The 56,555-nt window shown below is 74.9% G+C and carries 50 protein-coding genes and 1 pseudogene (2 of these 51 running past the window's edge); 29 read left to right on the top strand and 22 right to left on the bottom strand.

The window, feature by feature from the left end; all coding sequences use genetic code 11:
• Together ACFVVL_RS06505 and ACFVVL_RS06500 are read right to left on the bottom strand one after the other, a co-directional pair.
• Positions 1-928: the 5' portion of an ATP-binding protein gene (locus ACFVVL_RS06505; protein ID WP_380290648.1), read on the bottom strand. The gene continues 320 nt to the left of window position 1, outside the view; 928 of the gene's 1,248 nt are visible here — the first part of the coding sequence; it begins with the start codon at positions 926-928; its stop codon lies off the left edge, out of view.
• Between the two features lie 39 nt (positions 929-967).
• Positions 968-1,642 carry a response regulator transcription factor gene (locus tag ACFVVL_RS06500; RefSeq protein ID WP_030300686.1) on the bottom strand — a complete coding sequence of 225 codons (675 nt, stop codon included), beginning with the start codon at positions 1,640-1,642 and terminating at the stop codon, positions 968-970.
• 329 nt (positions 1,643-1,971) lie between these two features.
• On the opposite strand from ACFVVL_RS06500, the gene ACFVVL_RS06495 reads away from it, so the two are divergent.
• Both ACFVVL_RS06495 and ACFVVL_RS06490 read left to right on the top strand, forming a co-directional pair.
• Positions 1,972-3,480 carry a peptide MFS transporter gene (locus ACFVVL_RS06495; RefSeq protein WP_380290650.1) on the top strand — a complete coding sequence of 503 codons (1,509 nt, stop codon included), beginning with the start codon at positions 1,972-1,974 and terminating at the stop codon, positions 3,478-3,480.
• 111 nt (positions 3,481-3,591) lie between these two features.
• Positions 3,592-5,685: a prolyl oligopeptidase family serine peptidase gene (locus ACFVVL_RS06490; protein ID WP_380290652.1), complete on the top strand. Its 2,094-nt coding sequence runs from the start codon at positions 3,592-3,594 to the stop codon at positions 5,683-5,685.
• Between the two features lie 52 nt (positions 5,686-5,737).
• Here the strand turns inward: ACFVVL_RS06490 and hutI are convergent, their stop codons facing one another.
• From hutI to hutU, 4 genes are read right to left on the bottom strand one after another with little or no spacing between them, the layout of a single operon-like run.
• Positions 5,738-6,907: an imidazolonepropionase gene (hutI, locus tag ACFVVL_RS06485; protein ID WP_380290703.1), complete on the bottom strand. Its 1,170-nt coding sequence runs from the start codon at positions 6,905-6,907 to the stop codon at positions 5,738-5,740.
• Positions 6,908-6,948: 41 nt separating this feature from the next.
• On the bottom strand, positions 6,949-8,325 hold the full coding sequence (locus tag ACFVVL_RS06480; protein ID WP_380290653.1) for a formimidoylglutamate deiminase: 1,377 nt from the start codon (positions 8,323-8,325) through the stop codon (positions 6,949-6,951).
• On the bottom strand, positions 8,316-9,500 hold the full coding sequence (locus ACFVVL_RS06475; RefSeq protein WP_387671733.1) for an allantoate amidohydrolase: 1,185 nt from the start codon (positions 9,498-9,500) through the stop codon (positions 8,316-8,318). The genes ACFVVL_RS06480 and ACFVVL_RS06475 overlap by 10 nt, the downstream gene beginning before the upstream one ends.
• Before the next feature lie 17 nt (positions 9,501-9,517).
• A complete protein-coding gene (gene hutU / locus ACFVVL_RS06470) occupies positions 9,518-11,191 on the bottom strand; it encodes a urocanate hydratase (protein ID WP_380290707.1) in 1,674 nt (557 codons plus the stop codon).
• Positions 11,192-11,388: 197 nt separating this feature from the next.
• Between hutU and ACFVVL_RS06465 the strand changes: the two genes are divergently transcribed.
• On the top strand, positions 11,389-13,296 hold the full coding sequence (locus tag ACFVVL_RS06465; RefSeq protein WP_387671710.1) for a ricin-type beta-trefoil lectin domain protein: 1,908 nt from the start codon (positions 11,389-11,391) through the stop codon (positions 13,294-13,296).
• A 70-nt stretch (positions 13,297-13,366) separates the two neighbouring features.
• On the opposite strand, the gene ACFVVL_RS06460 is transcribed toward ACFVVL_RS06465, so the two are convergent.
• A complete protein-coding gene (locus ACFVVL_RS06460; RefSeq protein ID WP_387671708.1) occupies positions 13,367-13,723 on the bottom strand; it encodes a hypothetical protein in 357 nt (118 codons plus the stop codon).
• A 105-nt stretch (positions 13,724-13,828) separates the two neighbouring features.
• Here ACFVVL_RS06460 and ACFVVL_RS06455 point away from each other — a divergent pair, with 105 nt between their 5' ends.
• Complete coding sequence (locus tag ACFVVL_RS06455) at positions 13,829-14,308, top strand: SRPBCC family protein (protein WP_380290659.1); 480 nt, start codon at positions 13,829-13,831, stop codon at positions 14,306-14,308.
• 20 nt (positions 14,309-14,328) lie between these two features.
• On the opposite strand, the gene ACFVVL_RS06450 is transcribed toward ACFVVL_RS06455, so the two are convergent.
• Positions 14,329-15,198: a MurR/RpiR family transcriptional regulator gene (locus ACFVVL_RS06450; RefSeq protein WP_380290661.1), complete on the bottom strand. Its 870-nt coding sequence runs from the start codon at positions 15,196-15,198 to the stop codon at positions 14,329-14,331.
• A 219-nt stretch (positions 15,199-15,417) separates the two neighbouring features.
• Between ACFVVL_RS06450 and ACFVVL_RS06445 the strand changes: the two genes are divergently transcribed.
• Positions 15,418-15,861 (top strand): hypothetical protein, encoded by a 444-nt coding sequence (locus ACFVVL_RS06445; RefSeq protein WP_380290663.1) that lies wholly within the window; start codon positions 15,418-15,420, stop codon positions 15,859-15,861.
• A gap of 107 nt (positions 15,862-15,968) precedes the next feature.
• Here ACFVVL_RS06445 and hutH read toward each other — a convergent pair whose 3' ends face one another.
• Positions 15,969-17,546, bottom strand: coding sequence for a histidine ammonia-lyase (gene hutH / locus ACFVVL_RS06440; protein WP_380290709.1), 1,578 nt, complete (start codon positions 17,544-17,546; stop codon positions 15,969-15,971).
• 181 nt (positions 17,547-17,727) lie between these two features.
• Here hutH and fdhD point away from each other — a divergent pair, with 181 nt between their 5' ends.
• Entirely contained in the window at positions 17,728-18,549 is an 822-nt protein-coding gene (gene fdhD, locus ACFVVL_RS06435) for a formate dehydrogenase accessory sulfurtransferase FdhD (protein WP_387671705.1), read from the top strand.
• Positions 18,550-18,568: 19 nt separating this feature from the next.
• Here fdhD and ACFVVL_RS06430 read toward each other — a convergent pair whose 3' ends face one another.
• On the bottom strand, positions 18,569-19,759 hold the full coding sequence (locus ACFVVL_RS06430; protein WP_387671703.1) for a macrolide family glycosyltransferase: 1,191 nt from the start codon (positions 19,757-19,759) through the stop codon (positions 18,569-18,571).
• A gap of 127 nt (positions 19,760-19,886) precedes the next feature.
• On the opposite strand from ACFVVL_RS06430, the gene ACFVVL_RS06425 reads away from it, so the two are divergent.
• Positions 19,887-20,495, top strand: a complete 609-nt coding sequence (locus ACFVVL_RS06425) for a TetR/AcrR family transcriptional regulator (protein ID WP_387671701.1) — start codon at positions 19,887-19,889, stop codon at positions 20,493-20,495.
• Between the two features lie 13 nt (positions 20,496-20,508).
• Here the strand turns inward: ACFVVL_RS06425 and ACFVVL_RS06420 are convergent, their stop codons facing one another.
• The 4 genes and pseudogenes from ACFVVL_RS06420 to ACFVVL_RS06405 all read right to left on the bottom strand — a co-directional run bounded on the left by ACFVVL_RS06420 (position 20,509) and on the right by ACFVVL_RS06405 (position 25,484).
• Complete coding sequence (locus ACFVVL_RS06420) at positions 20,509-20,922, bottom strand: hypothetical protein (RefSeq protein WP_387671699.1); 414 nt, start codon at positions 20,920-20,922, stop codon at positions 20,509-20,511.
• 764 nt (positions 20,923-21,686) lie between these two features.
• A pseudogene (locus tag ACFVVL_RS06415) lies at positions 21,687-22,829 on the bottom strand (diguanylate cyclase domain-containing protein); the annotation flags it as partial.
• Positions 22,830-23,218: 389 nt separating this feature from the next.
• Complete coding sequence (locus tag ACFVVL_RS06410) at positions 23,219-24,499, bottom strand: adenylate/guanylate cyclase domain-containing protein (protein WP_380290673.1); 1,281 nt, start codon at positions 24,497-24,499, stop codon at positions 23,219-23,221.
• Positions 24,500-24,584: 85 nt separating this feature from the next.
• Positions 24,585-25,484: a biotin--[acetyl-CoA-carboxylase] ligase gene (locus ACFVVL_RS06405; RefSeq protein ID WP_387671697.1), complete on the bottom strand. Its 900-nt coding sequence runs from the start codon at positions 25,482-25,484 to the stop codon at positions 24,585-24,587.
• Between the two features lie 247 nt (positions 25,485-25,731).
• Between ACFVVL_RS06405 and ACFVVL_RS06400 the strand changes: the two genes are divergently transcribed.
• The 6 genes from ACFVVL_RS06400 (at position 25,732) to ACFVVL_RS06375 (ending at position 31,564) form a co-directional block, all read left to right on the top strand.
• Positions 25,732-27,321 carry an acyl-CoA carboxylase subunit beta gene (locus ACFVVL_RS06400; protein ID WP_387671695.1) on the top strand — a complete coding sequence of 530 codons (1,590 nt, stop codon included), beginning with the start codon at positions 25,732-25,734 and terminating at the stop codon, positions 27,319-27,321.
• Positions 27,322-27,355: 34 nt separating this feature from the next.
• Positions 27,356-27,577: an acyl-CoA carboxylase epsilon subunit gene (locus ACFVVL_RS06395; RefSeq protein ID WP_380290679.1), complete on the top strand. Its 222-nt coding sequence runs from the start codon at positions 27,356-27,358 to the stop codon at positions 27,575-27,577.
• Positions 27,578-27,832: 255 nt separating this feature from the next.
• The gene (gene mmpB, locus ACFVVL_RS06390) at positions 27,833-27,958 is read left to right on the top strand and encodes a morphogenic membrane protein MmpB (protein ID WP_380290681.1); all 126 of its coding nucleotides are present in this window, start codon (positions 27,833-27,835) and stop codon (positions 27,956-27,958) included.
• Between the two features lie 46 nt (positions 27,959-28,004).
• Positions 28,005-28,604, top strand: a complete 600-nt coding sequence (locus ACFVVL_RS06385) for a nucleoside triphosphate pyrophosphatase (protein WP_380290683.1) — start codon at positions 28,005-28,007, stop codon at positions 28,602-28,604.
• 162 nt (positions 28,605-28,766) lie between these two features.
• On the top strand, positions 28,767-29,543 hold the full coding sequence (locus ACFVVL_RS06380) for a hypothetical protein (protein WP_387671692.1): 777 nt from the start codon (positions 28,767-28,769) through the stop codon (positions 29,541-29,543).
• 248 nt (positions 29,544-29,791) lie between these two features.
• Complete coding sequence (locus tag ACFVVL_RS06375) at positions 29,792-31,564, top strand: acetyl/propionyl/methylcrotonyl-CoA carboxylase subunit alpha (protein ID WP_380290687.1); 1,773 nt, start codon at positions 29,792-29,794, stop codon at positions 31,562-31,564.
• 150 nt (positions 31,565-31,714) lie between these two features.
• Here ACFVVL_RS06375 and ACFVVL_RS06370 read toward each other — a convergent pair whose 3' ends face one another.
• Together ACFVVL_RS06370 and ACFVVL_RS06365 are read right to left on the bottom strand one after the other, a co-directional pair.
• Positions 31,715-32,695: a DeoR/GlpR family DNA-binding transcription regulator gene (locus tag ACFVVL_RS06370; protein WP_387671731.1), complete on the bottom strand. Its 981-nt coding sequence runs from the start codon at positions 32,693-32,695 to the stop codon at positions 31,715-31,717.
• Between the two features lie 236 nt (positions 32,696-32,931).
• Complete coding sequence (locus ACFVVL_RS06365) at positions 32,932-34,386, bottom strand: NAD(P)H-quinone dehydrogenase (RefSeq protein WP_380290689.1); 1,455 nt, start codon at positions 34,384-34,386, stop codon at positions 32,932-32,934.
• 77 nt (positions 34,387-34,463) lie between these two features.
• Between ACFVVL_RS06365 and ACFVVL_RS06360 the strand changes: the two genes are divergently transcribed.
• Positions 34,464-34,901, top strand: coding sequence for a gamma-glutamylcyclotransferase (locus ACFVVL_RS06360; protein WP_344331090.1), 438 nt, complete (start codon positions 34,464-34,466; stop codon positions 34,899-34,901).
• Positions 34,902-34,919: 18 nt separating this feature from the next.
• On the opposite strand, the gene ACFVVL_RS06355 is transcribed toward ACFVVL_RS06360, so the two are convergent.
• Entirely contained in the window at positions 34,920-35,870 is a 951-nt protein-coding gene (locus ACFVVL_RS06355) for a hypothetical protein (protein ID WP_387671690.1), read from the bottom strand.
• A gap of 223 nt (positions 35,871-36,093) precedes the next feature.
• Between ACFVVL_RS06355 and ACFVVL_RS06350 the strand changes: the two genes are divergently transcribed.
• The 6 genes from ACFVVL_RS06350 (at position 36,094) to ACFVVL_RS06325 (ending at position 44,419) form a co-directional block, all read left to right on the top strand.
• The gene (locus ACFVVL_RS06350; RefSeq protein WP_387671688.1) at positions 36,094-38,391 is read left to right on the top strand and encodes a HAMP domain-containing protein; all 2,298 of its coding nucleotides are present in this window, start codon (positions 36,094-36,096) and stop codon (positions 38,389-38,391) included.
• Positions 38,392-38,400: 9 nt separating this feature from the next.
• Entirely contained in the window at positions 38,401-39,807 is a 1,407-nt protein-coding gene (gene pgsB / locus ACFVVL_RS06345; RefSeq protein ID WP_387671686.1) for a poly-gamma-glutamate synthase PgsB, read from the top strand.
• Positions 39,804-40,286, top strand: a complete 483-nt coding sequence (locus ACFVVL_RS06340) for a poly-gamma-glutamate biosynthesis protein PgsC/CapC (protein ID WP_387671684.1) — start codon at positions 39,804-39,806, stop codon at positions 40,284-40,286. The genes pgsB and ACFVVL_RS06340 overlap by 4 nt, the downstream gene beginning before the upstream one ends.
• A gap of 48 nt (positions 40,287-40,334) precedes the next feature.
• Positions 40,335-41,423, top strand: a complete 1,089-nt coding sequence (locus ACFVVL_RS06335; RefSeq protein ID WP_387671682.1) for an NlpC/P60 family protein — start codon at positions 40,335-40,337, stop codon at positions 41,421-41,423.
• A 134-nt stretch (positions 41,424-41,557) separates the two neighbouring features.
• The gene (locus tag ACFVVL_RS06330; RefSeq protein ID WP_380290701.1) at positions 41,558-42,379 is read left to right on the top strand and encodes a purine-nucleoside phosphorylase; all 822 of its coding nucleotides are present in this window, start codon (positions 41,558-41,560) and stop codon (positions 42,377-42,379) included.
• A gap of 315 nt (positions 42,380-42,694) precedes the next feature.
• Positions 42,695-44,419 carry a phospho-sugar mutase gene (locus tag ACFVVL_RS06325; protein WP_387671680.1) on the top strand — a complete coding sequence of 575 codons (1,725 nt, stop codon included), beginning with the start codon at positions 42,695-42,697 and terminating at the stop codon, positions 44,417-44,419.
• Positions 44,420-44,488: 69 nt separating this feature from the next.
• Here the strand turns inward: ACFVVL_RS06325 and ACFVVL_RS06320 are convergent, their stop codons facing one another.
• Positions 44,489-45,178 (bottom strand): PH domain-containing protein, encoded by a 690-nt coding sequence (locus ACFVVL_RS06320; protein ID WP_387671678.1) that lies wholly within the window; start codon positions 45,176-45,178, stop codon positions 44,489-44,491.
• A 130-nt stretch (positions 45,179-45,308) separates the two neighbouring features.
• On the opposite strand from ACFVVL_RS06320, the gene deoC reads away from it, so the two are divergent.
• The 5 genes from deoC (at position 45,309) to ACFVVL_RS06295 (ending at position 50,024) form a co-directional block, all read left to right on the top strand.
• Positions 45,309-46,295, top strand: coding sequence for a deoxyribose-phosphate aldolase (gene deoC, locus ACFVVL_RS06315; protein WP_387671676.1), 987 nt, complete (start codon positions 45,309-45,311; stop codon positions 46,293-46,295).
• A 5-nt stretch (positions 46,296-46,300) separates the two neighbouring features.
• On the top strand, positions 46,301-47,785 hold the full coding sequence (locus ACFVVL_RS06310) for an aldehyde dehydrogenase family protein (protein WP_380296756.1): 1,485 nt from the start codon (positions 46,301-46,303) through the stop codon (positions 47,783-47,785).
• Positions 47,778-48,680, top strand: coding sequence for an aldehyde dehydrogenase family protein (locus ACFVVL_RS06305; RefSeq protein WP_387671674.1), 903 nt, complete (start codon positions 47,778-47,780; stop codon positions 48,678-48,680). The genes ACFVVL_RS06310 and ACFVVL_RS06305 overlap by 8 nt, the downstream gene beginning before the upstream one ends.
• A 247-nt stretch (positions 48,681-48,927) precedes the next feature.
• Complete coding sequence (locus ACFVVL_RS06300) at positions 48,928-49,338, top strand: hypothetical protein (protein ID WP_380422746.1); 411 nt, start codon at positions 48,928-48,930, stop codon at positions 49,336-49,338.
• Positions 49,339-49,385: 47 nt separating this feature from the next.
• Entirely contained in the window at positions 49,386-50,024 is a 639-nt protein-coding gene (locus ACFVVL_RS06295) for a uridine kinase (protein WP_380296752.1), read from the top strand.
• 207 nt (positions 50,025-50,231) lie between these two features.
• On the opposite strand, the gene ACFVVL_RS06290 is transcribed toward ACFVVL_RS06295, so the two are convergent.
• Complete coding sequence (locus ACFVVL_RS06290) at positions 50,232-51,194, bottom strand: SigE family RNA polymerase sigma factor (protein ID WP_387671671.1); 963 nt, start codon at positions 51,192-51,194, stop codon at positions 50,232-50,234.
• A gap of 272 nt (positions 51,195-51,466) precedes the next feature.
• Between ACFVVL_RS06290 and ACFVVL_RS06285 the strand changes: the two genes are divergently transcribed.
• The 4 genes from ACFVVL_RS06285 to ACFVVL_RS06270 all read left to right on the top strand — a co-directional run bounded on the left by ACFVVL_RS06285 (position 51,467) and on the right by ACFVVL_RS06270 (position 54,890).
• A complete protein-coding gene (locus ACFVVL_RS06285; RefSeq protein ID WP_030300621.1) occupies positions 51,467-52,144 on the top strand; it encodes a response regulator transcription factor in 678 nt (225 codons plus the stop codon).
• Between the two features lie 69 nt (positions 52,145-52,213).
• On the top strand, positions 52,214-53,728 hold the full coding sequence (locus ACFVVL_RS06280) for an ATP-binding protein (protein WP_380296750.1): 1,515 nt from the start codon (positions 52,214-52,216) through the stop codon (positions 53,726-53,728).
• A complete protein-coding gene (locus ACFVVL_RS06275; protein WP_380296749.1) occupies positions 53,725-54,135 on the top strand; it encodes a hypothetical protein in 411 nt (136 codons plus the stop codon). The genes ACFVVL_RS06280 and ACFVVL_RS06275 overlap by 4 nt, the downstream gene beginning before the upstream one ends.
• 188 nt (positions 54,136-54,323) lie before the next feature.
• Positions 54,324-54,890 carry a VanZ family protein gene (locus ACFVVL_RS06270; protein WP_387671668.1) on the top strand — a complete coding sequence of 189 codons (567 nt, stop codon included), beginning with the start codon at positions 54,324-54,326 and terminating at the stop codon, positions 54,888-54,890.
• On the opposite strand, the gene ACFVVL_RS06265 is transcribed toward ACFVVL_RS06270, so the two are convergent.
• The 3 genes in view from ACFVVL_RS06265 to ACFVVL_RS06255 are tightly spaced (at most 5 nt apart) and all read right to left on the bottom strand, a layout consistent with a single transcriptional unit that may run on beyond the window.
• A complete protein-coding gene (locus ACFVVL_RS06265) occupies positions 54,857-55,207 on the bottom strand; it encodes a ribosomal protein L7/L12 (RefSeq protein WP_387671666.1) in 351 nt (116 codons plus the stop codon). The genes ACFVVL_RS06270 and ACFVVL_RS06265 overlap by 34 nt on opposite strands.
• Positions 55,208-55,212: 5 nt before the next feature.
• Positions 55,213-55,857, bottom strand: coding sequence for a PhzF family phenazine biosynthesis protein (locus ACFVVL_RS06260; protein WP_387671664.1), 645 nt, complete (start codon positions 55,855-55,857; stop codon positions 55,213-55,215).
• A protein-coding gene (locus ACFVVL_RS06255; protein WP_387671662.1) for a hypothetical protein crosses the window boundary here: on the bottom strand, positions 55,854-56,555 show its 3' portion. Its footprint extends 984 nt past the window's final position; the window shows 702 of its 1,686 coding nt (coding positions 985-1,686); its start codon lies off the right edge, out of view; its stop codon occupies positions 55,854-55,856. Before ACFVVL_RS06255 ends, ACFVVL_RS06260 begins: the two co-directional genes overlap by 4 nt.

Raw genomic sequence — 56,555 nt, 5'->3', positions numbered from 1 at the left:
CGGCGGTGACCCCCCGCAGGCCCTCGACCTGGAGCACCCGGCCGGTGCCGCGCAGCGACGGCCCCCACTCCTCGACCTGCTGCTTCACCACGTCGTCGAGGTCGAAGGCGACGGCGGTGGGGCTGCGCGGGTCGCGCTGGGTGGTGAGCAGCCGCTGGACGACGTCGGTGAGCCGCTCGACCTGCTGGAGGGCGATGGTCGCCTCCTCCTTGACGGTCTCCGGATCCTCGGCGAGCGCGGTGATCTCCTCCAGCCGCATGGAGAGCGCGGTGAGCGGGGTGCGCAGCTGGTGCGAGGCGTCGGCGGCGAGCCGGCGTTCGGCGGTGAGCATCCGGGCGATCCGCTCGGCGCTGGTGTCGAGCACCTCGGCGACCCGGTCGAGCTCGGGCACGCCGTAGCGGCGGTCGCGCGGGCGCGGGTCGCCGGAGCCGAGCCGCTCGGCGGTCTCGGCGAGGTCGGTGAGCGGGCGGGCGAGCCGTTTGGCCTGCCAGACGGCGAGGGCGACGGCGGCCTGCACGGCGAGCAGCGCGACGACGCCGAGCAGCAGGAGCATGTTGGCGATCTCGTGGTCGACCGCCTCGCGGGACTGCTCGACGGTGACCGTCTCACCGCTGGCGCCGCGCTCGACGGCCCTGAGCAGGTGGTTGCTGTCGGGCCGGTGACCGCTGGAGACGATGCCCTGGCCGGGGATGTCGACCTCGACGTACTGGCCCTCGGAGACCTGGTTGACGAACTTGTCGCCGGTGACCGGCTCCTTGGCGGCGAGCCGGTTCTCGACCAGGGCGAGCACCCGGACGGCGGCGGCGTCCACCCGGTCCTGGGCGCTGTTGACGATGGTGCGCTTCTCGACCAGCGCGAGCGGGACGCAGAACACCACGACCACCACGAGGACGACGCACAGCAGCGAGTTGATCATCCGGCGTTTCACGCTGCCGCTCCCCGTGGTGGTACCTGCCCCCGGAGGGGCCTAATTCTTCTCGAACCGGAAGCCGACCCCGCGGACGGTGGCGATGTAGCGGGGGTTGGCGGCGTCGTCGCCGAGCTTCTTGCGCAGCCAGGAGATGTGCATGTCCAGGGTCTTGGTGGAGGTCCACCAGGTGGTGTCCCAGACCTGCCGCATGATCTCCTCGCGGGTGACCACCCGGCCGGCGTCGCGGACCAGCACCCGCAGCAGCTCGAACTCCTTGGCGGAGAGGGTGAGCTCCTCCTCGCCGAGCCAGGCGCGGTGCGACTCGATGTCGATCTTGACGCCGTGCGCGCCGGTGGTGAGCTGGTCGACGTTGCCGCGCCGCAGCAGGGCCCGGACCCGGGCGAGCAGTTCGGCGAGGCGGAAGGGCTTGGTGACGTAGTCGTCGGCGCCGGCGTCCAGGCCGACGACCGTGTCGACCTCGTCGGCGCGGGCGGTGAGGACCAGGACGGGGCAGCTGCGGCCGTCCGCGCGCAGCCGGCGGCAGACCTCCAGCCCGTCCATCTCGGGCAGGCCCAGGTCGAGGACGACGAGGTCGACCTCCTCGCCGAGCCCGGCGGCCAGTGCGGACGGCCCGTCCTCGCGGACGAGCACCTCGTATCCCTCGCGGCGCAGTGCCCGGGCGAGCGGTTCGGAGATCGCCGGGTCGTCCTCGGCGAGCAGCACACAGGTCATGTGGTGATGGTAGTCGGCCCGGGTATGCCCATTGGTGCCGTGAGGTAGTTCACACTGCGTGATCGTTATACGGAGTGCAATCGCGCCCCAACCGACACGCCCGGGTCGCCCGTTCGGTGAAGATCCTTCGTTTTGATCTTGCATCTGAAGGAATTTGGCCTGCCCTACCATGGATCAACGAACTGAATCTGTGGCTGTCTTTACCATCGCCATACCTAATTGGCCTCTTTTGTCAGCCGATACCGCCAAATGTCGCCACGTAGAGTGGTTCTGTCCACGTCCGTCGCCACCCCCTTTGACGGACGCTGTCAGGCAAGGAACCACTACTCATGGCGTCTACGACCATGGAGGCCGACGTACAGTCGGCCTCTCCCGGCGGCAAGACCTTCCTCGGGCACCCCCGGGGACTCGCCACGCTCTTCATGAGCGAGATGTGGGAGCGCTTCAGCTACTACGGCATGCGTGCCCTGCTGGTGCTCTACATGACCGCCTCCGTCACCGACGGCGGCCTCGGCATGAAGCTCGCCACCGCCTCCGCGGTGTACAGCGTGTACACCGCGATGGTCTACCTGCTGGCACTCCCGGGCGGCTGGATCGCCGACCGCTTCCTCGGCGCCCGGAAGACCGTCGCCCTCGGCGGCTCGATCATCATGATCGGCCACTTCCTGCTGGCCCTGCCGGTCGGCGTGTCGTTCTTCGGCGGCCTCGCGTTCATCGCGATCGGCTCCGGCCTGCTCAAGGCGAACATCTCCACGATGGTCGGCCACCTCTACGACGGGCCCAACGACCCGCGCCGGGACGGCGGCTTCACGATCTTCTACATGGGCATCAACCTCGGTGCCTTCGCCGCCCCACTGGTCATCGGCACCATCGGCCAGAACGTCGACTGGCACCTGGGCTTCGCCCTCGCCGGCGTCGGCATGGCCCTGGGCCTCACCCAGTTCCTGCTCGGCAGCCGCCACCTGAGCGCCAAGAGCGACGTGGTCACCTCGCCGATCCCGGCCGCCGAGAAGAGCGCCATCCTCAAGAAGGCCGGCCTCTGGCTCGCCGCCGCCGTGGTCTTCTACGCGATCGTCGCGCTGACCGGCCACTTCACCATCAACTGGGCGATCTGGCCGCTGTCCATCGCCGGTCTGGCCATCCCGGTCTTCGTCTTCACCAAGGTGAAGCGCGACAAGGAGCTCGACGAGACCGAGCAGTCCCGGATGAGCGGCTACATCTGGTTCTTCGTCGCCGCCGCCGTGTTCTGGATGATCTACGACCAGTCCGGCTCGACGCTGAACATCTTCGCCCAGGACAACACCGCGTCCACGCTGTTCGGCATCGACTTCCCGTCCAGCTGGTTCCAGTCGCTCAACCCGCTGTACATCATGGCCCTGGCCCCGGTCTTCGCCTGGATCTGGGTGGCGCTCTCCCGCCGCTCCAAGAACCCCAGCACCACGGCGAAGTTCTCCTTCGGCCTGCTGATGATCGGCGCCTCGTTCATGGTCATGATGCTGGCCATGGCCGCCGCCTCCGGCGGCACCAAGGTCACGCCGCTCTGGCTGGCCATGGTCTACCTGATCCAGACCGTCGGCGAGCTGACCCTCTCCCCCGTCGGCCTGTCCGTCACCACCAAGCTGGCCCCGACCAAGTACGCCAGCCAGATGATGGGCGTCTGGTTCCTCGCCGTCACCGCGGGCGACTGCGTCGCGGCCATCTTCCAGCTGGTCCTCGGCGACGACGTGGTCGGCTCCACCTGGTACTTCGCGGTCCAGGGCAGCATGGCAATCATCGCCGGCGTGGCCCTCTACCTGTACCGCCGCAAGGTCGTGCGGCTGATGGGCGACGTGCACTGACACCCGCCCGGACCGGCCCCGGGGCCGTCGCGGATTCCTGAGATCCGCGGCGGCCCCGGTCGCGTTCCGCCCCCCTCGACCCGGGGCCGTGGGCCGTGCCTATGGTGCCCCATGCCGACCGACTCGCTCCCCCGTCAGCTCGCCCGCACCCGGCGCCTCACCCTCGGCGCCCCCGCCCTGCCCACCGTCGGCGCCGACGGGCGCACCGTGCTCTTCCTGCGCAGCCGGGCGGGCGACGACCCCGTCACCTGCCTCTGGGTCCTCGACACCGGCAGCGGCGAGGAGCGGCTGCTCGCCGACCCGGCCGCCCTCGGCGCGGACGTCCCCGACACGGACCTGCCCGAGGCCGAACGGATCCGCCGCGAACGCGCCCGCGTCCACGCCCGGGGCATCACCGCGTACGCCACCGACGCCGCCGGCCGGCTCGCCGCCTTCGCCCTCGGCGGGGACCTCTGGCTCGCCGGCACCGCCACCGGCGAGGTCCGCCGCGTCCCCACCGCCACCGAGGTCCACGACCCGCGCCCCGACCCCGCCGGCCGGTGGATCGCCTACGTCGGCGGCGGCGCCCTGCGCGTCGTCGGCGCCGACGGCGGCGGGGACCGCGCGCTCGCCGAACCCGAGGCCGAGGACGTCGGCTACGGCGTCGCCGAGCACGTCGCCGCCGAGGAGATGGGCCGCACCCGCGCCCACTGGTGGTCCCCCGACGGCGCCGCCCTGCTCGTCGCCCGCGTCGACGAGCGCCCGGTCGCCCGCCTCCGGCTGGCCGATCCGGCCGACCCCGCCCGGCCGCCCCGCGTCGTCCGCTACCCCCTGGCGGGCACCGCCAACGCCGAGGTCACCCTCTGGCTGCTCGGCCTCGACGGCCGGCGCACCGAGGTCCGCTGGGACCGGGCCGGGTACGAGTACCTCACCGCCGCCGGCTGGGACGCACACGGCCCGTACGCCGCCGTCCAGAGCCGCGACCAGCGCACCCTGCTCACCCTCGCCGTGGACCCCGCCGACGGCGCCACCCGCGTCCTCGCCGAGCGCCGCGACGAGCACTGGGTCGAACTGGTCCCCGGCCTGCCCGCCCGCACCGCCGCCGGCGCCCTCGTCGACACCGCCGACGAGGGCGACACCCGCCACCTCACCGTCGACGGCAGGCCCGTCACCCCGGCCGGCCTCCAGGTGCGCTCCGTGCTCGGGACCGACGGCGAACGGGTGCTCTTCACCGCCTCCGACGAGCCGACCGAGACCCATCTGTGGTCGTGGGACCAGGCCACGGGCGCCGTGCGGCTGAGCGAGGAGCCCGGCGTGCACACCGGCGTGCGGCGCGGCGGCACGCTCGTCCACACCGCACGCACGCCCGGCGCGCCCACCGGCCGCACCACCGTGCACCGCGACGGCCTGCCCGCCGCCCGCACCCTGGTCTCCCACGCCGAGACGCCCGTCCTCGCCGCCCGCCCCGAACTGCTCCGGCTCGGGCCCCGCGACCTGCGCGCCACGCTCTTCCTGCCCACCGCCCGCCGCGAGGGGGACGGCCCGCTGCCCGTCCTGCTCGACCCCTACGGCGGGCCCGCCCTGCAGAAGGTCACCGCCGCCCCGCACTGGTGGGACCTCACCTCCCGGTGGTTCGCCGAGCAGGGCTTCGCCGTGCTCGCCGTCGACGGCCGCGGCACCCCCGGCCGCGGCCCGCGCTGGGACAAGAGCGTCCACGCGGATGTCGCCGGCCCCGCCCTGGAGGACCAGATCGAGGCGCTGCACACGACCGCCGCGCTGCGCCCCGGGCTGCTCGACCTCGACAGGGTCGCCATCCGCGGCTGGTCCTACGGCGGCTTCCTCGCCGCCCTCGCCGTGCTGCGCCGCCCCGACGTCTTCCACGCCGCCGTCGCCGGGGCCGCCCCGACCGACCACCGGCTCTACGACACCCACTGGAAGGAGCGGTTCCTCGGCCACCCGGACGAGCACCCCGAGCGCTACGACGCCGCCTCGCTGCTGCCCGACGCCCCCGGCCTGCGGCGGCCGCTGCTGCTGATCCAGGGCCTCGCCGACGACAACGTGCTGCCCGCCCACAGCCTGCGGCTGTCCGCCGCGCTGCTCGCCGCCGGGCGCCCGCACGAGTTCCTGCCGCTCGCCGCCGGCCACTCGCCGAGCGACGAGGCGGTGGCCGAGCACCTGCTCCACCACCAGCTCGACTTCCTGCGGCGCTCGCTGGACCTCGGCTGAGCACGGCGGCGGGGCCGGGGAGCAGCCGCCCCGGCCCCGCCGCCGCACCCGCTCAGACCTCGCGCACGCCCGCCCGCCAGACCGCCGCCGTCAGCGGCACGCCCGGCCGGTACGCCAGGTGCACGTGCGAGGGCGCGTCCAGCAGGTGCAGGTCCGCCCGGGCGCCCGCCGTCACGGTGCCGACGTCCGTGCGCCGAAGGGCCCGCGCGCCGCCCGCCGTCGCCGCCCAGAGCGCCTCGTCGGGCGTCATGCCCATCTCGCGCACCGCCACCGCGATGCAGAATGCCATCGAACTCGTGAAGCTGGAGCCCGGGTTGCAGTCGGTGGACAGCGCCACCACCGCCCCCGCGTCCAGCAGCCGGCGGGCGTCCGGGTAGACCGCCCGGGTGGAGAACTCGGCGCCCGGCAGCAGCGTCGCCACCGTCGAGGAGCCGGCCAGCGCGGCCACGTCCTCGTCGGTCAGATGGGTGCAGTGGTCGGCCGAGGCCGCTCCCAGCTCGACGGCCAGTTGCACGCCCGGGCCGTGGGTCAGCTGGTTGGCGTGCACCCGGGGCGTCAGCCCGCGCTCGATCCCGGCGGTGAGGATCGCCCGCGCCTGGTCACCGTCGAAGGCGCCCTTCTCGCAGAACACGTCCACCCAGCGGGCGTACGGCGCGCAGGCGTCCAGCATCGGGCCGGTGACCAGCCCGACGTAGCCGGCCGGGTCGTCCGCGAACTCGGGGGCCACCACGTGCGCGCCCAGGTAGGTGGTCTCCGGCGTGTACGAGGAGGCGATCCGCAGTGCCCGGGCCTCGTCCTCGACGGTGAGCCCGTAGCCGGACTTGCACTCGACCAGGGTGGTGCCCTGGCGCAGCGCCTCGCGCACCAGCCGGGCCAGGTTGGCGTCCAGCTCGGCGTCGGCGGCGGCCCGGGTGGCGGCCACGGTGGTACGGATGCCGCCCGCCGAGTAGGACTGCCCGGACATCCGGGCGTTGAACTCGGCGGTGCGGTCGCCCGCGAACACCAGGTGGGCGTGCGAGTCGACGAAGCCGGGCAGCAGGGCGCGGCCCGCCGCGTCGAAGCGCTCGTCGGCGGCCGGCGCCCCGGCGGCCGGGCCGACCCAGGCGACGGTGTCGCCGTCGATCACCACCGCCGCGTCGGTGAGCAGGCCGAGCGGCCCGGTCCCGTGCGAGGGGTCGTTGGTGACCAGCGTGCCGATGCCGGTGATCAGTGTGCTCGGAATGCTCGGGGAGGTCACGTCATGCCTTTCGGGAGTACGACGGCTCAGCAGCTCAGGGCGTCGATCGAGGACTGCAGCGCACCCGGGACGTCCGGCAGCAGCTGGTGCACGCCGTCGCGCACGACCTGCCGCCCGCCGACCACCACGTGCCGCACGTCCGCCGCCGAGGCCGCGAACACCGCGGTCTCCGCGCCGAGCCGCGGCGGCGGGCCGGCGGTGCGCACCGAGTCCAGCGCGATCACGGTGAAGTCGGCCAGCGCGCCGGCCTCGATCCGCCCGGCCTCGGGCCAGCCGAGCGAGGCGTGCCCGTCCTCGGTGCCGGCCCGCAGCAGCGCGTTCGCCGTCCAGTGGCCGCGGGTGCGGGTGCGCAGCCGCTCGTCCAGCTCCAGCGCCCGGGCCTCCTCGAACGGGTCGATGACGGCGTGGCTGTCACTGCCGAGGGTGACCGGGCAGCCGCCGGAGGCCAGCTGCCGGGCCGGGCCGATGCCGTCGGCGAGGTCCCGCTCGGTGGTGGGGCACATGCAGACGGTGGTGGAGGAGTCGGTGAGCAGCTTGACGTCCTCCTCGGTGAGGTGGGTGGCGTGCACGGCCGAGGTGCGCGGGCCGAGCACGCCGCGGTCGGCGAGCAGCCGGGTCGGGGTGACGCCGTGCGCGGCGAGGCAGGCGTCGTTCTCGGCGGTCTGCTCGGACAGGTGGACGTGCAGCGGCGCCCGGCGCACCGCCGCCCAGTGGGCGACGGTGCCCAGCTGCTCGGCGGGCACGGCGCGCACCGAGTGGACGGCCGCGCCGATCCGGGCGTGTTCGCGTGCGCGCAGCGCCCCGGCCCGCTCGGCCCAGGCGTCGGCGTCGCCGTCACCGAACCGGAGCTGCGGCCTGGTCGGCTCGGCGCCGAAGCCGGAGGACAGGTAGCAGGTGTCGAGCAGGGTGATCCGGATGCCGGCCCGGGCGGCGGCCTCGATCAGCGCCTCGCCCATCGCGTTGGGGTCGTCGTAGCGGACGCCGCCGGGCGCGTGGTGCAGGTAGTGGAACTCGCCGACGGCGGTGATCCCGGCGAGCGCCATCTCCGCGTAGACGGCGGTGGCGAGCGCCAGGTAGCGGTCCGGGTCGAGCGCGCCGGCGAACCGGTACATGGTGTCGCGCCAGGTCCAGAAGGTGCCGGAGCCGACCTGGACGTGACCGCGCAGCGCCCGGTGGAAGGCGTGCGAATGCGCGTTGGCCTGGCCCGGCAGCAGCAGGCCCTCCAGCCGGACGGCGCCGGGCGGGCAGGGCCCGCTGTCCGGCTGCACCCTGGCGATCTTGCCGCCGGGGCCGGTGCTGATCAGGACGTCCTGCTCGACCACCGGCCCGTTGACGTGCGGCAGCCAGGCGTACTGCGCCCAGAAGGTGGTCGTGTGCGCGCCTCCGGCACGGCCTACTGACACGCCAGGTCCTCCAGAACGTCGGCGAGGGCGGTGACGCCGGCCAGGCAGTCGGCCGTCTCGGCGTGTTCCGCCGGGGAGTGCGAGACACCGCTCGGGTTCCGTACGAACAGCATGGCGGTCGGCACGGCGGATGCCAGGATCCCGGCGTCGTGTCCCGCGCCGGTGGGCAGCACGGGGGCGCCGCCCAGCACGGCGGCCAGCCGGTCGCGCAGCGGGCCGTCGAAGTCCACCACCGGGGTGTACGACTCGCGGGTCAGCGCGACCCGCACGCCGTCGCGCTCGCCGCGCTCGGCCGCGGCCCGTTCGATCTCCCCGACCAGCGCGGCGAGGGTGGCCTCGTCGGCCGCCCGGGAGTCCAGCCAGCCGCGGACCAGGGAGGCGATCGCGTTGGTGCCGTTGGGCTCGACCGCGACCTTGCCGAAGGTGGCCAGCGCGCCCGCGAGCCGCGCCTTCTTGCGGGCGGCGAGCACGGTGGTGGCGTAGGTCAGCATCGGGTCGCGGCGGTCCTCCACGCGGGTGGTGCCGGCGTGGTTGGCCTCGCCCTGGAAGTCGAACCGCCAGCGGCCGTGCGGCCAGATCGCCGAGGCGACGCCGACCGGCTGGTGCTCGGCGAGGTGGCGGCCCTGCTCGACGTGGAGTTCGACGAAGGCGCCGATCCGGGCCAGCCGTTCGCCGTCGGCGCCGATCGCCGTCGGGTCCTGGCCGGCCCGCTCCATCGCGTCGGGCAGCCGCACGCCGTCGGCGTCGCGCAGCTCGTGGGCGGCCTCCCGGCTCAGCACCCCGGTGGTGAGCCGGGAGCCGATGCAGGCCACGCCGAACCGGGCGCCCTCCTCGTCGCCGAAGTTGACGATCGCCAGCGGCCGGGTGAACCGCGCGCCGCGGGCGCGCAGTTCGTCGAGCGCCGCGAAGGAGGACACCACCCCAAGCGGGCCGTCGAAGGCGCCGCCGTCGGGGACGGAGTCGAGGTGCGAGCCGGTGACGACGGCGTCGCCGGCGGCCGGATCGCCCAGCCACGCCCACTGGTTGCCGTTGCGGTCCAGCTCGTAGCCGAGGCCGCGGTCGCGGGCCTGCTGCTCGAACCAGGCGCGGCACTCGGCGTCGGCGGTGTTCCAGGCGAACCGGCGGTAGCCGCCGGACGCGGCGGAGCGGCCCACGGGGAGCAGCTCCGCCCACATCTCCTCGAAGGACGACGTCACAGCTCACCCGTCGGGCTCTGCTCGGCCATCGGGACGCGCACGCCGCGCTCGTCCGCCACCTCGGCGGCCCGGTCGTAGCCGGCGTCGACGTGCCGGATGACGCCCATGCCGGGGTCGTTGGTGAGCACCCGGCGGATCTTCTCGCCGGCCAGCGCGGTGCCGTCGGCGACGGTGACCTGCCCGGCGTGGATCGAGCGGCCGATGCCGACGCCGCCGCCGTGGTGGATGGAGACCCAGGAAGCGCCGGAGGCGACGTTGACCATGGCGTTCAGCAGCGGCCAGTCGGCGATCGCGTCGGAGCCGTCCAGCATCGCCTCGGTCTCCCGGTAGGGGGAGGCGACCGAGCCGCAGTCCAGGTGGTCGCGGCCGATGACGACCGGCGCGGACAGCTCGCCGCTCGCCACCATGTCGTTGAACCGCTCGCCGGCCTTGTCGCGCTCGCCGTAGCCGAGCCAGCAGATGCGTGCGGGCAGGCCCTGGAAGTGCACCTTCTCCTGGGCCATGGTGATCCAGCGATGCAGCGACTCGTTCTCCGGGAAGAGGTCGAGCACGGCCTTGTCGGTCCGGTGGATGTCCTTCGGGTCGCCGGACAGGGCGGCCCAGCGGAACGGGCCCTTGCCCTCGCAGAACAGCGGGCGGATGTAGGCCGGGACGAAGCCGGGGAAGGCGAAGGCGCGGTCGTAGCCGGCCAGCCGGGCCTCGCCGCGGATCGAGTTGCCGTAGTCGAACACCTCGGCGCCGCGGTCCTGGAAGCCGACCATCGCCTCGACGTGCCGGGCCATCGACTCGCGCGAGCGCTGGGTGAACTCGGCCGGCTTCTCGGCGGCGTAGGCGGCCATGTCGTCGAAGTCGACGCCGAGCGGCAGGTAGCTCAGCGGGTCGTGGGCGCTGGTCTGGTCGGTCACGATGTCGATCGGCGCGTCCATCGCCAGCAGCTGCGGGAACACCTCGGCGGCGTTGCCCAGCAGGCCGATGGAGAGCGGCTGCCGCTTGTCGCGGGCGGCGGCGGCGAGCTCCAGCGCGTGGGAGAGGTCCTTGGCCTCGACGTCCAGGTAGCGGTGCTCGATCCGGCGGGCGATGCGCGACGGGTCGCAGTCGACGCAGATCGCCACGCCGCCGTTCATGGTGACGGCCAGCGGTTGGGCGCCGCCCATGCCGCCGAGGCCGGCGGTGAGGGTGACGGTGCCCTCCAGGCTGCCGCCGAAGCGCTTGTTGGCGACGGCGGCGAAGGTCTCGTAGGTGCCCTGGAGGATGCCCTGGGTGCCGATGTAGATCCAGGAGCCGGCGGTCATCTGCCCGTACATGGTGAGCCCGAGGTGCTCCAGCCTGCGGAACTCCTCCCAGTTGGCCCAGTCGCCGACCAGGTTGGAGTTGGCGATCAGCACGCGCGGCGCCCACTCGTGGGTCTGCATGACGCCGACCGGGCGGCCGGACTGCACCAGCATGGTCTCGTCCTGCTTCAGCCCCCGCAGCGTGCGCACCATGGCGTCGAAGGAGCGCCAGTCGCGCGCCGCCTTGCCGGTGCCGCCGTAGACGACCAGCTTCGACGGGTGCTCGGCCACCTCGGGGTCGAGGTTGTTCATCAGCATCCGCAGGGCCGCCTCCTGCTGCCACCCCTGCGCCGTCAGCCCCGTCCCCCGCGCCGCCCGCACCTCACGCGGCCCGCTCACCTGCTGCACCATGTCCCGGCCTCCTTGCGGATGAAATCATTCAGGCTCGACCCGGCTGAATATATCCAAACATCCAGCCCCCGGCCAGGGGTCGCGCCGCATCGGCCGGAAAGTGGTTGACGGCCCCACGACGCACCGTCATGCTGTGTACGAACCAACGGGATCTTCCCGTACGGTCGATCCTTGGGGGGAACGTCATGACCTCGATTCCGCCGCGCCCGGCCAGAGCGCCGCGAAGCCAGCGGATCCGCCGGACGGCCGCCCGCGGCAGCGTCCTCGCCCTGGCCGCGGGCCTGCTCGCCGGGGCACCGCTCGCCCGGGCCGCCGAACCCGCCCCGGTGGAGACGCCCACCGGCACCCGCGTCGGTCCGATCTCGCCGGGAACCGTGTACCCCGACGTCCGCAGCGAGGGCTGCGGCACCGACGACGTCCGGCTCTGGGGCTGGCTGCCCGGCGGCGCCACCGACCTCACCGCCACGCTGGGCGGCTCCTCCCCCGCGCTCGGCGCCGAGTTCCACGTCCGCGACACCGCGGCGCCGTACACCGAGGTGCTCACCGGCCGGGTGGACGGGCTCGCCCCCGGCGCGCAGGCCGGGTTCGCCCTGGACCGCAGCAAGCTGGAGGAGGGCCACAGCTACGCCTGGAACGTGGTCGGCACGGACTCCCTGGGCAACCGCTCCGCCGCCACCCCCGACTGCCACTTCCGCGTGGACCGCGCCAACCCGTGGATCGCGGGCCCGACGCTGGACGTCGTGCCGCACGCCTTCGGCACGAACCAGTTCAGCTACCAGGTCGTCGACAACAACCCCAGGGACCGCTTCCCGGTCTCCGGCTTCGCCTGCCTCGACTACCGCACCGCCGAGACGGACCCGTGGACCAGGACCGGCTGCGGCGGCCGCGGCCTGCGCGAGAACCTCTCCACCCCCAGGCCCGGCCCGGCCACCCTGCGGCTGCGCGCCGTGGACCAGGCGGGCAACTACTCGGCCGAGGCGACCATCCCGACCTTCGTCTACCCCGGCCCGGGGGTGGTCGGCGACCTCGCGCTGCCGGAGCACCAGTGGCAGCTCGGCCGTGACGACCTCGGCCCCGACACCGCCGGCACCGCCCCGCTGACGGCCGGCCCCGGCGTCGGCTGGGCGGAGAGCCACACCACGCTGCCCGCCCCGTGGGGGCAGACCGTCACCGGCCCCGCGACGGTCGCCACGCTGGACGGCACCGGATCGCTCTCCTCCGACCGGCCGCTGATCGACACCCGCGAGAGCTTCACCGTCACCGCCTGGGCCCGGCCCACCGCCGAGGGCGGCGTCGTGGTGAGCCAGGAGGGCGCCCGGTCGAGCGCCTTCATGCTCTGGGCCGACCCGGGCGACGGGCGCTGGCACGCCGCGCTCGGCCGGCAGGACGACGAGACCTGGTCCTACGACGAGGCCTCGGTCTACCGGCCCGGGCGGGGCGCCTACACCCCGGGCGCCTGGAGCCAGCTGGCGGTCGCCTACAACGCCCGCACCGGGCTGCTCTCGCTGCAGGTCGACAACCAGGTGATCGCCACCGGCCACCACCTCCCCGGCGACTCCTTCCGGGCCACCGGCGCCTTCCAGCTCGGGCAGTACCGGTACCAGGGCGAGCCGAGGAGCCTCTTCAAGGGCGAGCTCAGTGACGTCGCCCTGCTCCGGCGGGCCGCCGCGATCCCCGAGGGGGTGAGCGGCACGTACTCGCTCGGACTCGACCGGTACAAGTGCCTGACCGCCGCGGGCGGCGGCCGCCAGGACGGCACCCCGGCCCAGGTCGAGACCTGCTGGCAGTCCGCCGGCCAGGGGCTCAGCAGCCACCGCGCCGACGGGACCGTCCGGTGGGGCAACCTCTGCCTCGACGCCTACGGGAGCGGCACCGCCAACGGCACCGCGACCACGTTCTGGAGCTGCAACGGCGGTGGCAACCAGGTCTGGCTGCCGCGGGCCGACGGCTCGCTGTTCAACCCGCAGTCCGGCCGCTGCCTGGACCTGCCCTGGGGCGACACCACCAACGGCAACCGGTTCGTCCTGTGGGACTGCAACGGCGGCGCCAACCAGCGCTTCGCCATCCCGTCCGGCGACGGCGCCCTCGTCTGAGCCGCCGTCCGGGCCGCAACCGGCAGGGCCCCGCCGCAGTCCGCGGCGGGGCCCTGCCGCGTGCGCTTCCTCACGCGGCGGCGTCGTCGTCCCAGTCGATGCCGATCTCGGCGAGCCAGCGGCGGTCGGCGGCGTCGGGGACGGCGCCGGCCGGAGTGCCGGAGCCGCGGGGCGGCCGGGACGCCCGGGACGTTCGGGGGATCTCCTGGACGGGGCCGAGGCCGTACTGGTCGGCGGCCGCGGCGGCGCGGGCGTCGGGTTCGATCACGCCGACGTGGACGACGGTCTCGTCGCCCGGGTCGAGGACGGTGAGTTCGGGATCGGGCAGACGGCGCAGGGTGACGCGGCGTCCGCAGGTCGGGCAGGACCATTCGTCGGCTCCGGAGGCGAGCCGGCCGACGAACTTCATCTCGTGGATCACGCGCATGGCGGCACCCCCTGACTGGAGTTGTGCCCGCCCTGGGCGGATCGCCAACCTGCGGGTACGGCCGCCGGGGCGGCGCACGGGGCGCCGTTCGAGGGGAGGAACGGCATGGACCGCGAGTGGGGTGTCGAGGAGAGCGTCGCCGTGGCGGCGGATCCGGCGGTGGTCTACCGCGCCGTCAGCGAGGTGCGGCGGATGGGCGAGTGGAGTCCGGAGTGCCGGGCGGTGTGGGCCCGCCGGGGCCCGCTGCGGGCCGGCGACCGGTTCGTCGGCTTCAACCGCCGCGGCCCGTTCGTCTGGTTCACCACGTGCCGGGTGACGACGGCCGAGCCCGGGCGCGAGTTCGCCTTCCGGGTGGACGCGCTCGGGCTGCCGGTCGCCCGCTGGGGCTACCGGTTCGAACCCGACGGGGACGGCGGCACCACCCTCACCGAGTACTGGCAGGACCTGCGCACCGGGCGGGGGGCGCCGTTCGCCGAACTGCTCGGCAAGGTGTTCACCGGGGTCCCCGCGCAGCGCCGGGCGGCGGCCAACCGGGCCGGCATGCGGGCGACCCTGGCGCGGATCCGGCAGTCGCTCACCGCCTGACGGCCGGCCCGGGACGCTTCCTAGTCGAGGAACAGCCCGCGGGACGCCGCCGAGTGCTCGATGGCCTCCAACCGCGCCTCGGCACCGGGGAGTTCGTCGCACATGGTCTGCAGCAGCACCCGGCCGAGCATCATCGGCGCGCAGGCCGTGTCGAAGACCAGTCCGGTGCCGACGGCGGCCGGCAGCATCAGGTCGGAGAGCTTGGCGACCGGCGCGAAGACGCTGTCGGCCACCGTGATGACGGTCAGTCCGCACTCGCGGGCCACCGCCAGGGCGTCCATCAGCTCACGCGGGTAGCGCGGCAGCGCGAAGCAGAGCAGTACGCCCGCGCCCGCCGCGGCGGCCTGTTCGAGGCGGTCGGCGAGCATGCTGCCGCCCTCGTCGAGGAGCCGGATGTCCGGATGCACCTTGGCGGCGAAGTACGCGAAGCCGCGCGCCTGCGCGGAGGCGGCCCGCAGGCCGAGGACGGGCAGCGGGCGGGAGGCGGCGAGCAGCCGGGCGGCGCGGGTGATGGGCTCGGGGTCGGCGAGCAGTTCGGCGAGGTGGCGCAGGTGCTCGATCTCGGCGAGCACGGCCTGCTGGTGCTCGTTGCGGACGGCGTCGGCCGGCGTCTCCGGGGCGGCGGCCTCGCCGGCGCCGAGTTCGCGCAGCTGCTTGCGCAGCGCCGGATAGCCGTCGTAGCCGAGGGCCACCGCGAAACGGGTCACCGAGGGCTGGCTGACGCCCGCGAGTTCGGCGACCTCGACGCTGGAGAGGAACGGCGCCTCGGTGGCGTGCCGCACCAGCGAGTGGGCGATCCGCCGCTGGGTGGGGGTGAGCCGGTGGCCCTCGAAGAGCTGGAGCAGCCGGGCGGAGGGACCGACCGGGCCGGCTTCGTCGGTGGCGGTCATGGCGGTACCTCCGGATGCGAGCTGTTCGGATGACTGTGCAGCAGCGGGCGGCCGCTGGCAAAGACGTCTCGTACGACGGAACGCCGGGCGAGACGCCCGGAATGCGGACCAGCACGGGCCGCGGCCGGTCTCGGGGTGACCCTGAAATCCCCCTGAGTCCGCCCTGAATCCCGGCGAACGGGTGGACCGGCCCGGCCCGGCGGGCGCAGGCTGGTGTCCATGGACACTCGTCAGGACGACCTGCGGCGCGATCTGGACGCCACGCTGCAGGCCCGCAAGGAGCTCGGCAAGGAGTACGAGTCGGAGCTCGTCGACTCCTTCCTCTCCCGGCTCGACGCCAGGCTCGACGCCCGGGTGGAGCGCCGGGTCGCCGAGCGGCTCGGTCCGGCCGACGGGTACGGCCACCCGACCGGGGCCGGCCGGCCCTACGGCCGGTCGGGGTACGGGCACGGTCCGCACCGTTCCGGCCGTTCGGCGATCCGGCTGCCGATCGTCTCCCTGGCGCTGGGCATCCCGCTGTCCGGCATCGCCGGTGGTTCCGGCGGGTTCTGGGGCCTGCTGGTCTGCTGGGGCGGCATCGTCGGCGTCAACGTCTCCGCCGCACTGGCCGAGCGCGTCGAGCAGCGGCGCCACGCGGATGCCCCGAAGAGCGAGTGGGACTAGGGTCTGCCTCTTGGATCCTTGCCGGGTCCGCCAAAATCCAAGAGACAGACCCTGGGCGCTGATCCCTCGTCACCCGTCCCACCCGCTCCGCGCGGTCCGTCCGGTCGTCAGGCCAGCGGCCCGGTGACCTGCTCGACCGCCCGCACCAGCTCGCCGGAGGCGACCAGCGCGGCGGCGGCCTCCAGGTCCGGCGACAGGAAGCGGTCGCGCCCGGCGCCGCCCACCCCGGCGGCGCGGGCGGCGGCCATCGCGGCGGCGGTGGCCGGGGCCGGTTCGCCACTGGCACCGGCCTGCCGGCGGATCTCCAGGGCCCGGGCGGCGGCGGTGAGTTCGACGGCGAGGATGCGCCCGAGGTTGTCCACCGCCTGGCGCAGCTTGCGGGCCGCCGACCAGCCCATCGAGACGTGGTCCTCCTGCATGGCCGAGGAGGGGATGGAGTCGACCGAGGCCGGCACGGCGAGCCGCTTGTTCTCGCTGACCAGGGCCGCCTGGGTGTACTGGGCGATCATCAGACCGGAGTCCACGCCCGGGTCGTCGGCCAGGAAGGCCGGCAGGCCGTGCGAGCGGGCCTTGTCGAGCAGCCGGTCGGTGCGGCGCTCGGAGATCGAGCCGAGGTCGGCGGCGGCGATGGCGAGGAAGTCCAGCACGTAGGCGACCGGGGCGCCGTGGAAGTTGCCGTTGGACTCGACCCGGCCGTCCGGCAGCACCACCGGGTTGTCGACCGAGGCGGCCAGCTCGCGGGAGGCGACCAGCTCGGCGTGCGCGAGGGTGTCGCGGCCCGCGCCGGCCACCTGCGGGGCGCAGCGGACCGAGTAGGCGTCCTGGACGCGCGGGGCGTCGTCCTGGTGGTGGCCGGTGAGGCCGGAGCCCCGGAGCACGGCCAGCATGTTGGCGGCGGACAGCGCCTGGCCGGGGTGCGGGCGGATCGGGGCATGCAGCTCGGGCGCGAGCACCTTGTCGGTGCCGAGCAGCGCCTCCAGGGTCATCGCGGCGGTGATGTCGGCGGTGGTGAACAGGCGCCGCAGGTCGGCGATGGCCATGACGAGCATGCCGAGCATGCCGTCGGTGCCGTTGATGAGGGCGAGGCCCTCCTTCTCCAGCAGTTCGACGGGCTCGATGCCGGCGGCGGCGAGCAGTTCGCCGGCGGGCTTCTCGACGCCGTCGGGGCCGGTCGCCACGCCCTCGCCCATGAGGACGAGCGCGCAGTGCGAGAGCGGCGCGAGGTCGCCGGAGCAGCCGAGCGAGCCGAACTCGCGGACCACCGGGGTGATGCCGGCGTTGAGGATCGCGGCCATCGTCCCGGCGACCAGCGGGCGCACGCCGGTGCGGCCGCTGGCGAGGGTCTTCATGCGCAGGAACATCAGCGCGCGGACGACCTCGCGTTCGACCACCGGGCCCATCCCGGCGGCGTGCGAGCGCACCAGCGAGCGCTGCAGCTGGGCGCGCAGCTCGGGGCTGATGTGCCGCACGGCGAGGGCGCCGAAGCCGGTGGAGACGCCGTAGACGGGGCGCGGTTCGGCGGCCAGGGCGTCGATCCGGGCCCGTGAGGCCGCCATCTCGGCGAGCGCGTCGGGCCCGATCTCGACCCGGGCGTTCCCCCGGGCGACGGCCAGCACGTCCTCGGCGCTGACGTCGGCCTTGCCGACCTGGACGAGCGGCGCGTGGGGGGCCGCAGCACTGTGCATATCCATATGCATCATCTCAGCAGGTGAATGAAGATATGACAACCATCTTGGTGCGGTTGACAGTCGACCACCGCACCGGCCGGTCAGCAGGATTTTCGAATATCCCGCCCGGTGACGCACGCTGTGGGGAGAGGCGGACGGCGCGGGGCCGGGCGCGGCGGGCGGAGAGGCGGACCAGGCGATGACGCGGGCGACGGCACGGCGGCGGGTGCTCCGGCTGCGCGGGGACGGGCGCACCACCCGGCCGGACGCGCTGGCCGCCGAGGAGCCGCTGGAGATCCGGCTCGGCGGCGAACCGCTCACCGTCACCATGCGCACCCCCGGCCAGGACTTCGACCTGGTGGCCGGGTTCCTGGTCGGCGAGGGGATCGTCCGCACCGGCGAGGACCTCGCGGCGCTGCGCTACTGCGCCGGCACCGACGAGAACGGCGCCAACACCTACAACGTGGTCGACGCGACGCCGCGCGGCGCCCGGCCCCTGCCGCTCTCCGCGCACCGCAACCTGCTCACCACCAGCGCCTGCGGCCTGTGCGGGCGCGACACCGTGGACGCGGTGCGCACCCAGGTGCACCACCCGGTCGGCGACGACCCGCTGACCGTCCCGCCCGCGCTGCTGTACGGGCTGCCGGACCGGCTGCGCGCCGCCCAGCGGACCTTCGACTCCACCGGCGGCCTGCACGCCGCCGGCCTGTTCGACGGCCGCAGCGGCGAGCTGCTCTGCGCCCGCGAGGACGTCGGGCGGCACAACGCGGTGGACAAGGTGGTCGGCTGGGCGCTGCGCGAGGGCCGGCTGCCGCTGACCGGGCACGTGCTGCTGGTCAGCGGCCGGGCCTCGTTCGAGCTGACCCAGAAGGCGGCACTGGCCGGCGTCCCGCTGCTGGCCGCGGTCTCGGCGCCGTCCTCGCTCGCCGTGGACCTCGCCGAAGAGCTGGGCCTGACCCTGGTCGGCTTCCTGCGCGGCGAGGGCGCCAACGTCTACACCCGCCCCGACCGGATCGCCTGAGCGGCCGCCCGGGCGGGGCTCACCGCAGCTCCGCCTCGACGAGGTCCGCCGCGCGCGCCGTGCCGCCCTCGGCCCGGGCCTCGGCGCGCACCTCGGCGAGGCGGGCGGCCACCGCCGGATCGCCGGTCAGCTCCAGCAGCGCGGCACGCAGCGCGGCGCCCGTCGCGTCGTCGGTGTCCAGCCGTCGGGCGACGCCGAGCGCCACCAGCGAGTCCGCGTTGGCGAACTGGTCGACGGCCTGCGGCACCGCGATCATCGGCACGCCGTGGTACAGGCCCTCGCTCGCGCCGCCGGTGCCGGCGTGGGTGACGAAGGCGTCGGCCTGCGCCAGCACGTCGAACTGCGGCACCCAGCGGTGCACCTCGACGTTGGCCGGCACCTCGCCCAGCGCGGCGAGGTCGGTGTGCCGGCCGATCTGCAGCACGACGTGCCAGCCGGGCAGGCCGCCGAAGGCCGCCAGGCACTCCCGGTAGAAGGCCGGCCGGTCGGTGAAGGCCGAGCCGAGCGAGACCAGCAGCACCTTCCCGGCGCCCTCGGGCCGCTGCCAGCGGCCCTGGTGCGCGCGGTCGCCGAAGCACTGGCCGACGAAGGTGATCCGGGCGGGGTCGACCCGGTCCGCGTGGGGCTGCAGCGCCCGCGGGATCAGCGCAAGGGCACGCTCGGGGCGGTTCTTGAACCGCTCGACGTCCCGGACGGCGGCGCCGGTTTCGGCCAGCCAGTCGGCGAACCGCCGGTAGTGCCCGGGGCCGCCGGGGCCGTTGCGCAGCGCCTCGAACACCCCGGCGAGGTCCTGCTCGATGCCCTCCCAGCCGACCATGGTGGGCGAGAGCTGGACCACCGGCACGCCGTGGCCCTCGGCCACCGCCCGGGCGGCGAAGGCGCCGATGTCGTGGAGCACGAGGTCGGGGCGGTCCTCGGCGAAGAGCTCGCGGAGCACCGGGGTCATGGCCAGGGCGTCGTCGAGGAAGACGTCCTGGACGGCGACCGGGTCCTCCGGCCACCCCGAGGGGTCGTCGCCGAGCGGCAGCGCCGTCGGGTAGGGGACGAGCGTGGCGCCCGTGGCGGCGACGGTCCCGGCGAAGGACGGGTCGTTGACGTAGCTGACCCGGTGGCCCCGGGCGACGAGTTCGGCGATCAGGGCGAGGCTCGGGTTGACGTGGCCGTGGGCCGGGATGGAGGCCATGACGATGTGGGCGGAGCGGCGGGTCATCGCGTGATTCCTCTCGATGATGCGAGACGAGACGGTTCGTCTCGCTGAGGTTCCCTCAGCATGCTCCGCCGGGGGGTCGCTGTCAAGACGATACGGATCGTCTCGCCATATTTGTAGGATGGCCGCCATGGCCAGACAGCAGAACGCCCCCGACCCCAGCCGCCGCAGCGAGCAGAGCCGCACGGCGATCCTCACCGCCGCCGCCGGGCTCGTCGCCGAGATCGGCTTCGGCAAGCTCACCATCGAGAAGATCGCCGCCCGCGCCGGCGTCGGCAAGCAGACCATCTACCGCTGGTGGCCGTCGAAGGGCGCCGTCGTCTTCGACGCCTTCCTCGCCGCCAACGAGAACGCCGCCGGCAGCCTCGCCCTCCCCGACACCGGCGACCTCGGCGAGGACCTGCGGACCGTCCTGCGGCTCACCGCCCTCGAACTCGCCGACCCCGCCTTCAACCGCACCGGCCGCGCCCTGACCGCCGAGGTCCTCACCGACCCCGATCTGCTGCGCGAGTACCGCGAGCGGCTCCTCGACCCGCTGCTGGAGGTCACCCGCGACCGCCTGCGGGCCGCCCGGGAGGCCGGGCAGCTGCGGGCGGACGCGGACCTCGACCTCGCCGTCGAACTCCTCTACGGCCCGCTGTACTACCGCTGGCTGCACGGCCTCGGACCGCTGGACGCCGGCTACGCGGACCGGGTGGTGGCGGCCCTGCTCGGCGCGCTCGGCCCCACCGGCGGCTGAGCCGCGCCCCGGCTCAGGACCGGCTGCGGCGCCGCAGCACCAGCACCACGGCGATGATCACGGCGATCACCACCAGCACCACGACGACGCCGATGATCAGGCCGATGAACTTGCCGATGCCCTTCTTCTTTTTCTTCTTCTTGGACTTGTCCTTGGCCAGCCGGGTGGTGTCGTGCCGGTCCGCCGCCGCCCCGGGCCGGCCGGCCTGCGCCGCGTGGACCGCGCCGCCCGCCACCGCGCCCGCCGCCTGCGCGCCCGCCGCCTCCGCAGCCGCCGTGCCCGCCGTCTCCGCAGCCGCCGTGCCCGCCGCGCCGACCGTGCTCACCGCCGCCGTCCGCGGCGCGGCGCCGGCCGCCGAGGCCGCCGGAGCCGCGGCCAGCGCGGTGCCGCCGAACGCGAGCACCCCCGAGAGAACCAGACCCGTCAACCGAGCGCGCACAGGAATCAACCCCCGACATCCGATCCGGCGGCGCCCCGACGGCCCGCCGACCGCCGACACCCTCCCACCGCGCACCCCGCCGCGCCCACCCCCACGACCGGACCGCGACCGGCTCGGAACACACCGGTCACCGAAGCGCCACACTCCCGGCCCCCGGCGGCCGGGCCCGCTCAGCCCTCCGGCGGCGAGGCGGGGCCCGCCAGGGCCACCGCGACCAGGGCGCGCAACGCGGCCGCCACCTGGCCGAGCGGCAGCGTGGCGTCGTCGGCGAACAGCTCCAGCAGCCAGCCGCCCGCCGCGTTCCGGCCGCCGGCCGCGACCATCCCCCGGTAGCCGGAGACCACCAGCATCGCCTCCTCCGCCGGATCGTTGCCCGCCGCGCCCGCACGCAGCGCGAAGGCACCGCCGCGCACCGCCCGCCGCGTCATCGGGTAGTGGCGCAGGTCGAACACCGCGTCCGGGGCCTCGATCTGGGCCCGCTGGGTCTCCGCCCGGCTGCTGCTCGGCCCGCTGGTCATCCGGTAGACGGCGTGCCGGGCGGTGCGCATCAGCTGCGAGCCGGGCGGCACGTAGGAGATCCACCAGCCGACCGCGTCCAGCAGCCGGGCCGAGGTCTCGGCGACGATCGCGAGCTTGCCGATGGTGTCGGCCGGGTGCACGGCCCGCACCGCGCCCTGCCGGTCGAGCGCGGCGAGCACCGCCGTGAGCAGCTGCCCCGGGTCGGCGCTGTGCGCGGCGCCGCGGAACCGCCGCCGGTCCCCGGCCCCGGCCCGGCCGCCGGGGCGGAAGCGGCCGTCGCCGCGGTGCTGCGGGTCGGCGGCGTCGGCGAGCAGGACCGTCGGGTCGGGGGCGAACCCGGGACCGTGGCTGCGCCCGGCCACCACCGGGTGGGCGGCCCGGGCGGCCTTGGCCCGGTACTGGGCGGCGTCGGCGAGCCGGAACAGCCGGTCGGCGGTGGTGACGGGGCCGATCGAGTCACCGGTGGAGGCGACGCCGCAGGCCACGCCCTCGCCCTCGGACAGGGCCAGCGCCCGCGCGCACAGCTCCTCGGCGACGGCCACCACCTCGTCCGCCTTCTGTCCCTCGACGAGCAGGCAGAACTCGTCGCCGCCGAGCCGGGCGGCGAGGCTGCCGGGGAGCTTGGCGGCGGCCAGCGACAACTGGTGGGCGAAGCGCTCCAGCAGCCGGTCGCCGACCTCGTGGCCGAGCTGGTCGTTGACCCGCTTGAGGCCGTTGACGTCGCAGACCACCAGGGAGACGACGGTGTTGTCCCGGTTGTGCGCGGCCAGCGCGGCCTCCAGCCGGGCGTCCACCGCGCGCCGGTTGGCGAGGCCGGTGAGCGGGTCGGAGAAGGCGAGCTTGCGCAGATCGGCGAGGCGTTCGGTCTGGGCGAGACCGGCCGAGATCTGGGCGGCCAGCAGGGTCGCGTAGTCGGCGTCGGCCTCGGTGAAGGCGGGCATCCCGGCGGAGCGGGCGAGGTAGAGCTCGCCCCAGGCCTGCCCGTGCAGCACGATCGGCGCGACCACGCAGCAGGCCCGGCCGCGCCGGCGCAGCGCGGCGGCGCGCTCCTGGCAGTACGCGCCCGCGGTCGGGTGCGCGTGCCCGGCGTGCGGCTGGCTGTTGTCGGCGGTCTGCACCCAGGCGCGGGGCAGCCGGCCGGTGGTCCAGCGCTCCTCCAGGTACGTGACGATCTCCGGGAAGTCGGCCACCGGGTAGGACTCGTCCTCGGGCAGCTCCTCCTCCCCGGGGGCGAGCTCGCCGTGGTTGACCAGCACCCGCAGCCGGCCGGACTCGCGGTCCCAGACCGAGACGGCGGCCATCGTCGCACCGAGCGCCCCGGTGGCCCGGGCGGCGGCGGCCCGGACGGCCTCCAGCGGGGTGAGGGCGCCGGCCATGTCCTGGGCGAGCTCGACCACGGCGCGCAGCCGTGCGTCGGTGGCGGGACCGTCCTCGGGGGCCGCCCCGGGCTCGGGGACGGCGGGCGGCTGCTGGGTCCGGCCGCGGTCCGTCATGATCGCCTCACTGCTCACCGGCTCGCCTCGCTCCCTGTGCCCGGTGCTGCCCGTGGTCCGCCCGGACACCCGTGCCCGCTCCCGCCCGTCCGGCAGCGCCGCCCCTGCGGCCGGCCGCACCGGGCGCCTGCACCAAGACTATGGCGGTTTCGTTCGGTTTCGCCCCGTTTGCGGCTTCGCACCCGCCGAGGCCGCACCGTCGTCCGCCCCTCGGCGTGTCGCACCGCCCCCGGCCGGGCGCACCGGTCCCCGGGCCCCACGGCCCGGGTCGGTCAGGGGGTCCGCCGGGAGAGCAGCCAGGGTTCGACCAGGCCGAGCCCGCGCACCGGCCGGCGCCACATCGGCTGCAGGTTGAACCGGTGGGCGGGGTCCGCCCCCGGGCCCGGCGGGCCGGCCGGCGGCAGCCCGGCCGCCGCCGACAGCGCCTCGGCCAGCCCGGGGCCGTCCGCGTCGGGCGGCGCGACGCTGCCGTTCTGGTCCAGCGCGGCCGCGAACTCCCCGTCGATCAGCACCGCGTCCTTGGGCGCGATGGAGGTGAGCCGGCTGGCCAGGTTGACCGTGGTGCCGAACACGTCGCCCATCCGCGAGGTGACCGTGCCGAAGGCCATGCCGACCCGCAGCGCGGGGATGGTGTCGTCCTCGGCCAGCGCCTCGACGAGGCCGAGCGCGATCCCGGCGGCGGTCACCGGGTCCTCGGAGACGAAGAGGATCTCGTCGCCGAGCGTCTTGATCACCCGGCCGCCCTGGCCGACGATGAGGTCGGAGCAGGTGTTCTCGAAGGTCTCGACGAGTTCGCCGAGCTCCTCCTCCTCCAGCCGCCGCGACAGCCGGGTGAAGCCGACCAGGTCGGCGAAGCCGACGGCGAGCCGGCCGCTGGTGATCTCGTTGTCCTCGGCGGCCTGCACCACCCGGCCGGTGACGGCGGCCAGCTGCCGCCGCCAGACGTACACCAGGAACTGCTCCAGCTCCGGCAGCAGCAGCTCGACCAGCGGGTAGGCGACGTCGGCGCGGGTCAGGCCGGGTTCGACGGACTGGGTGAGGTTCTCCAGGAAGGTGTCCATCTGCCAGCCCGCCAGCCGGGCCGTGGTCTGGCCGGTGGACCGGGCCACCTGGATCGCCATCGACTCGCTCAGCAGCCCGGACTCCACCAGGCCGGCCAGCCGGCGCAGGGCGATCACGTCGCCGTCGGTCAGCGCCCGGGACTGCCCGATGTCCGGGAAGCCCATCGCCCGCCAGAAACGGGTGGCCAGTTCCATCGGGACGTCGGCGGCCCGGGCGGCCTGGTACGGGGTGTAGCGGCGCGGTGCGTCCAGGATCAGGCGTTCGAGGTCGAGGGCGACGGTCTGGTCGTCGGAGCCCGCCGGGCCGCCGTTGCCTCCGGCGCCGGTGCCGCCGCCGTTGCTGCCGTCCTCTGCCACCGGTCCGTCCCCGTGCGGTCGCCGCACTCGCCTCGTGTCCTGCGTGCCCGGCGCGCCCGCCACCCGGCGGGCAGTGGCGCGCCTCACACTGCTGCCAGGTGGAATGTTCGCACGGAATCGCGCGATCCGGGGCATCCGCCCGGGTCAAGGGGAGGTAAGGGGACGCACGGGGCGCCCGCCCGGCGCACGGCACCGGCTCCCACCCGGCGCGCGGCGCCGGCTACTCCCCCGCGCGCGGCTCCGGGCGCACGTGGACGACGTCCCCCGCGCCGACCGCCCGCCGGGCGCCGTCCGGGGTGCGGATCACCAATCGGCCGTCACCGTCGACCGCGACCGCCTCGCCGCGCAGTTCGCGGTCGCCGGGCAGCAGCACCTTCACCGGCCGCCCCAGCGTGGTGCAGCGGTCCGCGTACGCGCGCAGCAGACCGCTGGTGTGCGGGTCGCCGGCGGCGGCCGTCCACTCCCCGTACAGCTCGGCGAACTCCCGCAGCAGGGCGCGCAGCAGGGTGGACCGGTCGGTGACGGCGGCGCCGGCCAGCGCGAGCGAGGCGGCGGTGGGGACGGGCAGTTCGGCGGCGCGCAGCGAGACGTTGAGGCCGAGGCCGGCGACCACCGCGCCGCCGCCCAGCTCGGTGAGGATGCCGCCGAGCTTGCGCTCCGCGCCGTCGATCTCCACCTGGAGGTCGTTGGGCCACTTCAGGCCGACCTCGACCTCGGCGACCCGGCGCAGCGTGCTCGCGGCGGCGACGCCGACCAGGATCGGCAACCAGCCGTACCGTTCGACGGGTACCTCGTCCGGGCGAAGCAGGACGGAGAGGAAGAGACCGGAGCGGGCGGGGGCGCTCCACCGGCGTTCGAGCCGGCCGCGCCCGGAGTTCTGGGCCTCGGCGACCAGCACCGCGCCCTGCGGGGCGCCCTCGCGGGCACGGGCGGCGAGGTCGGTGTTGGTGGATCCGGTCTCCTCGACGACGTCGATCGAGGTCCAGAGCCCGCCGGGCTTCAGCAGGTCCCGGCGGAGCGCGGCGGCGTCCAGCGGCGGGCGGTCCAGGTCGGTCCACGGCGACGGCCCGGCATGGCCGAGGCCGCGCAGTCCGCTGCGGCGGGGGGTGTCGGAGGTCATGCGGCTCACCCTAGAACGGCGACGGGCGCGGGAGGCCGTAGGCCGTCCCATCGTCCCCCACCCCGGCGTCGACCACACTGTGTCGCTGGCCATAACGCCCGGACATTACGCGGGCCGTCCGCCCTGGCTACGCTACTCGACGGTAGTTCGTTGTGCCGCCCTGCACCCCTCGTCCGCGCCGGCCCCCACCCGGCCCGCGCGCCCCCGAAAACAGGTCGCGGCCCAGGATGCAGGGAGAGCCACCGGAATGACCGACGCGCCGTACGACCCGCACACCACCGCCGGCAAGCTCGCCGACCTCCGGCGCAGGATCGACGAGGCGGTGCACTCCGGCTCCGCCACGTCGGTGGAGAAGCAGCACGCCAAGGGCAAGCTGACGGCCCGCGAGCGGGTCGCGGAGCTGCTGGACGAGGACTCCTTCGTCGAGTTCGACGAGTTCGCCCGGCACCGCTCCACCAACTTCGGCCAGGAGAAGAACCGGCCCTACGGCGACGGCGTGGTCACCGGCTACGGCACCGTCGACGGCCGTCAGGTCGCCGTTTTCGCCCAGGACTTCACGGTCTTCGGCGGCTCGCTCGGCGAGGTGTTCGGCGAGAAGATCGTCAAGGTCATGGACTTCGCGCTGAAGACCGGCTGCCCGGTCATCGGCATCAACGACTCGGGCGGCGCCCGGATCCAGGAGGGCGTGGTCTCGCTCGGCCTGTACGGCGAGATCTTCCGCCGCAACGTGCACGCCTCCGGGGTGATCCCGCAGATCTCGCTGATCATGGGCCCCTGCGCGGGCGGCGCGGTCTACTCCCCCGCCATCACCGACTTCGTGGTGATGGCCGACCGGACCTCCCACATGTTCATCACCGGCCCCGACGTGATCAAGACCGTCACCGGCGAGGACGTCGCGATGGAGGAGCTGGGCGGCGCGCGCACCCACAACACCAAGTCCGGCAACGCGCACTACCTGGCCGCGGACGAGAAGGAGGCGATCGAGTACATCAAGAGCCTGCTGTCGTACCTGCCCTCCAACAACCTCTCCGACCCGCCGTCGTTCCCGGAGGAGGCGGACCTCTCCGTCACCGACGAGGACCTCGAACTCGACACCCTGGTACCGGACTCGGCGAACCAGCCGTACGACATCCACCGGGTGATCGAGCACGTCCTCGACGACGGCGAGTTCCTGGAGACCCAGCCGCTGTACGCGGGCAACATCGTCACCGGCTTCGGCCGGGTCGAGGGCCACCCGGTCGGCGTCGTCGGCAACCAGCCGATGGACCTGGCGGGCTGCCTGGACATCGCCGCCAGCGAGAAGGCCGCGCGCTTCATCCGCACCTGCGACTCGTTCAACATCCCGGTGATCACCTTCGTCGACGTGCCCGGCTTCCTGCCCGGCACCGAGCAGGAGTGGGACGGCATCATCCGGCGCGGCGCCAAGCTGATCTACGCCTACGCCGAGGCGACCGTGCCGCTGATCACCGTGATCACCCGCAAGGCCTTCGGCGGCGCGTACGACGTCATGGGCTCCAAGCACCTGGGCGCCGACCTCAACCTGGCCTGGCCGACGGCGCAGATCGCCGTGATGGGCGCGCAGGGCGCGGTCAACATCCTGCACCGGCGGGAGATCGCCGAGGCGGAGGCGGCCGGGAGCGCCGACGAGAAGCGGGCCGAGCTGATCGCCTCCTACGAGGACACCCTGCTCAACCCGTACCTGGCCGCCGAGCGCGGCTACGTGGACGCCGTCATCGCGCCGAGCGAGACCCGCCGGCACATCGTCCGCGGGCTGCGCGCGCTGCGCGGCAAGCGCGAGGTGCTGCCGCCGAAGAAGCACGGCAACATTCCGCTGTAGTGGCCGGCCCCGGAGGACCGCGAGAGGATTGACCATGGCCCCGATCCACGTGCTGCACGGGCAGCCGACCCCCGAGGAGCTGGCCGCCGTCCTGGCGGTGGTCCAGGCCCGGGCCGCCGCCGCGCAGGCCGCCGCCGAGGCCGCCCGCCGGGCCGGCGCCGGCCCGGACTCCGCCTGGAACGACCGCGCGCGCCGGATGCGCGCCACCCCGCGCCCGGGCGTCAACGCCTGGCGCACCTCCGGCTGGGCCGGGTAGCGCCGGCCGCCGCCCGCCGGACGGACGGACGTGCACGGTGCCACGGGCGACCTCGCAGGGTGCACGTCCCCCCGAGCCGCTCCGCACGAAGGCGGAGCGGCTCCCCACGGCGGCACCGGGCGGCGGCACCGGGCGACTTCGCGGTGCCGCCGCTCCGCGGGGTTCGCGGCGAGCGCCCGGCAAGGCCCGGATTGCCCCGAAAGCTGAGTACGGATACTCAGGCGCCCCGGCCGCCCGCCGGAGCACCCTGGAACGATGCTCTGGTCAGACCCCCGCGACGAGCCCTCCCCGGAAGCCCGGCGGATGCAGCGCAAGCTGCACCGGGCCGGCCATGTGCTCGCCGTCCTCGCCCTGTTGATCGCCGTTCTGCTGATGATCTGACGATCGCTGGACGGGCCGCCCCGGGCACCCCTCTACCCTGGTGGGCATGACCGACCGCCGCACCCTCGTCCTCGCCTCCGCCTCCCCCGCCCGCCTCGGGCTGCTGCGCCAGGCGGGCCTCGACCCGCGCGTGGTGGTCAGCGGCGTCGACGAGGACGCGCTCACCGCCCCCACCCCCGGCGCCCTCGCGCTCGTCCTCGCCGAGGCCAAGGCCGAGGCCGTCGCCGCCGGCCTCACCGACGGGGAGCTGGTCATCGGCTGCGACTCCGTGCTGGAGCTGGACGGCCTGGCCCTCGGCAAGCCCGCCGACGAGGCCGAGGCACTGGCCCGCTGGCAGTCGATGCGCGGCCGAGCCGGAGTGCTGCGCACCGGCCACTGCGTGATCGACACCGCCGGCGGCCGGCAGGCCTCCGCCACCGCCTCCACCACCGTGCGCTTCGGCACCCCGGACGACGCCGAGGTCGCCGCCTACATCGCCACCGGCGAACCGCTGCACGTGGCGGGCGCGTTCACCCTGGACGGCCGCTCGGCGCCGTTCGTCGAGGGCATCGACGGCGACCCGGGCAACGTCATCGGCCTCTCGCTGCCGCTGCTGCGCACCCTGCTCGCCGAGCTGGACCTGCGGATCACCGATCTCTGGGCCTGACCGCCCCGGCCCTGGAGCGCGCGCCGGCCCCGCCGGAGCCCGCCGGGACGAACGGCACGATTGTCGCCGACCACCCCGCCCACGGGCCGGCGGTGAGGCACCCTGGAGGAGCATCCGGGGCGACACCACCGCCCCGGCGCGACGGGGGAGGTGGCGGGCGGGATGACCGACGGTCTGCTCAACGTGCTGCTGGGCCTGCTGGCCGGCGCGATCAGTGCCGCGCTCGGCTGGCTCGGCCAGAGCCTGCGCCGCAGGCACCGGCTGGAACGGGCCCGGGCCTTCCTCGGCCTGCCGGCCGGCAGCGAGTGCCTGATCGTGGTCAACCGCAGCATCGGCGCCGGGGCGCACCCCCGGACGGTCACCCGGCGCGACGCCTACGCGCTGATGGAACTGGCCGCCCTGGTGAAGGAGTGCGGCGCGCACGCCGACCTGGTCGCCCACGACGCCGCGCCGCGCGGGCTCGGCACCCGCACCGAACTCTGCTTCGGTGGCCCGGTCTCCAACGAGCGGATGGCCGCCCACCTGGCCTGGGGCCTGCCCGGGGTGACGATCTCCAGCGACCACGCCCGCCCGGACAACACCATCACCGTCGGCGGCCGCTCCTACGCCGCCGATCCGCAGGCCGGCGAGTACGTGCTGCTGGCCCGGCTGGCCACCCCCGGGGACGGCCGCCCGGTCTTCCTGATCTCCGGCCAGACCGGCATCGCCAACCACGCCGGAGTCCGCCACCTGGTGACCCACCACCGGCGGCTGGCCCGCCGGTACGGCACGGACGGCAGCTTCGCGCTGCTGCTCAAGGTGGTCAACCCGGCCGCCTACGGCCCCGACGTCGTCGAGCGGGTCGCCGACGTCACCGCCCCGGCCCTGGAGCGCGCGCCGGCCCCGCCGGAGCCCGCCGGGCCGTCGCCCCGGGCCGCCGCGCCCGCCGCCGGCGCCTGAGCCCGGCGCACGGAGCGCTCCCGACCGGATGTGGCCAACACCACCGCCGCGCCACGCCGCCCCGTCACCGAACGCGAGCGCCGGGCCGCCGTCGACGTACCCGCCACGACCTGCGAGGACTCCCGCCGGGCCGCCCGGCACCCGTCCGAGCGCATCACCCTCCGTGTGGGATAGTTCACAACCTGGGGCTACTCGCCGGTACTGCCCAGGAATCCATAAACTCGACGAGGTTCAAGAAGGGAGCCACAGTGCGCAAGGTGCTCATCGCCAACCGCGGGGAAATCGCCGTCCGCGTCGCCCGGGCCTGCTCGGACGCCGGTATCGCCAGCGTCGCCGTCTACGCCGAGCCGGACCGGGATGCGCTGCACGTCCGCGCGGCCGACGAGGCTTACGCGCTGGGCGGCGACACCCCCGGCACCAGCTACCTGGACATCGCCAAGGTCCTCCAGGCCGCCGCCGACTCGGGTGCGGACGCCGTCCACCCCGGTTACGGCTTCCTGTCGGAGAACGCCGACTTCGCCCAGGCCGTGATCGACGCGGGCCTCACCTGGATCGGCCCGCCGCCGCAGGCCATCCGCGACCTCGGCGACAAGGTGACCGCCCGGCACGTGGCGCAGCGCGCCGGTGCCCCGCTGGTGGCCGGTACGCCGGACCCGGTCGCGGGTGCCGACGAGGTCGTCGCGTTCGCCCGGGAGCACGGCCTGCCGGTCGCCATCAAGGCGGCGTTCGGCGGCGGCGGCCGCGGCCTGAAGGTCGCCCGCACGCTGGAGGAGATCCCGGAGCTGTACGACTCCGCGGTGCGCGAGGCGGTCGCCGCCTTCGGCCGCGGCGAGTGCTTCGTCGAGCGCTACCTGGACAACCCGCGGCACGTGGAGACCCAGTGCCTGGCCGACAAGCACGGCAACGTGGTGGTCGTCTCGACCCGTGACTGCTCGCTGCAGCGCCGCCACCAGAAGCTGGTCGAGGAGGCCCCCGCGCCGTTCCTGACCCCGGAGCAGAACGCCGAGCTGTACCGGGCGTCGAAGGCCATCCTGAAGGAGGCCGGCTACGAGGGCGCCGGGACCTGCGAGTTCCTGGTGGCGCTGGACGGCACGATCTCCTTCCTGGAGGTCAACACCCGTCTGCAGGTGGAGCACCCGGTCACCGAGGAGGTCACCGGGATCGACCTGGTCCGCGAGATGTTCCGGATCGCGGACGGCGAGGAGCTCGGCTACGGCGACCCGGAGGTGCGCGGTCACTCGTTCGAGTTCCGCATCAACGGTGAGGACCCGGGCCGCAACTTCCTGCCCGCCCCGGGCACGGTGACGCTGTTCGCGCCGCCGTCCGGCCCGGGTGTGCGGCTGGACTCGGGCGTGGAGACCGGTTCGGTGATCGGCCCGGCCTGGGACTCGCTGCTGGCGAAGCTGGTCGTGTCCGGCCGGGACCGCAAGCAGGCGCTGGAGCGGGCGCGGCGCGCGCTGGCGGAGTTCAGGGTCGAGGGCATGGCGACGGCCATCCCGTTCCACCGGGCGGTCGTCACGGACCCGGCGTTCGCGCCGGAGGTGCACGGCGGTGACGGGCCGTTCAAGGTCTTCACCCGGTGGATCGAGACCGAGTTCGAGAACACCATCCCCGCGTTCGCCGGTACGGCCGGCGAGGGCGAGGAGGCGGAGGGCCGGGAGACCGTGGTCGTCGAGGTCGGCGGCAAGCGGATCGAGGTCTCGCTGCCGTCCTCGCTGGGCGTCGCGGCCGCTCCGGCCGCCGGTGCCGGGGCCGCGAAGGCCAAGCGCCGCGTGGGGGCGAAGAAGGCCGGTTCGGCGGTCAGCGGTGACACGCTGGCGTCGCCGATGCAGGGCACCATCGTGAAGGTCGCGGTCGAGGAGGGCCAGGTCGTCGCGGAGGGCGAGCTGATCGTCGTCCTGGAGGCGATGAAGATGGAGCAGCCGCTGAACGCGCACAAGGCGGGCACCGTCGTCGGCCTCAAGGCCGAGGTGGGGGCGAGCGTCTCCAGCGGTGCGGCGCTCTGCGAGATCAAGGACTGACGCGTCCCGCGTCCTCCGCCGCCGGTCCGTACACCTTCGGGTGTGCGGACCGGTCGTGTTTCCGGCGGTGGATCAGGTGCGGCGCGGGCCCTGTGAGGGTGCTGCGCGGGCCCTGCGCGGGTGCGGGGGCCGGACGGGCGTGACCGGGGGTCAGCGTCCGCGCTGGAGGCCGAGTTCGGCGAGCCTGGCGGGCAGCGGTCCGCCCGGGCCCGCCGGCCCGCCGTGGCCGGGTCCGTGGCCGTGGACGCCGGGGCGGCGCTGGCCGGGCAGCGGGGCGCCGCCGGGGGGCGGCGGGACGGGGCGGCGGGCCATCGGACCCGGCTGGGTCTGGTGGACGGGACCGCTGCCGGTGCCGTGCACCGGGGCGTCACCGGACGGCGGGGCGCCGAGCGGCGCGAGGTCGATCCGCACCCCGCAGTCGGCGAGCGCATCGAGCTCCCGCGCCGTGGTGTCGTCGGCGGTGGCGTGCTCGTCGGTGACGAGGCGGGTGATGGTCTCGGTGGGGACGGTCTGGAACATGCTGTCCGCGCCGAGCTTGGTGTGGTCGGCGAGGATGATCACCTCGGCGGCCGACTGCACCAGGGCCCGGTCCACGCTCGCGGAGAGCATGTTGGTGGTCGACAGACCGCGCTCGGCGGTCAGTCCGCTGCCCGAGACGAAGGCCTTGGTGACCCGCAGCCCGTGCAGGGACTGCTCGGCGCCGCTGCCGACGAGGGCGTAGTTGGAGCCCCGCAGGGTGCCGCCGGTCATCACCACCTCCACCCGGTTGGCGTGCGCGAGCGCCTGGGCGACCAGCAGCGAGTTGGTCACCACGGTCAGCCCGGGCACCCGGGCGAGGCGGCGGGCGAGTTCCTGGGTGGTGGTGCCGGCGCCGACCACCACGGCGTCGCCCTCCTCCACCAGGCCGGCGGCGAGATCGGCGATGGCGCTCTTCTCGGCGGCGGACAGGTGGGTCTTCTGCGGGTAGCCGGGTTCGCGGCTGAAGCCGCCGGGGAGCACCGCGCCGCCGTGCCGGCGGTCGAGGAGCCCTTCTGCCTCCAAGGCCCGTACGTCGCGGCGCACGGTCACTTCGGAGGTCTGGACGACGCGGGCCAACTCGCGGAGCGAGACCGCTCCGTTGGCGCGCACCATTTCGAGGATCAACTGGCGACGTTCTGCTGCAAACACAGAACCGACGGTAACCTGCGTGACCGTCTGCTTTCAGGCGTTTGCTGCTAGTAGCGGGAATTGCTCACAGCGGAGCGGCGCGTGACCGTACAATGCGCGCCGTCGGCGGTCCGGGACTGCGCCCGCCGTCCGGGTGACGGGCGGGGGTGGGCGGCGGGCGGCCGCCCGGCCGCGACCGCCCCCAACTGAGCGCGCTGGGCTCAGTTTTCGCCCTCGTCGCGCTTGCGGATGTGGAGCTGGCGGGCGGCCTCGGCGGTGGAGCCGGAGACCGACGGGTAGACGGTGAAGGCGCTGGCCACCTGTTCGACGGTCAGATTGGCGTCCACCGCGAGCGAGATCGAGTGGATGAGCTCGCTGGCGCGCGGGGCGACGACCACGCCGCCGACCACGATGCCGGTGCCGGGGCGGCAGAACAGCTTCACGAAGCCGTCGCGGATGCCCTGCATCTTGGCCCGCGGATTGCCCCGCAGCGGGAGCTTGACCTCGACCGCGTCCATCTTGCCGCACTCCACGTCGGCGGCGGTGTAGCCGACGGTCGCGATCTCCGGGTCGGTGAAGACGTTGGAGGCCACCGTCTTGAGGTTCAGCGGCTGCACCGCGTCGCCGAGCGCGTGGTACATGGCGATCCGGCCCTGCATGGCCGCCACCGAGGCGAGCATGAAGACGCCGGTGCAGTCGCCGGCCGCGTAGACGCCGGGGGCGCTGGTGCGGGAGACCCGGTCGACCTGGACCTGACCCCAGTCGTTGAGCTTGACCCCGGCCTCCTCCAGGCCCATCTCGGCGGTGTTCGGGATGGAGCCGACCGCCATCAGGCAGTGGGTGCCCTCGATCACCGTGCCGTCGGAGAGGATGACCTCGACCGTGTCGCCGATCCGCTTGACGCTCTCGGCCCGCGAGCGGCTCATCACGTTCATGCCGCGGCGGCGGAAGACCTCCTCCAGCACCTCGGCGGCGTCCGGGTCCTCGCCCGGCAGCACCCGGTCGCGCGAGGAGACCAGGGTGACCCTGGAGCCCAGCGCCTGGTAGGCGCCGGCGAACTCGGCACCGGTGACGCCGGAGCCGACCACGATCAGCTCGCGCGGCAGCTCCTCCAGGTCGTAGACCTGGGTCCAGGTCAGGATCCGCTCGCCGTCGGGCTGGGCGTCGGGCAGCTCGCGCGGGTGGGCGCCGGTGGCGATCAGCACGGCGTCGGCGCGCAGCGACTGCACGCTGCCGTCGGGCGCGTCCACCAGCACCTCGCGGGAGCCGTCCACGGCCTGGCCGCCGGTGCCGAGCCGGCCGCGGCCGCGCAGCACGGTGACGCCGGCCCGGGTGACGGACTGGGTGATGTCGTGGGACTGCGCGATGGCCAGGCGCTTCACACGCCGGTTGACCTTGCCGAGGTCGACGCCGACCACGCGGGCCGGGGTGTCGATGTGGGGGGTGTCGTCGGCGACGATGATGCCGAGTTCCTCGTACGAGCTGTCGAAGGTCGTCATCACCTCCGCCGTCGCGATCAGCGTCTTCGACGGAACGCAGTCCGTGAGCACCGCCGATCCGCCCAGGCCGTCGCGGTCGACGACGGTCACCTCCGCGCCGAGCTGGGCGGCGACGAGCGCCGCCTCGTAGCCGCCGGGTCCGCCACCGATGATCACGATCCGAGTCACGTCAACCATTGTCCCGCACGCCGGGAGCACTGCCACGCCGGGGTCGGGGCTTCTGTCGGATCGGCCGGTGAACGTAGGCTTCGCCCATGCCCCTTTACGCCGCGTATGCCACGAACCTCGATGCCCGGCAGATGACCCGCCGCGCTCCGCACTCGCCGCTGCGCGGCACCGGGTGGCTGTCCGGCTGGCGGCTCACCTTCGGCGGCGAGCACCTCGGCTGGGAGGGCTCGCTGGCCACGGTGGTGGAGGACGAGAAGGACCAGGTCTTCGTCTCGCTCTACGACGTGGCGCCGATGGACGAGGAGGGACTGGACCGCTGGGAGGGCGTCCAGCTCGGCATCTACCGGAAGATCAAGCTGCGGGCGCAGACCCTGGACGGCGACGTGCCGGTCTGGACGTACGTGCTGAACGACTACGAGGGCGGCCTGCCGGCGGCCCGCTACCTGGGCCTGATCGCGGACGCGGCGGAGAGCGCCGGCGCCCCCGACGACTACGTCCTGGACCTGCGCCGCCGCCCCTGCTGACCTGCCGGGCCTCGTGACCTACCAGGCCCCGGCCGTACCGGCCAGGGCCGCGACGACCTCCGCGCGGCGGGCCGGTTCGGTGCGCAGCGGGTTGGCGAGTTCGACGTGCAGCCAGGTGACGCCGAGACCGGCGGCGTGGCGCCCCCCGACGTTGATGGTGCCCGCGAGCCGTCCGCAGGTCTGCTGCCAGGGCCGGCACACCACCAGTCCGGCCGCCTCCAGCGCCGCCGCGGTGCTCTCGGCGGCCTCGCCGGGCGCCCCGGCGCCGCTGGAGACCACCGCGTCCGTGCCGGGCAGGCTGTCCTCGTCGAAGCCGTGCAGCTGGAGGCCGGGCAGTCCGCGCCCGGTGAGGGCCTCGACGACGGCGGCGAAGACGGTGTCGTCGCGGTGGGCGACGTCCGCCGATCCGTCGGTCCCGGCCCGCCGGTGGGCACCGGCGAGGACGAGGACGCCGCCGGGCGCCGCCCGGAACAGTTCGGCGCCGAGGATCTCGGTGCGGCTGTCGGAGACCGGGTGCGGGACCTGGGCGGACCAACGGGTCCGGGCGGAGAGGTCCAGGTAGATCCGGCCCCAGCCGCGCGGGTCGGCGCCGGAGGCGTCGGCGATCTCGGCGGTGCGGCGGCCGCTGACGGCCTCGGTGAACTCGGTGAGCCGGTAACCGACGGCGGCCAGCAGCGGGCCCGCCCGGTCGGGGCGGCCGTCGAGGGCCGCCAGGACCCCGTCGGCGACGGCGCCGCGCTGGGCGGCGTCCGGGGCGGTGTAGGCGCCGTGGGCGAAGGCGGCGGTGTAGGCGTCGACCCGGTCGACGAGGTCGACCGCGAGCGGGCCGGACGCGGTGGCGGGACGGGGGGCCGCCGGGTCCCGTGCCCAGCCGCGGGCGGCGAGGGTCAGTCCGCCGGCGAGGGCCGCCAGGACGAGCAGCACCGTGACCGGCCGTCGCGCCGCGCGTCGCGCATCCCGTTTCTCCACGGGGAAGAACCTACCGCGCAAGACCCGAGCCCCATGATCGAAAAGATCGTGACCGAAGCTTCCTTCATCCGAAATCGTTACGAGACACGATAAGCGGAACCCGTTCGTACGCTTTTGAGGTTTCGGCCGGGCCCAGCCCGGTCGCGGTGGGGCTCCAGGGGTGGGTGGCGCACTGCCGCCCGACGCACCGGACCCGACCCGACTCCCCCGACGAGGCACCCCCGTGAGCACGGCCCCCACCCCGCCGCGACAGCACCGCTATCGCCGCCGGGCCGACATGCCGCTGCTCGGGGGCATCCGCCCGCCGATCGCGCTGCTGCTCGTCCTGCTGCTGGCCGTCTCCGCGATCACCGCGCTGACCGTCGGCGGCCTGCGGGTGGACGACACCCCGCAGGCGGTCCGCGAGTCCCACCAGTACGCCGCCGAGGACACCGCCCTGTCGCTGCGGGCGGGCCTGCGGGAGAACACCGCCGACCTGCTGCGCTCCGCGGCCCGCTACGACCGGGCGCCCGCCGAGCCCGCCGAGGTGCTCACCGCGCTCGGCCGGGCCTACCGCAAGTGGCGCGGCACCGTGATCGTCCGCCCGGACACCGGCCGGCTGCTCGCCGCCCGCGGCGAGACCGTCCCGCTGGCCGGCCTCGACCTCGGCCGGGTGACCGACACCGCGCCCGCACCGCTGCTCGTCCCCTCCGCCGCCGGCACCCGGCTGCTGACCTTCGCGATGGTCAGCACCGTCCACGACGGCCGGGCGCTGCTGGTCGCCTCCGACAACCTGCGGCTGCCGGAGCTCGCCACCCGCGACGGCCAGACCATCCAGGTCCTCGACACCGCCGGCACCGTCCTCGACACCACCGGTGCCGGGCTCCCCGACGAGGACGCCCGGCAGCTGGTCACCACCGCCCTGGACCGGGTCACCGCACGCCCCGCCGCCCCCGCCGCCACCCCGGGCGCGGTCGTCTCCGGCAGCCTGGCCGGCGGCGCCGACCCCCGGGGCGTGCGCCGGGTGGCCGGCTACGCCGCCGTCGCCGGCGCCGCCGCCGACCCGCACGACCCGGCCACCGCGCTCGGGCTCACCGTCGTCTCCACCGGCACCGTCGACGGCAGGGCCGCCGGACTGCGCCACCCGGCCCTCGGCCTGGCCGCCGCCGGCGCCCTGGTGGCCGTCGCCCTGCTGCTGGCGTGGTTCCTGCGCCGCACCCTCCAGCGCCCGCTGCTGCGGCTCTTCCTGGAGGCCCGCCGGCTCACCCGGGGCGAGCTGGACCGGCCGGTGCGCGGCCCGCGGCGCGGCGAGGCCGGACGGATCGGCCGCGCCCTGGAGGAGCTGCGGCGCCAGCTGCTCGACCCCGCCCGCCCGCCGGCCGCCCCGGCACCCGCGCCCCGGCGCCGCCGGCCCGGCGCCGCGCTGCCGCTCGGCCTGGCCGCGGCCGTCGTGCTCGGCTGGTCCGGCCCGCTGCTGCTGCTCGGCGGCAACGACGGCGAGGTCCGCGTCCCCACCCAGGTGGTGGCCGGCCAGCGGGACCGCACCGACAACGCCGCCGACCGGCTGCGCCAGGCGCTCAACGAGGGCTACGCCGACCTGCGGGCCCTCGCCCCCGAACTCGCCACCGCCTCCGTCGGCGACGCCCGGACGCTGCTGCGCACCGCCCTCGCCCGGCACGAGCGCTACCGCGCGCTGTACGTGCTCGGTCCCGGCGGCGAGGTGCTCGCCCGGGCCGGCGAGGAGCCGCACCGCACCGGCCCCGGGGCGCTCGGCCCGGGCGGCGTGCTACTGCTCAACACCTCCGGCAGGGAGCCCCGGATCGCCGCCCGGACCCCGCTCGCCGTCCCCGCCGCCGACGACGCCGCCCCCGCGGACGTGCCCGTGGACGCCCCCGCGGACGACGCGCCGCCCGCCGGTCCGGTGCTGGTCGGCGAGTTCCGCACCGACTTCCTCGGCTCCCTGCTCGACCGGCCCGGCCTCGGCCGGGTCTGGCTGCTCGACGACCGCCACCGGGTGCTCGCCGCCAACGGGGCCTACGCCTCCTTCGGCGAGCTCCCCGAGGGCCGCGCCCGCGGCGTCCTGTCCACCGTGAGCGGCGGCGGGGCGAAGCACGCCGCCGAGGTCGTGCGCACCGGCGGCGACCCGGTGCTGCTCGCCGCCGCACCGCTCGGCGGCCGCGGCGCCGTCGCCCGGCTCGGCTGGTCCGTCGTCACCGCGCACCCGGTGTCCTGGCTGCACCTCGACCAGAACCGGGCCGACCGGCGCGCCGTCCTGGCCGGCATGCTCGGCCTGGCCGCCGCCGCGCTCTGCCTGGGCTGGCTGTACGTCGCCGTCGGCCTGCCGCTGCGCCGGCTCACCGCGAGCGCCGAGGCGCTCGCCGCCGGGGACCGCCGCACCGTGCTCCACCCCGTCCACCACGACGAGGTCGGCGCCGTCGCCCGCAGCCTGGAGCTGATCCGCCAGGACCTGGAGCGCGCCGAGCGCGAACGGGCCGACCGCGAACGCGCCGGGCACCGCGCCCCCGCCGCCCCCGCCTTCTGAGAGGGACCCGTGCTCTTCCTCTACTTCGTCCTGCTGGCGTGCTGCGCCGTCCTGCTGGTGGCCGGCATCGTCGAACAGCGCCGGCACTTCGCCGCCCTGGACCAGATCCCCACCCGGGTCCTGGTCAACGGCATCCGCGGCAAGAGCTCGATCACCCGGCTGTGCGCGGGCGCGCTGCGCGGCGGCGGCCTGGTGACCGTCGCCAAGACCACCGGCACCGCCGCCCGGTTCATCCACCCGGACGCCACCGAGGAGCCGGTCCACCGGAAGTTCGGCATCGCCAACGTGGTCGAGCAGATCGGCATCGTCCGCCGCGCCGCCACCTACCGCCCGCACGCGCTGGTGATCGAGTGCATGGCCGTCATGCCGGCGCTCCAGGAGGTCAACCAGACCAAGCTGATCCGCTCCACCATCGGCGTGCTGTGCAACGTCCGCGAGGACCACCTCGCCGAGATGGGCCCGACGCTGGACGACGTCGCCCGCTCGCTGTCGCGCTCGATGCCGGTCGGCGGCGTCTGCGTCACCGCCGAGCGGGAGCGCGCGCACATCCTGCGCGAGGAGGCCGCCCGGCGGAACTGCGAGCTGATCGAGGTCGACCCGGAGTCGGTCAGCGACGAGGAACTGCGCGGCTTCAGCTGGTTCACCTTCAAGGAGAACGTGGCCGTCGCGCTGGCCGTCGCCGCACTGCTCGGCGTGGACCGGCAGACGGCGCTGCGCGGCATGTGGGCGGCCCCGCCGGACCCGGGCGTGCTCTCGGTCGAGCGGTACCGGACGGCCGACGGCAAGCGGCTGCGGTTCGCCAACGTCTTCGCCGCCAACGACCCCGAGTCGACGCTGATGAACGTCCGCCAGCTGGAGGACCTGGGAGCGATCCACCGCCCGCTGCACGTGGTGGTCAACTGCCGCCCGGACCGCGTCGAGCGCAACGGCCAGATGGGCCAGATCGTGCCGGACCTCGACCCGGACACGCTCTTCCTGATCGGCCACCCCACCAGGAGCGCCCGGGACGCCGTTCCGGCCGGCTGGGGCGGGCGGGTCGTCGACCTCGGCGGCGACCGGCGGGACCCGGCGCGGCTCACCGCCGAGCTGCTGGACGCGCTCGGCCCCGACTCCTCGCTGGTCGCGATCGGCAACATCCACGGCCAGGGCGAGCTGCTCCTGGAGGAGCTGGCCCGGCTCGCCCCGGACGACGAGCCCGCGGACGCGGCGGCGTACGAGCCGGTGCACGGACCGGTCCACGTCCCCGAGCCGCTGCCCGAGGCCTGGTTCGAGCCGGCCGCCCCCGACGCCCCGTACCAGCCGTACGACCCCCACCACCCGTACGACCCGTACGACCCGTACGGCTCGTACGCCCCGTTCGGCACATACGCCCCGTACGACCGCCCCCACCCCCGCCACGACGGAGACCAGCCGTGATCCCCACCGAGCTCACCCCCGAGATCGCCGCCATCGGCATCGCGCTCGGGCTGGTCTTCTCGCTGGTCTGCTACCTGACCACCAACCTCTCCCCCGGCGGCATGATCACCCCCGGCTGGCTGGCACTGACCCTGGTCGAGGACCTCCAGCGGGTCGCCATCGTGGTCGGCGTCACCGTGCTCACCTACCTCGCCACCCGGGTCGTGCAGAAGCTGGTGATCCTCTACGGCAAGCGGCTGTTCGCCACCGTGGTCCTGATCGGCGTCCTGCTCCAGGCCACCGTGATGCTGGTCCTGCAGCGCGAACTGCCCACCCTGTACGCCAACCAGACCCTGGGCTTCATCGTCCCCGGCCTGATCGCCTACCAGCTGGTCCGCCAGCCCCGGGCGGCCACCCTGACGGCGACCACGACCGTCACCCTCGCCACCTACGTGGTGCTCACCGCCGGCCTGCTGCTCGGCGCCCTGCCCGGCGCCTGATCCCCCGGCACCCGAACCCGGCACCCCACCCCCGGAGCCCGAACCGCCATGCCCGTCACCCGGAAGTCCCTGCTCAGCGGCGCCCTCGCCACCACCCTGCTGGCCACCAGCGGCTACCTCACCGTCCAGCTGCGCGAGCGCGACCCGCACCCCGTCCCGGCCGGCGCCACCGCACCGCTGCTCACCGCCCCCACCCCGGCCCCCGCCGGCACCGCCGCCGCGGCGGCGGCCGGACCGCGCTACGAGAGGCTGGCCGGGCCCGACCGGACCGTGGTGCGCGACGCGCGCGGCGGCATCCTCGCCACGCTGACGGACGGCGCCCGCACCGCCGTGCTGACCGGCCCCAGCCGCACCTTCGCCGAACCGGGCACCACCAGCGCCGTGCTGACCGGCGACAGCTGGGTGCGGCTGATGCCGCAGCCGTGGAAGGCCGGCGCCCAGGACGAGGCCTGGTTCCGCACCTGGTTCACCCGGTACCTCGGCTCCACCGAGGACGACGTGCTCGCCGTCGCCACCCAGTACCTGGCGGGCGCGCCGGAGGGCAGGGACGGCAAGGGCGTCCGCTTCAAGGGCGACGCCTCGTTCGGCCCGCTCAACCCCGACGGCTCGTCCGGCAACGACCTGCGCCTGGAGCAGACCGACTTCCTCGACTACCTCGGCGTGCCGTACACCTTCGCCGACAAGGTGACCCGGCGCCCCGACCGGACCCGCTACGGCGCCTTCGACTGCTCCGGCTTCGTCCGGATGGTGTACGGCTACCGCTCCGGCTACCCGCTGCTGTCCAAGGACGCGCCCGGCCCCGGCCTGCCCCGCACCGCCAACGGCCTGGCCCGGACCGGACCGGGCGTTCCGGTGCTGCCGCTGACCACCGTGCCCGGCTCGGACACCACCGTGCGGCCCACCTCGACCGACCCGCTGCTCCCCGGCGACCTGGTCTTCTTCGAGATCGACGCCCGCACCGGCGCCCGGCTCGACCACACCGGCATCTACCTGGGCCTGGACACCGACGGCCACCCCCGGTACGTCTCCAGCCGCGAGGAGGCGGACGGGCCGACCTTCGGCGACAAGGGCGGCACCGCCCGGCTGGACGACAACGGGCTGTACGCCAAGGGGCTGCGCAGCGCCAAGCGGCTCTGACCGGCCCGGCCGCGCGCGGTGACCGCCCGCAGCGCGGCGCCGAGCGGTGCGTCCAGGCCCGTCCGGGTAACGATCCGGCACGTCGTACCAGGAATTTCTACGCGCGTAGTCGTTTCCCGTCTATCCTCGGACACGTGAACGCATCTCCTCAGTCGGTCGTCTCCGCCGACCCCTACGCCGCCGCCCAGGCCGCCGCCGAGCGCCTGCGCGAGCTGACCGGTGCCGAGCGCCACGACGTCGCCCTGGTGATGGGCTCCGGCTGGGTGCCGGCCGCCGACGCCCTGGGCGAGACCGTGGCGGAGTTCCCGGTCACCGACCTGCCGGGCTTCCCCGCCCCCGCCGTGGCCGGCCACGCCGGCACGATCCGTTCGGTGAAGATCGGCGAGAAGCGCGCCCTGATCTTCCTCGGCCGCAACCACTACTACGAGGGCCACGGCGTCGCCACCGTCGTCCACGGCGTGCGCACCGCCGCCGCGGCCGGCTGCGGGATCATCGTGCTGACCAACGGCTGCGGCGGCCTGCGCCCCAGCTGGGTGCCCGGCCAGCCGGTCCTGATCAGCGACCACATCAACCTGACCGCCGACTCCCCGATCGTCGGCGCCAACTTCGTGGACCTCACCGACCTCTACTCCAAGCGGCTGCGCGAGCTGTGCCGCGAGGTCGACCCGAGCCTGGACGAGGCCGTCTACGTCCAGTTCCGCGGCCCGCACTACGAGACCCCGGCCGAGGTCAACATGGCCCGGGTGATCGGCGGCGAGCTGGTCGGCATGTCCACCACCCTGGAGGCCATCGCGGCCCGCGAGGCCGGCGCCGAGGTGCTGGGCATCTCCCTGGTCACCAACCTGGCCGCCGGCATGACCGGCGAGCCGCTCAACCACGCCGAGGTGCTGGAGGCCGGCAAGGCCTCCGCCGAGCGCATGGGCGCGCTGCTGGCGAAGGTCCTGGAGCGGATCTGACGCCGGCGCGGGTGCGGACGGCATGAGCGACGGGGCCCCGGGCGGGTGTGATCACCGGATCACACCCGCCCGCGGGCCCCGTCCGCGTCCGCCGGCCCGGCACGCCCCGCCCGGGACGCTCCGCCCGACACGCCCCGCCCGGCCGGACGCCGAGCCGCACCGCCGCCGGGCCGTACGTTTCGTCCTGTCCCGGCCCGCCCGCTCTCCCGCCCGTCCCCACCTCACACCCGTCTCCCCGGGCCCGTCCCACCGGGCCTGGGCCGGGGCACCCTCCCCGGCCGACCACCGACGCACCTTCCCGATGGAGCTGCAGCCATGACGCAGGCAACCACCACCGACCTCCTCGCCCGGGCCCGCACCTGGCTCGCCGAGGACCCGGACCCGCAGACCCGCGAGGAACTCGCCGCGCTGCTCGCCGCCGCCGAGGACCCCGAGGCCGAGTCGACGGCCAAGCTCGCCTGGGCCGAGCTGGCCGAGCGCTTCGCCGGCCGCCTCCAGTTCGGCACCGCGGGCCTGCGCGGCGAACTCGGCGCCGGGCCGATGCGGATGAACCGCGCCGTGGTGATCCGGGCCGCCGCCGGCCTGGTCTCCTACGTCAAGGAGCAGGGCCTCGGCGACCTCGTCGTCATCGGCTACGACGCCCGCCACAAGTCCTACGACTTCGCCCGCGACACCGCCGCCGTGGTGGTCGGCGCCGGCCTGCGCGCCGCGCTGTTCCCGCGCCCGCTGCCCACCCCGGTGCTCGCCTTCGCCGTCCGCCACCTCGGCGCGGCCGCCGGGGTGACCGTCACCGCCAGCCACAACCCGCCGCAGGACAACGGCTACAAGGTCTACCTGGGCGACGGCTCGCAGATCGTGCCGCCGGCCGACGCGGGCATCGCCGCCGGGATCGACGCGATCGGCTCGCTGCACGAGGTCCCGCTCGCCGAGAGCGGCTGGGAGACCGTGGACGAGTCGGTGGTCGAGGCCTACCTGGACCGCGCCGCCTCCATCGTCGACCCGCACAGCCCCCGCGACCTCGCCGTCGTCTACACCCCGATGCACGGCGTCGGCCGCGACACCTTCCTCACCGCCCTGGACCGGGCCGGCTTCCCCGCGCCCACCGTGGTCGCCGAGCAGGCCGAGCCGGACCCGGACTTCCCGACCGTGGCCTTCCCCAACCCGGAGGAGCCGGGGGCGATGGACCTCGCCTTCCGCACCGCCTCCTCGGCCGGCCCCGACATCGTCATCGCCAACGACCCGGACGCCGACCGCTGCGCGGTGGCCGTCCCCGTCGACGGCGACACCGCCGGCGGCGGGCTGGGCGCGGCCGGCTGGCGGATGCTGCGCGGCGACGAGGTCGGCGCGCTGCTCGGCGCCGCGCTGGTCGCCAAGAAGGCCGCCGGCACCTTCGCCACCACCATCGTCTCCTCCACCCTGCTCGGCCGGATCGCCGAGGCCGCCGGGCTCGGCTACGCGGAGACCCTGACCGGCTTCAAGTGGATCGCCCGCGCCGAGGGCCTGCGCTACGGCTACGAGGAGGCGCTCGGCTACTGCGTCGACCCGCAGGGCGTACGCGACAAGGACGGCATCACCGCCGCCCTGCTGGTGGCCGAGCTCGCCGCCACCCTCAAGCGCTCCGGCCGCACCCTGTCCGACCTGCTCGACGACCTCGCGCTGGAGCACGGCCTGCACGCCACCGACCAGCTCTCCGTGCGGGTCGAGGACCTGTCGCTGATCACCGACGCCATGCGGACCCTGCGCGAGCAGCCGCCCACCACGCTGGCCGGCCTCACCGTGACCCGCGCCGACGACCTCACCGCCGGCTCGGCCGATCTGCCGCCCACCGACGGCCTGCGCTACTACCTGGCCGGCGACGCCGTCCGCTCGGCGCGCATCGTGGTCCGCCCCTCCGGCACCGAGCCCAAGCTCAAGTGCTACCTGGAGGTCGTCCTCCCGGTCGCCACCGCCGCCGACCTCGCCGACGCCCGCACCCGCGCCGCCGGGCTCCTCGCGGCGGTCAAGCAGGACCTCGCCGCGGCCGCCGGCATCACCGCCTGACCGGCCCCGGCACAGCAGGAAGGGCCCGCCGTCCGGCGGGCCCTTCCCGTTTCCGTCGTGTCCGGCCGCTCAGACCGCGATCACCGTGATCAGCGCCGCCAGCCCGGCCAGGGTCGGGGCGATGATCCACCAGCACCAGCGCACCTCGACCGGGCCGGCGGCGTCGGGGCGCGAGGCGTTGCGCTCGGCCATCTCCTGGAGGACGTTCACCACCTGGTCGGACCAGGCCCTGGTGGGGTCCGACGAACCCTGCACCCCGGGGCCCGAGGGGGTGCCGCCGCCCTGGCCGAAGACCATGCCGAGCCGGGAGGCGTGCTGCGGCCGGCCGCCACGGTCCTGGGCGCGGGCCGCGCGCTTGCGCTGGCGCAGCGACACCGGCACCGCCCACACCTGGTACTTCCTGCCCTCGGTGAGCAGTTCCACCGAGTACCCGGCGCGCAGCGCGTCGACGGCGGCCCAGGGGGCGGTGATGGTCCGCAGCGGGTTGCGCACCACCAGCCGCCGGTCGTTGGCCCGCACGGCGGGCCGCAGGGTGTAGGCGATCACGGGGAACGCGAAGACCGGGATGGCGGCCAGCGACACCCACGGCGTCTTGCCGGTGCCGTTCAGCGCCGCGTCGCCGATCAGCCAGGCCGCGACGGCCAGCAACAGCACCCCGGAGATGATGCCGGGAACGGAGCGGTACACGCGGTCGGCGTACACGGGCTCCCCATCGGAGCCGGCCGGGCCGTGGTGGGGCCGGCCGTCGGAATCGGTCATGCCGACGATTCTGCCCCATGGCCCCCGGGATCCACAGGGGCGGCGATCACACCGCCAGGTCTCGGTCCGGCATCGATGCGTGCCGGGCCTAGCGGTGGACTACGCGCGTAGATATGCTGGTGTGGTGACTATGTCCACTCTTGCAGCCAACGCCCCCGGCGTCGCGGGCAGCGGTCTCGCGGACGTCGCGGCGTCCGAGGCCTCGCTCCGCCGCTTCCTGCACGGCCTGCCCGGTGTCGACCAGGTCGGCCTGGAGGCGCGTGCCGCCATGCTCGGCACCCGCTCGGTCAAGACCACGGCCAAGGCGTACGCCATCGACCTGGCCATCTCGATGATCGACCTGACCACGCTGGAGGGCGCGGACACGGTCGGCAAGGTGCGCGCGTTGTGCACCAAGGGCAGGACCCCCGATCCGACCGACCCGACCACCCCGCGCGTCGCCGCGATCTGTGTCTACCCGGACATGGTCGCCACCGCGAAGGCCGCGCTGCAGGGCACCGACATCCAGGTCGCCTCCGTCGCCACCGCCTTCCCGGCCGGCCGCGTCGCGCTGCCGGTCAAGCTCGCCGACACCGCCGACGCGGTCGCGGCCGGCGCCGACGAGATCGACATGGTCATCGACCGGGGCGCCTTCCTCTCCGGCCGCTACCTGGACGTCTTCAACGAGATCGTCGCGGTCAAGGAGGCCTGCCGCCGCCCCGACGGCAGCCACGCCCACCTCAAGGTGATCTTCGAGACCGGCGAGCTGCAGACGTACGACAACGTGCGCCGGGTCTCCTGGCTGGCGATGCTGGCCGGCGCCGACTTCATCAAGACCTCCACCGGCAAGGTCGCCGTCAACGCGACCCCGCCGGTCACCCTGCTGATGCTGGAGGCGGTCCGCGACTTCCGCGCGGCCACCGGCGTCCAGGTCGGCGTGAAGCCCGCCGGCGGGATCCGCACCACCAAGGACGCCATGAAGTACCTGGTGATGGTCAACGAGACCCTCGGCGACGACTGGCTGAGCCCGCACTGGTTCCGCTTCGGCGCCTCCAGCCTGCTCAACGACCTGCTGATGCAGCGTCAGAAGCTGACCACCGGACGGTACTCCGGCCCCGACTACGTGACGGTGGACTGATCACCATGGCCAAGAAGAAGAACACCGAGGAGCCCGCGGCCCAGAAGCCGGCCGGCGGCCTCTTCACGTACGCCCCGGCGCCCGAGTCGCCCGCCGCGGCCGGCGACATCGCCGGCTCCTACGGCCACTTCATCGGCGGCGAGTTCGTCGACTCCTCGGGCAGCGAGGCGCTGAAGACGGTCAACCCGGCCACCGAGCAGGTGCTCGCCGAGTTCGCCCGGGGCACCGAGGAGGACGTCGACCGCGCGGTCGCCGCCGCCCGCAAGGCCTTCGCCGACTGGTCGGCGCTGCCCGGCAGCGAGCGGGCCAAGTACCTGTTCCGGATCGCCCGGATCATCCAGGAGCGCAGCCGCGAGCTGGCGGTGCTGGAGTCGATCGACAACGGCAAGCCGATCCGCGAGACCCGCGACGTCGACCTGCCGCTGGTCGCCGCGCACTTCTTCTACTACGCGGGCTGGGCCGACAAGCTGGACCACGCCGGCTTCGGCCCGAACCCGAAGCCGCTGGGCGTGGCCGGCCAGGTCATCCCGTGGAACTTCCCGCTGCTGATGCTGGCCTGGAAGATCGCCCCGGCGCTGGCCACCGGCAACACGGTCGTGCTGAAGCCGGCCGAGACGACCCCGCTGACCGCACTGCGCTTCGCCGAGATCTGCCGTCAGGCCGGTCTGCCGAAGGGCGTCGTCAACATCGTCACCGGCGACGGCCGCACCGGTGCCGCGCTCACCGCGCACCCGGACGTCAACAAGGTCGCCTTCACCGGCTCCACCCCCGTCGGCCGGGCGATCGCCAAGCAGGTGGCCGGCACCCGCAAGAAGCTGTCGCTGGAGCTGGGCGGCAAGGCCGCGAACATCGTCTTCGACGACGCGCCGCTCGACCAGGCCGTCGAGGGCATCGTCAACGGCATCTTCTTCAACCAGGGCCACGTCTGCTGCGCGGGTTCGCGCCTGCTGGTCCAGGAGTCCGTCCAGGACGAGCTGCTGGACGCCCTGAAGCGCCGGATGGGCACCCTGCGGGTCGGCGACCCGCTGGACAAGAACACCGACATCGGCGCGATCAACTCCGCCGAGCAGCTGGCCCGGATCACCGCGCTGGCCGAGGCCGGCGAGGCCGAGGGCGCCGAGCGCTGGTCGCCCGCCTGCGAGCTGCCGGGCACCGGCTTCTGGTTCCGGCCGACCGTCTTCACCGGCGTCGGCCAGGCCCACCGGATCGCCCAGGAGGAGATCTTCGGCCCGGTGCTGTCGGTGCTGACCTTCCGCACCCCCGCCGAGGCGGTCGAGAAGGCCAACAACACCCCCTACGGGCTCTCCGCCGGCATCTGGACGGAGAAGGGCTCGCGCATCCTCTGGATGGCGAACAAGCTCAAGGCCGGCGTGGTCTGGGCCAACACCTTCAACAAGTTCGACCCGACCTCGCCGTTCGGCGGCTACAAGGAGTCGGGCTACGGCCGCGAGGGTGGCCGGCACGGTCTGGAGGCCTACCTCGATGTCTGATGTCGTGAGCCGTCTTGATGTCCTCAAGACCTACAAGCTGTACGTCGGCGGGAAGTTCCCGCGCTCCGAGAGCGGGCGGGTGTACGAGGTGACGGACGCGAAGGGCGAGTGGCTGGCCAACGCCCCGCTCGGGACCCGCAAGGACGCCCGCGACGCGGTCGTGGCCGCCCGCGCGGCGGTCAAGGGCTGGGCCGGCACCACCGCGTACAACCGCGGCCAGGTGCTGTACCGGGTCGCCGAGATGCTGCAGGGCCGGCGCGAGCAGTTCGCCGCCGAGGTGGCGCTCTCCGAGGGCATCGGCCCGAAGAAGGCCGCCGCCCTGGTGGACGCGGCGATCGACCGCTGGGTCTGGTACGCCGGCTGGACCGACAAGGTGGCCCAGATCGCGGGCGGCGCCAACCCGGTCGCCGGCCCGTACTTCAACCTCTCCACCCCGGAGCCGACCGGTGTGGTCGGGATCGTGGCCCCGCAGGCCGGGTACGGGCACTCGCTGCTCGGCCTGGTGTCGGTGATCGCCCCGGCCGTCGCGACCGGCAACACCGTCGTGGTGGTGGCCGCGGCCGACGCGCCGCTGCCCGCGCTGTCGCTGGGCGAGGTGCTGGCCACCTCGGACGTCCCGGGCGGCGTGGTCAACCTGCTGTCCGGCCGGACCGCCGACATCGCGCCGACCCTGGCCTCGCACCAGGACGTCAACGCCCTGGACCTCACCGGCGCGATCGCCGCCGACGGTCCCGGCGCGGCGGTCGCGCTGGAGACGCTGGCCGCGGATACCCTGAAGAGGGTGATCCGCCCGGAGCTGGACCCGTTCGCCCAGGACTGGACCAATGCTCCCGGAACGGACCGGCTACTCTCGTTCCTGGAGACCAAGACGGTCTGGCACCCGATGGGTATCTGACCACCAGGTCCCCGTAGCGGCTACACTCCGTGACCGCGTGTCGGTGACACAACTCCACAGACTGGCCGTCCCCCGTGCCCTCTCCCCCCCAGGGCCCGGACGGTCACAGGACGGACCCGCGCCTCTCCCCCCCTGGCGCGGGTCCGTCGACTTTCGTCGCCGCGACCGCCGCCTTTCGGCGCTGCCACCGGCCCCCGCCGCCCCGCCAGACTGGGCCGACACCGCGCAACGAGGGGGGACGACGTCCGTGGGAGAGCTGGCCGGCGAGCTGATGGCGCTGTTCGCGGACGGGTTCCGGCGCACCCTCCAGGTGGCCCGCGCCCGGCGCCGGCTGGCCGCCGGGCGTCCGGCGCGGATCCCCTGCTCGGCGCGCGCCGACGGGCCGGGCCCGCGCGGCGCGTACGTCGCCGGGCGGCTGCGGCTCGCCCCCGGTGCCCCGTCCGCCGCCTTCACCGCGCGCGGCCGCGCCCGGGTCGAGCTGGCCGCGGGCGGCACCTTCCACGCCCCCGAGCCGGACACCTGGTACGACCAGGACTGGGCCGCGACCGCCTACCGGGCACCCGGCGCCGCGCACGCCGTCCACCTCCAGGTCGACAGCCGCCTCCTGCCGCTGCTGCACGCCGTGCTGGGCGCTCCGGGGACGCCGCAGAACGTGTGATCCGGACGGTTTCGGCATCGGGCACCGATGCGTCAGACTGGTGTCCCGTGAGTGACTCCCCGCTGAACCCTGTGTCGATAGCCCGCGCCCGGGTGGTCCTGCTCGCCGGGCCCTCCGGATCGGGGAAGTCCTCGCTCGCCGAGCGCAGCGGACTGCCGGTGCTCCAGCTCGACGACTTCTACAAGGACGGCGACGACCCGAGCCTGCCGCGGCTGCCCGACGGCTCGGTGGACTGGGACTCCCCGCTGGCCTGGCACCGCGATCAGGCCGTCGCGGCGATCCGCGCGCTGTGCACCGCCGGCCGGGCCGAGGTGCCGGTGTACTCGATCCCGGACAACGGCCGGGTCTCCACCCGGGTGCTGGAGCTCGCCGGGGCCGGCGCGTTCGTCGCCGAGGGCATCTTCGCCGCCGAGATCACCGCCGACTGCGCCGCCGGGGGCCTGCTCGCCGACGCCCTGTGCCTGCGCAACGGCGCGCTGACGACCGCCTGGTGGCGGCTGCGCCGGGACGTCCGCGAGGGCCGCAAGTCACTGCCGGTGCTGCTGCGCCGCGGCTGGCGGCTGATGCGGGCCGAGCGCGGCATCGTCGGCCGTCAGGTCGCGCTGGGCGCGCGCCCCTGCGCCGGGCCGGAGGCCGGGCGCAGGATCCGGGCGGCGGCCGCGGCCGGCGAGCTGTCCGCCGTCTGAGCGGCCCCGGGCACGCGGAACGGCGGGCCCGGTGCGTCTCCCCCGCACCGGGCCCGCCGCCTTCCCCGGACGGTCGCGGTCCCCTCCCCGGTGCCGCCGCTCCCCCGAGCCGGCGCCAACCCGTACCGCGTCCGTCCTGCTACCCGTCCCCCGACGGGAGCCCCGTCCGGTCCCACCCCCACGGCGGACCGGAACGTCCAGGCCGTCCTACGCGACCAGCTCGCCGAACGCCCGCAGGGTGTCACCCGAGGTGTTCAGCTGCTCGTCGTCGCGCAGCCGGCGCAGCGCGCGCCAGATGCTGCTCTTGACCGTGCCGACGCTGATGTTGAGCACATCGGCGATCTCCGGGTCGGTCTTGCCCTCGTAGTAGCGCAGCACCAGCATGGTGCGCTGGTTCTCCGGCAGCTTGGCCAGCGCCTGCCAGAGCACGGCGCGCAGCTCGGTGCCGCCCATCGCGTCGGTGTCGCCGACCGTCTCCGGCAGTTCCTCGGTCGGGTACTCGTTGACCTTGCGGCGCCGCCAGGCGGAGATGTGCAGGTTGGTCATGGTGCGGCGCAGGTAGCCCCCGACCGCGGCCTTGTCGGTGATCCGGCCCCAGGCGCGGTAGGTGCTGAAGAGCGCGCTCTGCAGCAGGTCCTCGGCCTCGTAGCGGTCACCGGTGAGGTGGTAGGCGGTGGCGTACAGGGAGGCGCGGCGCTCGCGCACGTACGCGGTGAACTCCGTGATGTGGTCCTCGGCGACGGCGGGCCGCTCCGGTCCGGCGTCGGGCGCCGCCGCGGGGCTCAGCCGCAGCAGCGTCGCCCCGGCGGCCTCGCGGCCGGCCGACTCCCCCGAGTCGGCCTTCCGCAGGCCGGTCCCCCCGACGCCCCGGTTCCCCCCCGGGGCGTCCTTGCCCTCGACGCGCACGGGGAGGATCCCCCGCAGCGTCAGGGTGCCGGCGGAGTCGGCCGCGTTCCCCCGGCGGCCGATCCCGTACAGCTCCCCCGCCCTGCCGCCGCCGCTCACCCGGCGGACGACAGTGTTTCCACCGGTGCTGTGCGCGCACCCCCGCGCGATCACGGCACCGGAGGTCTCCTCGGTCCCGGCCGCCGGCCGGGTCCTGAACGCGGTGGCCGATGAACGCGCGGTACGGACAGCCGGGTTGGTCCGGGTCTGAAGCGTGGCGTTCATCGTGCGCCCCCTTGATCGGTTCGAGCGGTTCCGTTGCCGCCGCCGTCGGCCGGCCGATTGGCCCGCTGTCCTGCGGCGACATCGAAAATCCTGCCCGCCGGTTGTGATGGCGCTGTCCGTCGACTGTCACAGGGCTGTCACAGGGTCGGGTCTTTCGGCCCGTTCACCCTTCCCCGGTTGACGGACGCCGGTCACGGGCGCCGCGGTTCCCCGGGGGGTCCCGCCGGGCGGTTGGGGGTGATTACCCGCTCCGGGTGAGCCAGAATGAGGCCGTGCCTTTCCTCCTTCTGATCGAGGACGACGACGCCATCCGCACCGGCCTCGAACTCGCCCTCACCCGCCAGGGCCACCGCGTGGCCACCGCCGCGTCCGGCGAGGACGGTCTGAGGCTCTTCAAGGAGCAGCGGCCGGACCTCATCGTGCTCGACGTCATGCTGCCCGGCATCGACGGCTTCGAGGTGTGCCGCCGGATCCGGCGCACCGACCAGCTGCCGATCATCCTGCTGACCGCCCGCTCCGACGACATCGACGTGGTGGTGGGCCTGGAGTCGGGCGCGGACGACTACGTGGTCAAGCCGGTGCAGCCGCGGGTGCTGGACGCCCGGATCCGGGCCGTGCTGCGGCGCGGCGAGCGGGAGAACTCGGACTCCTCGGTGTACGGCAGCGTGGTGATCGACCGCGCGGCGATGACCGTCACCAAGGACGGTGCGGACCTCCAGCTGACCCCGACCGAACTGCGGCTGCTGCTGGAGCTCAGCCGGCGCCCCGGTCAGGCGCTGTCGCGCCAGCAGCTGCTGCGGCTGGTCTGGGAGCACGACTACCTGGGCGACTCCCGGCTGGTGGACGCCTGCGTCCAGCGGCTGCGGGCCAAGGTCGAGGACGTGCCCTCGGCGCCGACGCTGATCCGCACGGTGCGCGGCGTCGGCTACCGGCTGGACCCCCCGGCGTGAGCGCCGTCCCCCGTCCGGCGCCGGCGATATCCCGCCGCGCACCCTGGATCCCCGCAACGACAGGCTCCCGTGACTGACCATCAGACCCCGGCCCGGTTCACCTCCGGCCCGTGGCGAAGGCTGCGCTCGCTGCGCGTGCGGCTGATCGCGGTGTTCGCCGCGGTCGCGCTGCTCACCGCCGTCTCGGCCTCGGGCATCGCGTACTGGCTCAACCGCGACGCGGTGCTCAAGCGCGCGCAGGACACCGCGCTCAACGACTTCCGGGTCTCGCTGAGCCGCAATGTGTCGAGCCTGCCGCTGAGCGCGACCTGCGAGGACCTCGACACGCTGGCGAACACCGTCGCCAGCTCCGGGCTCAGCTACGACGTGGTGGTGGCGGACCCGGCGCTGCCGGACTGCATCGCCTCCTCCAGCCCCTCCCAGTACACGCTGGCCAACGTGCCGACCGCGCTGCAGACCGCGGTCGGCAAGCAGCGCGAGATCACCGAGTCCAACCCGTACACCTACCACCTGTACTGGCAGCGGCAGAACCTCGACGGCCGGCCGTTCGTGATCGGCGGCACGAGGGTGGTGCCGACCGGTCCGACCGCGTACATGTTCAAGTCGCTGGAGAACGAGCGGGCCGACCTCAACACGCTCGGCTGGTCGCTGGCGATCGCCACGCTGCTGGCGCTGATCGGCTCGGCGCTGCTGGCGCAGGCCGCCTCGGCGACGGTGCTGCGGCCGGTGCGGCGGCTCGGCGACGCGGCGCGGCGGCTCGGCGAGGGCCATCTGGACACCCGGCTGGAGGTCGACGGCTCGGACGAGCTCGCCGACCTGGCGCGGACCTTCAACCGGACCGCGGAGTCGCTGCACGAGCAGGTCGAGGAGCTGAGCGCGCGCGAGGCGCAGAGCCGGCGCTTCGTCGCCGACATGTCGCACGAGCTGCGCACCCCGCTGACCGCGATGACCGCCGTGACGGACATCCTGGAGGACGAGGCGGAGTCGCTGGACCCGATGATCGAGCCGGCGGTGCGGCTGGTGGTCAGCGAGACCCGCCGGCTGTCCGACCTGGTGGAGAACCTCATGGAGGTGACCCGCTTCGACGCCGGCACGGCCAAGCTGGTCGCCGACGAGGTGGACATCGCGGACCTGATCATGTCCTGCATCGACGGCCGGGCCTGGTACGACGCGGTCGAGGTGGACGCGCCGCGCGGGGTGCGGGCGGTGGTCGACCCGCGCCGGCTGGACGTCGTCTTCGCCAACCTCATCGGCAACGCGCTCAAGCACGGCGGCTCGCCGGTGCGGGTGCGGGTGCGCGAGGACGAGGACAGCGTGGTCGTCGAGGTGTCGGACAGCGGTCCCGGCATCCCCGAGGACGTGCTGCCGCACGTCTTCGACCGGTTCTACAAGGCCGACAAGGGGCGGGCCCGTTCGGAGGGCAGCGGACTCGGCCTGTCCATCGCGATGGCCAACGCGCAGATCCACGGGGGGACCATCACCGCCGCGAACGGCGAGGTGGGCGCGGTGTTCACGCTGACCCTGCCGCGGACCCCGCCGCCCCCGCCGCCGGCCGACACCGCCCCCGAGGAGCGTGCCCAGTGAGCCGTGTCCGCCCGAACCGCGGTCGTGGACCGCGCCGCCCGTGGGCCGCCGCCGCGCTGCTGGGGCTGGCCGCGCTGGCGGCCGGCTGCGGCATCCGTCCGACCGCCGTCCCGGTGGACGCGGGCGCGCCGGCCAGCCGGACCGCCTGCCCGACGGTGGCGCGGATACCCACGGCACCGAGCACGCCGTCCCCGGCCGCCGGTACGGGCGCGGGCGCAGGCGCGCAGGCCCCGGCGCACGCCGCCGGGGCGCGGGCCGGCTCGCCGTCCGCGGCCGCGCCGGGGGCACCGTCCGGGGTGGCGTCCGCGTCGCCGTCGCCCGTCGTGGTGACGCCGACGCCGCCGGCGGACAACGCGTTCGGCGCGCTGCCCTCGCCCACCGCCGCCACCACGCCGCCCTGCCGGTAGGGGTCTTCCGAGGGGGCGCGGGGACCGCCGGGACCGCCGGATCCACCGGGCGGTTTCGTCGCGCTCCCCGCCCACCCCCCGGCGCGCGCGGCGAAGTTCACACCGGGCATGGAACCGTCGCGCCGCCGGTGCACGTCCTACCCCCCGTGCAGCGAGATGGCACCAGGCCGCGCGAGGAGCGGGCCGGCGTGCGGACCGAGACCGGACGGGCGACGGCCGTCCAGCGAGCCCAGCGTCCACTGCGGGTGGTGGGGCTGCTCGGCCTCACCGTCCACCTGGCACTGGTGGGCTGGATGGTGCTGAGACCGTTGCCGGTGGCCTGGGTCGACGACGCCAACCTGACGCCGCTGGCCTCGCTCCGATCCTCCAGCGCGGGCCAGGTGCTCGGCGAACTGGTGCTGCTCTGCCCGCTCGGCGTCCTCCTCCCGCTCGCCGGGGGCCGCCCGGCCACCCGCTGGCTCCCGTCCTTCCTGCGCACCACCGGCGCCTCGGCCCTGCTGGCCACCGCGCTGGAGTTCCTCTCCTCCTGGGCCCCGGGCCATGTGCTCAACGTGGACCACATCCTGCTCGCCGTCACCGGCGTCGCGGCCGTCCACCTCGCCGTGGTCCCCGCCGGCCGCTCCTTCCTGCTGCGCCGCGCCGCGGCACCCCGGGCCGTGCGGGCCGCTCCCCCTGCCACGCCCGCGCCCGCCGCCGTACCCGCGCCTGCGGCTCCGGCGGTCTACCCGGAACCGGTCTCCAGCCACGGGCACTGAGGCTCGGAGCTGCTCGCCGGGCACCACGGCCAGGTCGCGGCCGCACACGGTCCGGGATCGATCAACTCCCCCTCCCCGGGGGCGGAGCGGCCGCACTCCCGGCACGACAGCGCCACCTCGGCCCCGGCCGCGCGCAGCCGGTCCGCGATCCGGCGGACGTCGCCCAGGCAGTCCTGGCCGATCCGCACCGGAGCCCGGTCCAGCAGGCACCTGACCTCCCGGAGACTCAGCCCGTCCCTGGTCCGGAGCACCTGGAGGACAGCGAGCCGGCGCTCCCCCACGCGGGTGAGGACGGCGTCGAACTGCGGCTCCTCCAAGGCCCTCAGCCCGCGCGGCGGACCCGGCCGCCGACCTCGACCAGGCCGTCGGCCCCGATCCCCGTGACGAGCTGCGAGCCGCGTCCCTGGGTGATCGTCAGACCGCGCCCCCGTTCGGCGGTCAGCAGGATCGCCGCCGCCCCGGTGGCCTCGTCCTCGTCGATGCCGTCGCCGCGGCCCGGGAAGGCCCGGGCGCGGACGGTGCCCGCCGCCTCGTCCTGCCAGGCCCAGGCGTAGATCCACTCGCCCGGTGGCGGCACCGCCAGGCCGTCCACCTCGGCGGGCGTCGGGTACCGGCGCAGCGTGCGCGGCGGGGCCCAGGCGGCCGGGGCGGCGATCCGGGTGAACGCGCCGTCGCGCCGCACGCCGACCACACCCGCCGGGGTGACCAGACGGTCCACGCCGAGCAGCCAGGCGGCGCCGACGCACGGGTGGCCGGCGAAGGGCAGGCGCAGGCCGGGGGTGTAGATGTCGATGACGCCGCGCTCCGGGTCGTCGACGAACACCGTTTCGCTGAAGCCGAGTTCCCGGGCGAGCGCCTGCCGGGCGCGTTCGCCGGGGACGGCGGCGCCGTCCCGGACGACGCCCAGCGCGTTGCCGTGGCCGCCGTCCGGGCCGCAGAACACCCGCAGCACCTCGTGGCCGGTCATCCCCCGCTCGCCCCCGCGCCGCCGGGGCCCGCCGCCGGGCCGCGGGTGGGCCCCGGGGCCGGGTTCGGCCTCGGGTTCGGGTTCGGGTTCGGCCGCGGGCCGGGGCGCATCGCCGGGCCCGTCCCCGGGGCCGCGCCCGGGCCCGCGGCCGGGCGGGGCGGCCGGACGGCCAGGGCCGGGCGCGCCTTCTGGCGGCGGTGGGCCACCACCAGCGTGCCGATGCCCATCGCGATCGAGGTGGCGCCGGTGATCGCCATCGGGGTGTTGGTCGACGATCCGCCGGTGGAGGCGAGGTCGACGGGCGGCGCCGGGGCCGCCACGGTCACGGTGACGGCGGGCACCGGTGCGGCGGCGGGCTCGCCCGTCGGCGTCGGGGTGGTCTGCGCGGCCGGGACGGCCGCCTGCGTGCCGGCCGCCTCCGGCGTCGGGGTGACCGCCGCGAGGCCGACCGCCGGGCCGCCGGAGCCGACGGCGCTCGGCGCGGTGGCCGACGGCTCGGCGGAGGCGCTCGGGGCGTCGCCGTCCGAGGGCGGCGTGCTCGGCACGGCGGTCGGCGTGGCCGGCGCGGCGGCCGCCACGGTGACGTCGACCGAGGAACTGGTGGCCGGCACCCCGGCGCCGCCCCCGCCCAGGGGCAGGCTGCTGCCGGCGAACTGCACCGACACGACGCCCGCCGGGACGTCCGGACCGAACGCCAG

Source organism: Kitasatospora sp. NPDC058115, assembly GCF_042884635.1.
Lineage (GTDB): Bacteria > Actinomycetota > Actinomycetes > Streptomycetales > Streptomycetaceae > Kitasatospora.
The sequence above is the reverse complement of the archived record's forward strand: the minus strand, read 5'-3'. Positions and strand labels throughout refer to the sequence as shown.

Coding starts and splice junctions, on each gene's coding strand:
- ACFVVL_RS06500 (WP_030300686.1), bottom strand. CDS start 1,642: ATGACCTGTGTGCTGCTCGCCGAGGACGACCCGGCGATCTCCGAACCG.
- ACFVVL_RS06495 (WP_380290650.1), top strand. CDS start 1,972: ATGGCGTCTACGACCATGGAGGCCGACGTACAGTCGGCCTCTCCCGGC.
- ACFVVL_RS06490 (WP_380290652.1), top strand. CDS start 3,592: ATGCCGACCGACTCGCTCCCCCGTCAGCTCGCCCGCACCCGGCGCCTC.
- ACFVVL_RS06475 (WP_387671733.1), bottom strand. CDS start 9,500: ATGTGGGCGGAGCTGCTCCCCGTGGGCCGCTCCGCCGCGTCCGGCGGC.
- ACFVVL_RS06465 (WP_387671710.1), top strand. CDS start 11,389: ATGACCTCGATTCCGCCGCGCCCGGCCAGAGCGCCGCGAAGCCAGCGG.
- ACFVVL_RS06460 (WP_387671708.1), bottom strand. CDS start 13,723: ATGCGCGTGATCCACGAGATGAAGTTCGTCGGCCGGCTCGCCTCCGGA.
- ACFVVL_RS06455 (WP_380290659.1), top strand. CDS start 13,829: ATGGACCGCGAGTGGGGTGTCGAGGAGAGCGTCGCCGTGGCGGCGGAT.
- ACFVVL_RS06450 (WP_380290661.1), bottom strand. CDS start 15,198: ATGACCGCCACCGACGAAGCCGGCCCGGTCGGTCCCTCCGCCCGGCTG.
- ACFVVL_RS06445 (WP_380290663.1), top strand. CDS start 15,418: ATGGACACTCGTCAGGACGACCTGCGGCGCGATCTGGACGCCACGCTG.
- hutH (WP_380290709.1), bottom strand. CDS start 17,546: ATGCACAGTGCTGCGGCCCCCCACGCGCCGCTCGTCCAGGTCGGCAAG.
- fdhD (WP_387671705.1), top strand. CDS start 17,728: ATGACGCGGGCGACGGCACGGCGGCGGGTGCTCCGGCTGCGCGGGGAC.
- ACFVVL_RS06430 (WP_387671703.1), bottom strand. CDS start 19,759: ATGACCCGCCGCTCCGCCCACATCGTCATGGCCTCCATCCCGGCCCAC.
- ACFVVL_RS06425 (WP_387671701.1), top strand. CDS start 19,887: ATGGCCAGACAGCAGAACGCCCCCGACCCCAGCCGCCGCAGCGAGCAG.
- ACFVVL_RS06410 (WP_380290673.1), bottom strand. CDS start 24,499: ATGCCCCGGATCGCGCGATTCCGTGCGAACATTCCACCTGGCAGCAGT.
- ACFVVL_RS06405 (WP_387671697.1), bottom strand. CDS start 25,484: ATGACCTCCGACACCCCCCGCCGCAGCGGACTGCGCGGCCTCGGCCAT.
- ACFVVL_RS06400 (WP_387671695.1), top strand. CDS start 25,732: ATGACCGACGCGCCGTACGACCCGCACACCACCGCCGGCAAGCTCGCC.
- ACFVVL_RS06395 (WP_380290679.1), top strand. CDS start 27,356: ATGGCCCCGATCCACGTGCTGCACGGGCAGCCGACCCCCGAGGAGCTG.
- mmpB (WP_380290681.1), top strand. CDS start 27,833: ATGCTCTGGTCAGACCCCCGCGACGAGCCCTCCCCGGAAGCCCGGCGG.
- ACFVVL_RS06385 (WP_380290683.1), top strand. CDS start 28,005: ATGACCGACCGCCGCACCCTCGTCCTCGCCTCCGCCTCCCCCGCCCGC.
- ACFVVL_RS06380 (WP_387671692.1), top strand. CDS start 28,767: ATGACCGACGGTCTGCTCAACGTGCTGCTGGGCCTGCTGGCCGGCGCG.
- ACFVVL_RS06370 (WP_387671731.1), bottom strand. CDS start 32,695: ATGGTGCGCGCCAACGGAGCGGTCTCGCTCCGCGAGTTGGCCCGCGTC.
- ACFVVL_RS06365 (WP_380290689.1), bottom strand. CDS start 34,386: ATGGTTGACGTGACTCGGATCGTGATCATCGGTGGCGGACCCGGCGGC.
- ACFVVL_RS06360 (WP_344331090.1), top strand. CDS start 34,464: ATGCCCCTTTACGCCGCGTATGCCACGAACCTCGATGCCCGGCAGATG.
- ACFVVL_RS06335 (WP_387671682.1), top strand. CDS start 40,335: ATGCCCGTCACCCGGAAGTCCCTGCTCAGCGGCGCCCTCGCCACCACC.
- ACFVVL_RS06325 (WP_387671680.1), top strand. CDS start 42,695: ATGACGCAGGCAACCACCACCGACCTCCTCGCCCGGGCCCGCACCTGG.
- ACFVVL_RS06320 (WP_387671678.1), bottom strand. CDS start 45,178: ATGACCGATTCCGACGGCCGGCCCCACCACGGCCCGGCCGGCTCCGAT.
- deoC (WP_387671676.1), top strand. CDS start 45,309: ATGTCCACTCTTGCAGCCAACGCCCCCGGCGTCGCGGGCAGCGGTCTC.
- ACFVVL_RS06310 (WP_380296756.1), top strand. CDS start 46,301: ATGGCCAAGAAGAAGAACACCGAGGAGCCCGCGGCCCAGAAGCCGGCC.
- ACFVVL_RS06305 (WP_387671674.1), top strand. CDS start 47,778: ATGTCTGATGTCGTGAGCCGTCTTGATGTCCTCAAGACCTACAAGCTG.
- ACFVVL_RS06290 (WP_387671671.1), bottom strand. CDS start 51,194: ATGAACGCCACGCTTCAGACCCGGACCAACCCGGCTGTCCGTACCGCG.
- ACFVVL_RS06260 (WP_387671664.1), bottom strand. CDS start 55,857: ATGACCGGCCACGAGGTGCTGCGGGTGTTCTGCGGCCCGGACGGCGGC.